The sequence below is a fragment of the Streptomyces sp. NPDC091972 genome (genome assembly GCF_044756385.1).
Taxonomy (GTDB): domain Bacteria; phylum Actinomycetota; class Actinomycetes; order Streptomycetales; family Streptomycetaceae; genus Streptomyces.
Genome location: NZ_JBIVSV010000015.1, coordinates 227820 through 284412 on the forward strand (window position 1 = coordinate 227820; position 56593 = coordinate 284412).

The following is a 56593-nucleotide window of genomic DNA, read 5'->3' on the forward strand; positions in this document are numbered from 1 at the left end:
CCGAGCCCCAGGTCTTCAAGGGCTACGTCGCGACGGTGACGCTCTATGCGGATCGTGCCGAGATCAAGCGCAAACTCATGGGGAAGGTGGCCGGCGCCAGGGACTCCGTCATCCCCCTCGGCGACGTCATCAAAGTGCAGTCCAAGGCGCCAACTCGGCTCGTGAACGGATATGTACAGCTCGCCACCGAGCGGGATCGGGGACAGCTCCGAATCGCGACCGCCGAGGCGCAGAAGGCCATTGCGAACAACTCGCGGACTGTCCTGTTCACATGGAACCAGCGACAGACGTTCGCCGCTTATCTGGCGGCCGTCACCGCCGGAGTCCAGGCGCAGGGCGGCAATCCATTCGGATAACCACGGACTAACGAGCTCGTGCATGGTTGGCGGTGAGGCGTCGCCCCTTGATTGTTGATCATGGTCAGGTGGTGGGAAACGTGACTCGTTCAGTGATCATCAGCAACCGGCGGATCACGGGCCTGACGGCCGATGTGATCGCTGAACTCGTCGCTGAGATAGGCCCGTTGTGGCATGAGCGCCACCAGGCCAGGCTCGTTTCCCGGCAACGCAAGCGGGCCGTAGGTGCTGGTGCGAAGCACCAACTGGTGTTCGTCGACCGGCTGCTGGCCACCCTGGTCCATCTCCGTCACGGGGTCACCCACGACGTGCTGGCCTGTTGGTTCGGGGTGGACCGCTCGACCACCACCCGAGCCGTCGGCGAGGTGCGTCCCCTGCTCGCCGAGCGGGGGTGCACGATCAGTCCCGACGTGCGGCTGCGGAGCCTGGCCGAGGTCGTCGACCATCTCGGCGCGACCGGGAAGACCGGCATCATCGACGGCACCGAGATCCGGGTCCGGCGGCCGGCCCAAGGACGCAAGGACCGGGACAAGTTCATCTCTGGCAAGAACAAGCAGAACGCCGTCAAATCCATGGTGGTCACCGACGAGGACGGCCGCGTGCTGTTCTGCAGCCCGACCACGCCCGGAAGCTGCGCGGACATCACCCACGCCCGCCAATTAGGGCTGGTCAAGCTCCTGGCCCATGGGCCCGCGGTCGAGATCCTTGCCGATGCCGGCTATCAGGGTCTGGGCGCTCAGACTGGCGGACGCGTGGTAACACCACCGCACCGCAAGTTCAAGAAGAACGCCCCGGACTGGTACGAGGAGATGTACGAGCGCCAGCGCAAAGCGCACTCCTCACGCCGTATCCGCGTCGAGCACGGCATTGCCCACTTGAAGAACTGGCGGACCCTGGCCCGCCACCTCGGCCGCCGCGAGCACATGAGCGACACCGTCCAAGCCATCGCCGGCTTGCTGTCCCACCAACAGATCGCAGACCTGAATTCGGCGCGGCAGATGTGAACCCCGAGCCCCACCGAAGTCTTCGACGCCTCACCGCCAACCATGCACGAGCTCGTTAGAGGTTGTCCCGTAACTGGTGTGGCGGGGGTGCGTTGACCGGTCATGGGTGGGGTGATCTCAGCAGATGATCCGAAGTGGATCGAGCCATTCTCCGGGCTGACCGAGGGGCAGTTCGCCAGGATGGTCGCGCTGGTGCGGCGCCGTGGCGGTGATGTTCAGCGCGGGCCGCCCCTGGCGGCTGCCGCTGGAAGACCGGGTGCTGCTGGTGGCGACGTACTGGCGCACGAACCTCACGCAGCGGCAGGTGGCGCCGCTGTTCGGGGTCTCGAAGTCCGCAGCCGACCGCATCCTCGATCACCTCGCACCGCTGCGGCCATCTCGCCGACCCGTCGGCCGCGCAAGGACACTGCCTACATCGTCGACGGCACACTCGTGCCCACCCGCGACCGCACCGTCGCCGCGTCCAGCAAGAACTACCGATACTCGACCAACCTGCAGGTCGTCGTCGACGCCAACAGCCGCCTGGTCGTGGCGATCGGGCTCCCGCTGCCCGGCAGCCGCAACGACTCCCGGCCTTCTCCGAGTCCGGAGTCGACCGGGCCTGCCGCAAAGCTCCCACCATCGGCGGCTATCGAGGCACCGGCCTGCTCATCCTGCACCGCAAACGGCGAGGTCAAAAACATCTCCAGCCCCGAACAAGAAGACTGTCCTGGGTGAATACCGACGGGGCGCAGGGATCTCGGAACCCGCAGAGGACTACCGCAGCGCAAAGAAGGCGTCTATCTGTACATCGAAGAGATGGAGGACACCTAGCGTAGGGATCGAGAGAACGGGGCCGGACCGTGCAAGCAGAGGCGTTGGCGGCCTTGTTTGGTATCGGGGGAACCCTGGTGGGCGCGGCAGTCTCCACGGGGCCGTCGTGTGGCGGCAGCGCCGGACGGCTCACGAGGCCGAGTGCACGTACCGGATGGGTCTGTCCGAGACCGCGGCCAACGAGTGCATCCGGCTGAGCTACGTCGTTGAGGAGCACCTCGAGAAGGGCGCAGGGGACGTGAGGAGCCCGTCAGGCCGGGAATTGCATGCGGAACTCCAGCGGCTGAACCGCGCCTTGCAGGAACAGGCGCTCAGGTCCACAACCAGCCGGTACGCGATCTCCTGGCCCGGCACCACGCGGAGATGTACGTCCGAGCGGAGTGGGTCGGACCCCCTGACAGGTGGCCGCCGAGGTTCCGGACGATCTGTGACGACATCCGCACCGTGATGGGGACCGTTCTGCGCCGACAGCCCTTCCCCACCCGGATCTTGGAGCACTACCCCGATCCGTCATGACCCCGTCAGCGATGTGTGCCCCCGCGTCGTAGCGCGAGCCGGCAGCCGAGGACTTGACGGGATCAGCCCCGCGAGGTTGGTCCCGTCGGCATGATGACCAGCATGAACGAGTTCGTGGACAAACTCTGGTCGATGGAGTTCGGCATTGCCCTGCTGGGTGCCCTAGTGGGTGGTGGCTTCACCATCCTTGGGTCGTGGCTCCAGGCCCGGAGCAGCAACAAAGCGGCCGAACATATCCAGGCCAAGGCGAACGCCCAGCGCGCCTTCGACGCCCTCACTCAGCTCAAGGTGCACCTGGAGATCCAGACGTTCCGGGGAATGGGTACGAAGGAGACCCGGGCAGCTTGGAACCGGGAGCGCGAAATGCTGGTCACCACTGCCAACAGCACGATCATGCTGCTGCCGGATAAGTACAAGGACACCCGCCTACACGTGCAGGGGCTGCTCCGGCAGATCAAGACCTGGTACGGGCTGCCCCCTTGGCCGGAATACAAGCTGGAGACCGGTCTCCTGCTGTCCGAGGCCCTCAAGGTCATGGGCCTCTTCGTCCGCGGCTCGGACGCCCCGGAGCACCGGAACATGACCGAGATCATCCAGCAGGAGATCGAGCGGGACAGACGTGAGCGAGCACAGCGCGAACTGGAGTCGCTCGAAGCGGAGGAGGAGGCTCAGGGGCTGGATCAGGAAGACTCTGCGCGGCTAAACGAGCTGTACCAGTTCCTGGGTGTCGGCCAGTCGCGTCCCGAGCTGTCGAACGATGACGAGACGGACCCGTCATGACGCCCGCCAGCGATGTGATTGCGTGCGGGTGCGGGCTGGAGGTCACCCCACGCGGGCCCCCGTGCGCCGCTGAGGTCCTCAATTCCGACGTCCTCGGTCTCCGAGGCCAGGTTGGACCTCTGCCTTTGTCGGGCGCTACCCCAACCTCCGCAGAGCTGTTCCGCTCTCGGGCCTGCGTCCGCCTCCGCGCCGCAGGCGGTGGGCCGCTGAGAAGAGGTGGAGACAATCCGCAGTTGGGGCCCGCCGCTGTGGGGGCGAGTCACCGTAGTCACGGCAGCGGGTAGCCATCGAGGACGCTCGGGAGGGAGCTCGAGGGGTGTGTTCCCCGACAAACAAGGGCCGAGTGGTGCTCCGGTGCCCGCGGCGCCCTGTCCCCTCGGCTTGGGCCCGGTGCGCGCGAGCACCGGTCACTGACCCGTCAGGGCAGGATCGAGTCGACATAGCCTCCGTCGACCCTGAGTGCGCCGCCGGTCGTGGCCGAGGCGTACGGTGAGCTGAGGTATACGACCATGTTCGCGATCTCCTCCGGCTCGATGAGACGTTGGATCAGAGACTGGGGTCGATACTTGATCATGAATTCGCGCTGTGCCTCGTCCCAGCTCGCCTGGTCTCCGACAAGCTGCCGGACGAAGTCCTCGACCCCTGCGGTATGTGTTGGCCCTGCGATCACGGAGTTGACCGTCACTCCGCTGCCGGCCGCCTCTTTGGCAAAGCCACGGCTGACCGAGAGCAGAGCCGTCTTCGTCATACCGTAGTGGATCATTTCCGCGGGGATCACCACTGCGGAGTCGCTCGCAATGTTCAGGATGCGCCCCCACCCCCGCTCTCGCATCTGAGGCAGGAAGGCGCGAATCATCCGTACGGCTGACAGTACGTTGATCTCGAAGTAGCGGAGCCATTCGGCGTCGTCGATTTCCAGCGGCGGCGTGGCGCCGAAGACACCCAGATTGTTCACTAGGACATCCACGTCGGGGGCGGCCGCGAGAACAGCGCGAGTTCCTTCGGCAGTAGCCAGGTCTCCGGCTGCCCCCGTGACGTCATCCGTGCCGGCCTCGGCGCGAACGCACAGCACAGCCTCTTCAACGGTGTCATTGCGCCGACCGTTGACGACTACCCGGGCTCCGGCGCGGGCAAGTCCGACGGCGATGGCGCGGCCGATGCCCTGAGTGGATCCTGTGACCAGTGCCGTCTTGCCGGATAGATCGATGTGCATGCGATTCTCCTGACTGGCTTGCGGGGGACGAGCTCACTCGTGACAGTGTGTCGAAAAAGCGTCGCATTCCGACGCCCGGGCATCGGGAGGACATGCGGCAGGCGGCCTGTGGATCAGTTGAGAGTGTCGGGGTCGGGACCAGTCCGCAGACCGCGGTCCAAAGCTGTGATCGCCTGCAGGTCACCGTGTGTGAGTTGGAAGCTGAACACATCCAGGTTCTGCTGGATGCGCTCGGGCGTCACCGACTTGGGGATCACCACGTTGCCGATCTGCAGGTGCCAACGAAGGACAATCTGCGCGGGACTTACGTCGTGTCGGGCGGCAAGCTCGAGTACCGCCTTGTCGCGGAGAACGGCTCCCTGCGCGAGTGGGCTCCACGCCTCTGTGGTGATGCCGTGCTGTGCGTGGAAGGCGCGCAGTTCCTGCTGCTGGAGACCGGGGTGGAGTTCGACCTGGTTGACCGCGGGCGTGACGCCCGTGTTGTCCATCAGTCGCTGTAGGTGGGCGACCTGGAAGTTGGAGACACCGATGGCGCGGGCGCGGCCCTCCGCAAGGATTTTCTCAAGGGCCCGGTAGGTGTCGAGGTACAGGTCACGCGCCGGAGCCGGCCAGTGGATCAAGTAGAGGTCAACGTAGTCGAGTCCGAGGTTGCCCAGGGATGCGTCGAAGGCGTTGAGGGTCGCCTCGTAACCCTGTTCGTCATTCCATAGCTTGGTGGTGATGAACAGTTCGTCGCGCGCGAGGCTGGACTCCGCGATGGCGCGGCCCACTCCCCGCTCGTTGCCGTAGATCGCGGCGGTGTCAATGCTGCGGTATCCAGCTTGCAGGGCGTTACTGACCGCAACCGCGGTGTCCTCATCGGGGACCTGGAAAACCCCAAATCCAAGCTGAGGCATCTTGACGCCGTTGTTCAACGTTACGTCCGGAATCTGGTGCATCTAAGCGTTCTCCTTGCACAGTGGGCTGTCGTACCGCGTATGAGGGTCCAAGCACGGGCGGCTTTGTTTGCAGCGCTGGAAGACACCGTTGCTGTGAAGCAACAGCAATCTTGCGTTTGCTCACGAACAAAGATAGTTGCACACGCCCCATAAGCGCAATCGCAGACTGCCCGCGCAAGCACTCTAGATGGCTCACCCCGGGCGCAGCCACGGGAGGGCATCATCGCGCAATGAGGCGCTCCTTCCCGTCCGGGGCGGACTGGGCATTGGTCGTGCCTGCAACCCGGTGATCAGTCGAGCAGCGGCTACGGTCGTCCGCAGCCACCCCTTTCACCTCCCGGACCCCGCACCAAGGGCACTGCCCGTCGGGACACCGGCAGCGCTTGACGATGGCGGGTCGGTGCTTCGGTCGCAACTCTCGCCTCTCCCTGACTGGCCGATACCCGCCTTACTCGTGGTGACCTCGGCGTTCATCACCGCAAATACGATACTGTAGTTTCTTAAGGACCGCTCGAAAGGAGCAGACCATGCCGAAAAATCCCGGGGACACACCCGGAGCCCCCAGCCCCGCTTCCGATCACCAAAGCAAGAAGCTGCTTGTCTTGGGTGGCACCGGGTGGCTAGGTGGCCTGGTCGCGGAGGCGGCTTTGGCGCAGGGGACGGATGTGACCTGCTTGGCTCGCGGGACCACCGGCGCAGTCCCCACCGGAGCCCGTCTAGTGCGCGCTGACCGTACTAGCCCCCATGCCTACGACGAGGTGATCGACACCGACTGGGACGAGGTCGTGGACGTGACCTGGCAGCCGGTACAGGCCCAGAGCGCGGTCGAGGCCCTCGCCAACCGCGTCGCGCACTGGACATATGTGTCCTCGGGCGCAGTGCACATGGCCGGCGCACGTCGCCCGACAAACATTCCTGCGCAGCGTCGTCCGGGCGGGGCAATGGCCCGGGAGCCGGAATACCCGGCGGCCAAGCTCGCCTGCGAGCGTGCGGTCCTCGAGGGAGTCGGTGATCGAGCTGCGATCGTCCGGGTCGGCCTCGTGGGCGGGCCTGGTGATGTGAGCGACCGAACCGGCTACTGGCCAGGCCGGTTCGCCCTGGCGGGCAACGGCCCAGTGCTGGTGCCGGACGCCGGCAAACAACCGGTGCGGTTTATCGATGCCCGAGACTTCGCATACTGGCTGGCTGGGCCAGCCGCGACGCACACCGGGGTTTTCCAGGCCCAGGGTCCGGTCCATACGTTGGGCGAGGTCCTTGCTGCCGCCGCCTTGGCGGCGGACTTCAGTGGCAGATGGGTGCTGGCGAGCCCCGAGCGCCTGGCTGCGCTGGACATCGTGCCCTGGATGGGCAAGCGCGCCCTGCCACTGTGGGCGACCTCTTCCTTCGGGCCGCCGCGGTCAGCCGACGAGGCGGTCGAGCCGATGGCTCCCGGACTCGTCCACCGGTCGTTGCAGGAAGTCATGCACGACACCCTGCAGGACGAGATCCGCCGTGGTCTGAGTCGCGACCGGAAGTCCGGCCTGAGCCGTGCAGACGAACTTGCCGCCATCCAACAGATCGACCAAGAAGCGGGAACGTCCACTTGAACCGTGCACCCGCACCCCCGCGCGTGGACCGGGCTACCTCGCGTATGCAGCCATTAGTTCAGGAGTCATGACATGACCACACGATCCATCGAAGATGGCCTCGACACCGCGGCCGTGGTCGTCGGAGCCGGACCAGTCGGCCTGACACTGGCCGCCGAATTGAAGATTGCAGGCATTCACGCGGTCATCGTGGAACAACGATCCGAGCCGGACCCTGCACAAAAGGCTCGTGGAGTCGGCATCCTGGCCAGTGAGGCCCTGCGACGGCGTGGGCTGGCCACCAGGCTCCAGAACCGCCACCACAGCGGGCGCGAGGACTACCAGCACGACATGGGCAGCCCACATGCCCACTTCGCGTGGATCCACAAGCTCGACCACCAACAGGGCGCGGAAGTCAGCCGTGCGCCCGCCCTCATCTGGCAGCCTGAATTGGAGGCCCTGTTGGCCGAGCACGCCACCAAACTCGGCGTCGAAGTCTTCCGGGGCCACCGGGTGACGTCGCTGAAGCAGCGCGATGACCGGGTACATCTGACGCTGCAGACACCTGCCGGGGAACGAACGATCGCTGCCTCCTGGGTCATCGGATGCGACGGGGGGCATTCCTCCGTACGCAAGCTCGCTGATTTCGCCTTCCCCGGCATCACCTCCAGCACACTGGGCCGCGTCGCTCGGCTCAAGCTGACCAACCCAGACCCTGACCCGTTCCCGCCGGACGCAACGACCCATCGCGGCCAACTTCAGCACGGCGACATCGTGGACGGCTGGGTCCGAGTCCGCCTGAGCGAACACGACGAAGACCAGCCAGATGCGACCGCTGCCGAGCGCGACCGGTCGCCTGTCACTGTCCAGGAGATGCACGACGCCATCGAGCGCATCACGGGGCGGGACATCTCCATCAGCGAGATCAGGGACGGCCGGCGGACACGCGGCAACTCCCGCCAAGCGGCGAGTTACCGCCAGGGCCGGGTCTTTCTTGCCGGGGATGCGGCACATGTACATTCGCCGCTGGGTGGCCAGGGCCTCAACCTAGGGATGATGGACGCCGTCAACCTCGGCTGGAAGCTGGCCCTGGTAGAACGCGGCCTGGCCGCCCAGGAACTCCTGGACACCTATACGAGCGAGCGGCATCCCGTAGGTGCTGGCGTCCTGCACAACACCCGAGCCCAGACGGCTCTGCTGACCCCAGACCCCTACACTCGGGCGCTGCGCGACATCTTCAGTGCCTTGATGGACATTCCGCAGGTCAAGGAACACCTTGGCCGGATGTTGTCCGGTGTCGATGTGCGCTATGCCCTGCCCTACACCCCCGGCAGCGACCACACGCTCCTGGGCGCACATGTGCCTGACTTCGTCGTCGACGACACCACCCTGTACTCCCTCATGTCCGACGGACGGCCACTGCTCCTGCACACCCCACAGGCTGGCCCGGTAGCCCTGGCGGCCGCTCCGTGGGGTGACCGGGTCCATCTCGCCTCCGCGCTGGTTCTGGGACGGCGTGACATGACCGCTGCCTTGATCCGCCCGGACGGTGTCCTGGCCTGGGCCGCTGTGCCGAGCACGGCAACGGACACCGTGGCGCTGCGCTCGGCCCTGTCCACATGGTTCGGTGCACCGCCACCACAGCCAAGTGGGCAGGCCTGAAGTCACCGTCGAACGGCACGGGTTATCGACCGCGGCTTGGGGGCATCCTTTCCAACGCCCCAACCGATGTCTTCGTGTCACCGTCTCAACGCCGTGACGGCTTGGATTTGCTGAGGGTCAGCCTGCGGCGCACTGCCACCGCGCAGGCGCCAACAACGGCCGCCTCGGCCGCAGTCCATGGAAGGCGTGATGTCACACCTCCCCCGCTCCAGGCGTCCGCAGCCGCACGCGCGGGAGCGGCGGCAGTCGTCCTGCGCCGTGCCTCGTCCTGCTGACTCTGCTCCGCCTTGGCCGCTTCAGCATCCAGGACGAGCACGGGTGCCGCAAAGTCGGGCATCTTGTCGCCCCGCTGCAGTTCGTTCCAGTTCGCCGAGGACCCGTCTGAGTACGTCTGGAACACGCCGAAGGTGGCACTCGGCTCGTCTGGAAGCGCGCCTACCCGTACGTCGGAGTAACGGTGTTCGTCGGGCCTGAGCTCGTGGCCCGCAGTGGCGGTCCAGACCAGGGGGGTAGTCCCGCCTTTGGAAGCGGGGCTTTCCCCCTCTCTGTCCAGCCTGGGGCCGCTGGCACCGCCGTCGGCGTGCCCCCCTCAGGGAGAGTTACGTCGAGGCGGATGGTGGTGGCGTCCGCCTTCTCCGAGGGGACCCTGAACCGCAGGGTGGCCGGGGCGCCGTTCGTTGCGCCGTCCGAAAACACCCGGACATGCGCGGACGCCGGCCCCGCGAGCAAAAGGAGCGACCCGACGGCCGTTCCCATGGCTGTCATCGCCCGGTGTGTACGTCGGCTACGGCGCATGCGAAGTGGGCATGTCATGGTGTCGTTGTACGCTGCCCGCCTGCACCCTGTCGCCGCGGCAATTGCCCGTCATCAGCCGGTAGGTGCTGCTGACACGCGGCCCGGACAGCGCAACAGGGATCTGGGTTCCCCAGGGATGCGAGATCATCCGGCCGTCTTGGGCGACGGGCACCGCTGCCAGGGATGAGCGGGGTTGGGTGCCGGAGGTCGGTACAACGGTCACGAACACCGTGCACGCCGCCAGCACCAAAAGGACGACTCCGGCCGCCATCCGGCGGCGAATACGCCTCGGCAACCGCGCCGAACCTCCGCCAGATGGCCGGTCGTCGCCGGGAATGGCGGACGGGACGCGTAGGAAATCCACCCGCTCAAAGGTCCGTACCACGCTCCGCACGCCTACAGCCGGCTGCGGGCACTGGAGGCTGGGATGCCGATCTCCTCGGCCAGGTCGGCGCAGGTCCTGCCGAGGAAGTACACCTCAATGACCGCTTGCCGGTGCTGGGGGACAGCCGGTCGAGTGCCTCGTGCAGCTCTATCCGCGCCAGCGGTAGGTCGTACGAGTCAGTGCCACTCTCTTTGTTTTCCCGCCCCGCTTCTTCCGGGCGAGCCACCACGAGTCTGGCCACCCTGTGCCGCCGGGCGTCCACAATGGCGTTGCGGGCTATCGCATATAGCCAGGTCCGTAGGCTTCCGCGCCTGCTGTCGTAGGAGCCCGAGGCACGCCAGGCCCACAGGAAGACCTCCTGCACCACCTCCTCTGCCAGGTGAGGATCGCCGAGCGCGTTGTGCGCAAAGCCCACGAGCTCGGCTCCGTAATCGTGGTAGGCGGTGTGTACACCCCGTTCACTGCTCAAAGGGCGCGGCGTCAGCCTGCCTGCGGCGCCCGCGCCACAGCCGGACACCCACTACGAACGCCATTCCTGACCGGCATGCCACACGTCCACCGTCCCCTGGCCCTTTGGTGGGCGGAAGGCCCTTCCCAGCGACTCAGGATTGGCGACCAAGGCTACGTCAGCCAGACGCCGCCCGGTCCCGAGAAGCACCCGATTCTGAACGAGAGATTCCCCCGCTGGGGCGTACGCCCCGTAGCTCCCCCAGCCTGACACTGCCTGTCAGCCAGCGGGGCAAAACCCTCGGAATACGCCGTGGTCGTCGACGGCGCCGACGACCTCCTCGAAGTCCATGTTTGCGCCGGAGTGGTTGTTCTCGATACTCCCCAACTCGCCTGTCGCGGCGCGGAGGCACCGCCCGCGCCCCCGCCCACGACGAGGAGCGACCGTTGAGCAGAGGCGACCGCTATCGAGTCCGCCAGGACAAGAAGTGGGGACGGTACCCTTCAGGAAGCAGATCGAGGGCCTGGTCGAGCGTCAAACCCTCGTACTGGCGATCACCAGCAAGGGCAACGTCGGCCAGAAGCCTTCCTCGCTCGGCGAGGACAGCGTCGCCGTCAGCGCATCTCAAATGCCGTTTGGCGAGACGTGGTGCGCACGACGAGGACTTCCAAAGGCATCAGATCGCCTTGTGGGCGGGGTGCACGCCGTGCGATCCGGCTTCATGGCCCCGCCCCGTGCCGGCATCGCCCCGCACTGACGGAAAGTCAGGCTTGGCAGGCGGGTCCAAGACACAGCCTCATGTCCGCTACCACCGGCTGGTCTTCGTCGGGCCGTTCCAATCGACAGCAGCGCCTTCTCGTTTCTGCTTGCGATATACCTGCACACAGCGTTGCTTCTTGTGAGCAGGCAGTGTATTCATGTTCGTGCTGAGGCGCCGACACAGTGTCCAGCCCCTTTCTACCTCCGGGCGTTCTCGTCAGCGGGCTGTCGCTCGCCTTTCGTTGGATCTGGCCGGAGTACCGGCCTATGTCGTCATGCACATCCGCATGTCAGCCCTGCCTTATGCACCCCCACCGGCAGAGCATCACCGCCCTGCGGTAGGCCGGTTGCACATTTCCATCTGCAGGAGTGTCGAAAACATTGAATGAGAAGACGGGGCATGCCAGAGTAGCGGCCCGCATGGCCCTGCACGGATCGGTTGCAGCCCTTTTTTTGGGCGCCTTTGGAACTAGCTGCGGACTGGTGAACCAGGAGGAAACAGGCCCCATTACTATCGGAATATCACTGCCACTTTCGGGACCCGTCGCCGATAGTTCTAAGCCCGCCTATGCCGGGTACAAGGTGTGGGCCGAGCAGGTGAACAAAAAAGACGGCCTACTGGGACGCAAGGTCAAATTGAAGGTACTCGACGATGGTTTCGACGAGGGCCGAGTCGTCAGCAATTACAGACGACTGATTCACGACGAGCATGTCGATCTGCTCCTCGGCACCGTCTCCTCCAAGCTGAACTTGCCGGCATCGTCGGTTGCCGAGCAAGCGAAAATGCTCTACGTCGAGCCTTCCGGCGGAGCAGATGAGATCTTCAACCGAGGCTACAATTACCTCTTCTTCGCCCAACCGGGAACGTCCGTAGACGTTCCCGAGGGCCTCGTCGAGTGGGTACGCCAATTGCCGAAAACGCAGCGCCCCCGAACCGCTGCCTACCCCGTGCAGAACGACCCGAACCTGAACGCCACGGTGGAACAGACGCGCAAGGAACTCAGCTCGCTTGGGGTGCGCACGGTGTACACCGACACCTACGCACCTGAGACGCGAGACTTCAGCGGCATCGCCCAGGACATCGCCGCGGCAGCACCCGACCTCATCGTGCACGGCGCCGTGAGTGCAGAGGACGGCGGCGGGCTCATCAAGGCACTTCAGGGCCAGGGCTTCAATCCAAAGCTGATCTTCCAGACCAATGCGCCCTCGCTCACCGATGTCTACCCGAAGGCCGTCGGCGGCGAGGCGAACACCGCCGGCATTTTCACCTCGCTCGCCTGGAACCCTCAGGGGCAAGGCAGCAAGGACTTCATCGACGCCTACGAGCGAAAGTACGGCGAGCCGCCCGAGGATGACGCGGCGAGCGCCTACACAGCAGGGCAGGTTCTGGCTTCTGCGGTATGGAACGTAGGGAGTCTCGATCAGGAGAAGCTGTCCCACTGGCTGCATCAGCACTCAGTTCCGACCGTGTCGGGTGTCCTGCACTGGGACAAGCGTGGTGTGCCCGAAGGGGACTTCATGCTCGCACAGTGGCAGAAGGGCAAGCTGGAGATCATTTCCCCCGAGGAGTTGCGGACGACGTCGAAGGCCCTGTACCCCAAACCGGACTGGTCCTGAGTCTCCGCTGCCGCAACTCCCATCCGCTACTTACGAGTTGCCCTCTTCCTGCGTGGCACTGCAACCGCAGTCAGCCCGATGAAGAGGGCTGCAGCCAAGGGTCTCCCTGCGCCTTCCTCGAGTGCGGACGGACACCGGGATATGGCGCAGCCCTTCCTTCGGGCTCCACCGATGGCACTCCCGGCACCGCTCCCGCCTGGGTGAACAGCCGTCAGAACAGCAGCGCCGCAGAGTGCAGAGGGAGAGCCCCGAAACCGACGTGATGGTCACTCTCGGGAGGCGCCAGTTGGCCTCAGGATCAGGCTCCATGGCTGGGCGGCGCTGGGCGGGTAAGCCCGAGATCGTAGGCAAGGATCACAGCCTGAATGCGGTCTCGGGCCCCTAGCTTCGCCAAGACGCGACCGACGTAGGTCTTGACGGTGGACTCTGAGAGCACGAATTGTTCAGCGATCTCACCGTTGGTCCATCCGCGTCCGACGGCGATGAAGATCTCGCGTTCGCGTTCTGTGAGAGATCGAACACGCGGGTCATTTACTGAAGCACTGTTCGGCACTGGCAGGTGACTTCCGTACGCGTCCAGCAAGCGCCGGGTGAGGGCTGGTGCGATAACCGCGTCACCGAAGGCAACTGCGCGGATGCCAGCGAGGAGCTCTTCGGGGCGTGCGTCTTTGAGGAGGAATCCGCTGGCGCCGGCGCGTAGGGCTGCGTGTGCGTACTCGTCGAGATCAAAGGTGGTCAGGACCAGTACGCGCGAGCGACTGCCGGAGGCTGTGATGCGCTGGGTGGCTTCGATACCGTCCATGCCCGGCATACGGACGTCCATGAGGATCACATCGGGGCGAAGTTCGGCAGCTTTGCGGATGGCTTCTGCTCCGTGGGCTGCCTCTCCCACGACGTCGGTTTCAGGTGAGCTCTCCAAAAGCATGCGGAAGCCGAGGCGCTGCAGGGGTTGATCATCCACGATGAGTACGGTGCTCATGCTGCGCTTCCGGTGTCGGGAAGGGTGCGGTCTCGCCGGAACGGCGTGAGGTCGAGTGTCGCTCGCACCCGCCATCCGCCGTCTGGGGTGGGGCCAGCAGTGACGGTTCCGTTGTAGAGCGCTGCGCGTTCACGCATTCCCGAAATCCCGTGGCCCACTCCGCCTGGACCGGGCTTGCGGGCTGGGGTGGAGGGGCCGGTGTTGTACACCTCGACGTGTGCTTGGTGTTTTTCTCCGGTTACCGTCAGTTGTATGCGGGTCTCGTGTCCAGCGTGCTTGAGTGCGTTGGTGAGGGCCTCTTGGGCGATGCGGTAGATCGCCAGTTGCACACCTCGGTCCAGGCCGTGGAGGGTGCCGATGGTGCGGTGGACGACGTGAGGGCCGGCGGAGCGGATCCGTGCGCACAGGGCGTCGATGTCGGACAGGTTTGGCTGGGGGCTCAGGTCAAGGGCTTGATCTTGTTCGCGGAGCACGCTGAGGGTGCGGCGGAGCTCGTCGAGCGCCTGGCGGCCCGTGTCTCCAATCATCAGAAGTGCCTGTTTACCTCGTTGCGGGGCGATGTCGGCCGCGTATGCGCCGCCGTCGGCGAGAGTGATGATCACGGAGAGGTTGTGGCCGACGATGTCGTGCATCTCGCGGGCCACCCGTGTACGTTCGGTTGCGACAGCCAGCTGGCTGCGTTGGTCGCGTTCCACTTCCAGTTGTGCGGCGCGCTCGCGCAGGCCGGCCATTTGAGCGCGTCGGATGCGGATGACGAGGCCGAGCGTGACAGCAGCCACAACGGTCATGGTCAGGAGGAACAGGCCGTCGACGATGGACACGCTGGGCTGCATGCGCATGGCGAGCAGGACTAGACCGGTCACGGTGATGGCGCAGGCTGCGGGCAGGTAGCGCACCCGTCCATGCAGGGCGAGGCTGTAGAGCGCGACGAGAACGGCGACGCCTGCGCGGAGCCAGGCGCCCAGCGCGCACTGCACCAAGAACACCGCGGCGACTGATGCGAAGGTTACGGAAGGATTTCTGCGACGCCAAAGCAGCGGAAGCACCTGTCCTGCCTGCAGGACGAGTACGGCGGCGAGAGGCAGGCAGGTGAAGGCGACGTCGAGTTCACCGCCTCGGTCGCCGTAGGCGTGGGCGTGCAAGTCCTGCAGGCACAGCAGGGGAATCAGCAGGAGGACCAGGCCAACGTCCATCAACCACGGACGTTGTCGATCCGCGTATCGGAGTAGCTGGCCGATGTAGGACAGGTGGCGGATCAAAGGGGGGTTGCCCATGAGGTCGTCCGCCGTCGGGGCATCAGCCGCTACGGGGATGCTCTTGCCGTCGCTCACGAGTGTCACCTGTTCATCGTGCCGCAAGGCAGGCGGGCGGCACACACCGGTCGTTTAGGGTGTCCGCCGCCCGCTCGTGGGCTTGTCAGACGTCGGTGCGCACCAGACGGTAGGCAGCCCCTGCCAGGGCGAGCGCTGTCCAGGCCAAGAGGACCAGGAGCCCGCCGGAGGGCGACAGGTGCGTCGCATCATGGGTGAGGGCGAACATGGACTCGCCGGCGCTGCTCGGGAGGTACTTCTGGAAATTTTCCTGCCAGGACGTCGGCAGAAGCGAGACCAGGCCGGGCACGAGCATGAGGGTGGCGACCAGAACGGCGATTCCGCCAGCGACTGAGCGCAGCAGGGAACCCAAGGCGACGCCGATGACTCCGACAACGCCGAGGTAGAGCCCGGCCCCCAGCAGGCTGCGTACAACACCTGCATCGGACAGCGACAGGGCTGCGGGGGTATCGGAGAGCAGGCTGCTGGCGATAGGGAAGGTGATGATCGCGCCGACGGTGGCCACGATGAGAGCGACCACCCCGAAGGTGGCGGCCTTGGACCAGAGCACAGGCAGTCGCCGGGGCACCGCTGCGATGGTGGAACGGATCATGCCGGTGGAGTACTCGCCGGCGGTGACCAGGACGCCTAGGACGCCGAGTGCAAGTTGCGCGAACTTGGTCCCGAAGAGGGAGAAGCTCAGGACAGTGGCATGGGCCTCGTCGGCGTCCATTTGGGAGCCTGAGGTGTACTGGGAGTGGTAGTGCAACGAGGCGATCACACCGAAGGCGACGAGGAAGACGAAGCCGAGACCGAGGGTGATCCAGGTCGAGCGCAGGGACCACAGTTTGGCCCATTCCGAGCGCAGGACTCCGCGAATGCTGACCTTGTAGGAACGCCCCGACCGGATCGGCGAAGGAGGTGTCGGGGTGGGGCTGTTCTCCGTGAGGGTGGTGGTGCTCATGCCGCGCTCCGCGAGGTCTCGACGGTGGTGGTGCCGTGGTACTCGACGACGTCGCTGGTCAGGTCCATGAAGGCCTGCTCGAGCGACACGGTTTTCGAGGTGAGTTCGAACAGTGGGATGCCGTGTTCGGCGGCTTTGAGGCCGATGGCGCGGGCGGTCAGTCCGGTGACCTGGAGTTCCTGTGAGCCGACCGTGCCGGTGATCTCGACGTCAGGGCCGGAGAGGACTTCACGCAACCGGGTGGTTTCGTCGGTGGCAACCGTGACGGTGTCGCCTCCGCCGCCGCGAACCAGTTCCTTGACGGTGGTGTCCGCGAGGAGTCGTCCCCGTCCGATGATGATGAGGTGGTCGGCGACCAGGGCCATCTCGCTCATGAGGTGCGAGGAGACGAAGACGGTGCGGCCTTCGGAGGCAAGCTGGGTGAGGAGGTTGCGGATCCACAGCACGCCCTCGGGGTCCAGACCGTTCACCGGCTCGTCGAGCATGAGGGTGGCTGGGTCGCCCAGCAGCGCGGCGGCGATACCCAGTCGCTGGCCCATGCCCAAGGAGAAGGCGCCGGCACGACTCTTGGCCACTGACTGCAAGCCAGTGAGCTCGATGACCTCCTCAACCCGACGCCGTGGGATGCCGTGAGTGTGGGCTTGGGCCATCAGGTGGTTGAAGGCAGAGCGGCCTGGGTGGACGGATTTGGCCTCCAGCAGGGCGCCGACCTCCTGCAGTGGGGCACCGTGCTCGGCGTAGCGGCGGCCGTTGACGGTGACGCTTCCGCTGGAAGGGGCATCCAATCCGACGATCATGCGCATGGTCGTGGACTTGCCGGCGCCGTTAGGGCCGAGGAAGCCAGTGACCGCGCCGGGCTTGACGACGAAGTCGAGGTGTTCGACGGCCGTCTTCTCCCCGTAACGCTTCGTCAGTTGGTGTGCCTTGATCATCGCCGCTCCCTTGCGTCATGTGGTGCAGACCTCGTGTTCTGGTAGCTGCAACGTTAGGAGCACTCGTGGCTGGGGTCGTGATACCGCGGGGGGCAATGGGGCGGCTCGGGTAATACCCAGGTACGACCGAGACTCATCCGCTCCGGCGATTATGACGAAGAGAAGTTAATCGTTTCACTCCGTGAACGGCCCGGCGACCCGTCTTCGTGCGGTCGACCCAACGGCCGGCCCAGGGCTGCAGGGCCCATGCGCGGATCGCCCAGGGCTACGCAAGCTGTAGTTTTCGATCAGAGCGGGCGCAGGCCGTTGCTGTAGAGCGGGCTTCAACAGGGAGTGGGACGTGGCCGCTTCCTGGGACCCCGCGCAGGTCCGCCGTCGACGGCATCGCGGCCCACCGTAGAGGGTCAGGGACGGAGCGTCTTCCGAGTTGCTGTGTCAGAGGCAGGCTTGATCAGGTAGCCGACGCCGCGGCGGGTATGGATCATCGGCTCGCGCCCGGAGTCGATCTTTCTCCGTAGGCAGTAGATGCAGACCTCGACCACGTTGGTTTTGCCACCGAAGTCATACTCCCATACCCGGTCCATAATTCTGGACTTGCTGAGCGCGCGCTGTGGGTGCTGCATGAGCAGGCGGAGCAGTTCGAACTCGGTGGCCGTGAGGTGGATGCTGTCTCCAGACCGTGTCACGTGTCGGCTGGCCTCATCGAGAACAAGGTCGCCGACGACCAAGATCGAGTTGTTGCGGCGACCTGTTTTCCCGGACCGGCGTATCAGTGCGCGCATCCGCGTGACAACGTCCTCAAGACTGAACGGCGTGGTCATGTAGTCGACACCGCCTGCCGTGAGGCTGGCGAAGCCCTCTTCGGCGCCGTATTGACTCGTGGCGCCGAGGAGGAGAGCCGGTAACGCGGGGTGCTCTCGTCGCACACACGTCAGGAAATCTGCGCAGGACATGCCTGGCGGGACCACCTCCAACAGGACGGCGTCGGGCCGAAAATGGCGTGCGACTGTGATTGCGTCATGCCCGTCACGGGCTCCACGAACGACCCAGCCTTCGTTTTGAAAGACAACGGACAGCAGCTCGAGCGTGGGTGACGCGTGGTCCACCACGAGCACCCGGACGGGGCCCCCGTCCGGCCTCAGCAGTGCAGGGCGTCTCGATGGCGAAGTGATGTCCATACGGTCACCCTGCCGGGAGGGCGTGAGGATCTCCCTAAGATCCCCTTTGAATTCTCTTTCAGACCATCCGATCTCCTGGCACCAAATCCGTTCGACCGTCGGCCGAGGGCGCCGCCAACGACCTCGGCGCCGAACCGGGGGGGCTGGACGGCTATGCACGCTATGGTGCCTGCTCACTCCTTGGTCGCTCCGGCCAGCATTCCGGACACCAGCGTGCGTTGCGAAAACAGGAAGAGGACCAGCACGGGCAGTACGGCCACGATGATCGCCAGGGCGAGTTCCGGGATCGTTATGTTGAGCCCGGCTCCCGCTACCGGGTTGAAGGAGGGTGTAGAAGTCAGCAGTTGATTCAGGCCTACCTGGACGGGGAACTGCTCGCTGTTGGGCAGAACCAGGTAGGGCAGGAAGAAGTTGTTCCAATTGCCCACGAAGCTGAAGAAGGCCACCAGACCGACGACAGGTTTGGCGAGCGGCAGGGCAATTCGGGAGAAGAGCTGCCATTCGGTACAGCCGTCGATCCTCGCAGCCGACAGCAGATCCCTGGGCAGGCTGCTACCGAAGTAGATGTACACGAGGTACACGCCGAACGGATAGAACGAGAAGGGGAGGACGACCGACCAGATGGTGCCGATAAGATGGAAACGGTTGAGCTCCAAAAAGATCGGCAGTACGAGAGTGGCCTGCGGCATGATCATAGTGACGAGGGTGATCATCAACAGAGCCTTACGCCCTTTGAAACTTGTCAACGCGAGCGCATAGCCCGCCGGCACGCTAACAAAGAGCGTCAGTATGAGTGAACTGCCCGAGTAGATTGCAGAGTTGCGCAGCCATGTGACCATGACCCCGTCCTGGAAAGCGAACAGATGGTCCCAGGCGGCTCCGATTTGATCGAGTGAGCCGAAGGAAAACGGGTTGTCCCGTACGACTTCGCCAGCAGTCTTGGACGGTGCCAGCAGCAGCCAGACGACAGGCAGGACAAAAAACAACAGTAGGAGTGCCAGCAGCAACCCCACAACCAAGACGGAGGAGGCCTTCGAGGCGCGGATCCCTCTGTTCTCTCCTGCCGGGGACAGGATGCGTAGTGTCATTTTCCATCCAGCTTGAACAGGTTTGAGCGGACGACGAGGATTCCGGCAGCCAGAAGGCCCACCGCAAGGAGGACGACGGAGATAGCAGCGGCCCCGTTGAAATCCCCCTGCTGAAAGGCATAGACGTATGCGAGCTGGTTGGGCGACCAGGTCGGGCTGACGCGGCCGAGGCTGGCGGTCTGCAGCAGTTGTGGCTCGACAAAGAGTTGCGTGCCGGTGGCGAAGGCCATGATCGTCATGTAGACAATCCACTGCCGGATCATCGGGATCTGAATAGACCAAGCGGTGCGCCAGGGACCTGCCCCATCCATCCGGGCGGCCTCCAGCACTTCGTCCGGAATGTTGTTCAGCGCTCCATACATCACGACGATCCAACCTCCGGCGCCGGTCCAGAAGGCGATCAGCATCAAGATCAGGGGCAAGTGGTCCGGAGCCAGGACAGCGGCGAACGTCTGCAGCCCCATGGCCGTCAACACCCATGACACCGGGCTCACGTCTGGGTCCAGCATGAACAGCCAAACCAGGACGCTGGCGACTCCGGCTAGGGCTCCCGGAATGTAGTACAGGAAGCGGAAGAGCGCCGACGTCCCCGGCCGCATCCGGCTCCGTAGCACCACTGCGACCAGTACGACCAGAACCACGAGGGTGACCAGCCACAGAGCCAGGTAGACCAGCATATGAGTGAAGGCAGGAGTAAACCGGTAGTCCTGAACAACCTTCACAAATTGGTTAAGCCCTGTGAACTGTCCGCGGTCGTTGGTGAGGGCAAGGTAGAAGGAGTATGCCGTGGGGAAGATGCCGAAGGCGAGCAGCAGTACTGCGTATCCGGCGATGAAGAGGTAGCCCGCGGCGCCGTGCCCCTTCCGCCGCGGCGCGGGGCCGCGGCGGAGGGTGGAGACGGCGACGCGCTCGGTCTCCAGGAGAGTCACTGAGTGACCACCTTGTATCCCTGGGCCTTTGCCTCGTTGCTGATCTCTTGCTGCCAGGCAGGCAGGGTGGAGGTCAGGCTCTTGCCTGCGGTCAGGGCCGGCAGGACGATACTGGACCAGGCGGTCGCGTCCGAGAATCGGGTGTTCGACCAGCCGGTCCACACGGCGTCGGCTGCCTGTTGGAACGGCCCGCTCACGTCGGTGGCGAAATAGTCGCTGTTGGCGGGGTTGGCCAGCCACGCTTGGGCGGCCTTGGTGTAGGCCGGGTAGGTGGGGGCCGATGCTTGGTTCTCGTTAGAGGTGGTGAGCCAGGTGACGAGGTCCGTGGAGGCCTTGAGGTTGGCGCTGTGCGAGGACACCATCCATACTCCACCACCCACGTTGCCGGTGGCGACGGTGGGATCACCCTGCCAGGTCAGGGGGGGCGCCGCAGTGATCTGCTTGGCGGGAGTCTTGAAGGCAGCCTTGAACAGGTACTGGCCGTACCAGGAGGGTCCGTAGGCCATCAGAACCTTGTCTCCGCTGTCCTTTGCGAAGCCCTGGCTGAAGAAGCCCTTGGTGGTGACAGCCTTGGCGTCTATCAGGCTGTCCAGCAGTTTGGCGGTGCGGGTGCACTTGGGGTCCTGCAGGTCGGTGCGCAGAGTGTCGGGCTTGACGAGGTCGAGCGCGGGGCACTGTGCCGACCAGAAGTAGGACTCGTGGGAGTTGGTGTCGCCGACCGAGCCGACGAGGTAGCCGGGGTGCTCCTTGGCGACCTTCTTGCCGAGGGCCTCGTAGTCCTCCCAGGTGGTGGGGACCTGGTAGCCCCACTTGTCCATAAGAGTTTTGTTGTACCAGAGAACGACCTGGGCGATGTCGTTGCGCAGGCAGTAGGTGTGGCCGTTGAACTGGCACGGCGTGAGGGAGCCCTTGGCGAAGCCGGCGAGGGTGCTGGCCGGAACGAGCTTGTCGTCCAGCGGAGCGGCGAAGGGTTGAGCGCCCGTCTTGGTGGCCTGCGATGCCCAGGTGACGTCGGTGGGTGAGCCGAAGACGACGTCCGGCCAGCCGCTGCCGGTCCGGTCGAAGAGCTGCACTTTGGACTGCAGGTAGGTGGAGCCGTCGGCGCCGCCGTCGTAGGTGACGATCTTCATCTTCACGTCCGGGTGGGACTTCTGGTACGCCTGCACGGAGGGCAGGCGGGTGGAGTCCGTCCAAACGGTGATCTGCGAACCGTCCTTCTGTGTGGCCGGCTTGAAGGCGGGCTGAGCGGAGGAGTCGGACTGCGACGTGGTGTCGGCGCTGGCGCAGCCGGCCAGTGTGGCCGCGGCAGCCAGAGACAGGGCTGCGGCGGCGATGCGCAGCGCGATCCGGCGCTGGCGGGTTCTCGGAGATCCGGAAGACCTCATCGTCTTGCCTTTCTGTTCTTACCAGGGGGTGCGGTGGTGCGCCGGATGGGGGGCGCCGGCAGCGGTGGCCGTCCGCAGGAGGGCGGCCACCGTCCGGTCAGCGCGGTTGTTCGACGAACGGCGTCAGTGCGTCGCCGTAGCCGAAGTCGAGGGGCAGGGCGATGCCGGATCCGGTGGGGGCGTGGACCAGGCCCTGGTCGTCCACGTGGCGCTCGCGTACGACGGTCGTCGCGGTCACCAGGGACTCGTAGTAGGTGGTGTTGGAGATAGCCATGCACAGGTGGTGGTTGGGGATGTCCGAACCGTGCACCTCGGCCCGCAGTCGGTAGGCGTCGGCGAGGTGGGCGGTGCGCATGGCTCCGGTGATGCCGCCCCGCAGGGTGGTGCCGGCGCGGACGCCGAAGGTGGCGGCACCGGCCCGGATGAAGTCGGCGGAGTTCATGTGCGCTCCGTCGGAGGTTTCGGCCACCAGCAGCGGGATGTCCACTGCGTCGGCGAGTTTCTGGTAGGCGGAGATGCTGAACTCGCGCATCGGCTCCTCGTACCAGAGGTAGTCGGCTTCGGACAGGGCCCGCCCCAGCCGGATGGCGTCGGGCAGGTCGAAGCCGGCGGATCCGTCGTACATCAGGGGGATGTCGGGGCCGACGTGCTCCCGCAGCGCGAGGCAGAGTTCGGCATCGCGCCGTGCATCGCCCCAGGCGTGCAGTTTGATGCCGCGGTAGCCGAGGGCGAGGCACTGGTCGGCGACGTCGAGGAACTCCTCGGTAGAGGAGAACGTCGAGGTGGAGGCGTAGGCGGGGATGGCTTCGCGGAAGCCGCCAAGCAGTCGCCAGACTGGCTGGCCGTGGTAGCGGCCGGCCAGGTCCCACAGGGCGATGTCTATCAGACCCAGGGCGGGCAACGGGAGTTCATGGATGCGGTCGAGCTCCCACACGCGGTGCCACAGCCATTCCCGCTGCAGGGGGTCGGCGCCGAGCAGCTCTTCGCGGAAGACCCGGTCGACGAGGTCTTGGAGTGTGGTGAATGCTCCCGGGCGGGCGAACAGGGCCACCCCTTCGGCTCCCGCGTCCGTGCCGATGTGCAGGACTGCGCCGTCGCCGACCGCGGGGCTGCCGCTCAGGCCGTTCCGCCACTGGAAAGGCGGGTTGGCCGCCGGAACGTCAATCCGGTGTACTTCGACATGGGTGATCTTCATCCTGGCTTTCGTCTCTGTGTCGGAAAGGTGCGGTGCCCGGGAGCGGTGGGGCTCAGAAGCCGCCGTATGCCTGGATCTCGTAGACGCTGCCGCCGTTCCAGCTGGAGCCGGTGATGGTCAGGCGGAGGTAGCGGGCGGTGACGGGCTGGTCGGCGAAGGAGTAGTTGGTCGCCGATGTGGTGTTCGCGCTGGTGTGGTCGTCGAGGGTGGACCAGGTGGCGCCGTCGGTGGAGTACTGAAGGCGGTACTGGTAGCCGCTGGGCTTCTCGAAGGTGGTCACTACGCTGGAGATGCTTGTGTTCGCGCCGAGGTCGACCTGGATCCAGGACGGGTCGGGCAGCCCCAGGCCCTGCGCCCAGCGGGTGGACAGATCCCCGTCGACTGCCTTCGCCGGGACGTTGCCCTCGGAGTCGGAGGAAGCGGTTGCCGTCTTGTTGAGCGCCAGGTCGTTGTCAGCAGGGGTGGTCACGGTGGCCGGCGGGCTGGGCTCCGAGGTGTTGAGCGCGCCGTCGCGGGCGACGACCGTGAAGGAGTACTGGGTGTGCGGGCTGAGGCCGGTGACCCGGTAGGTGGTGTCGCCGGTGACCGCGATGCGCTGGCCGTCCTGGTAGAGGACGTAGCTGGTGACGCCGGTGTCGTCGGTGGCGGCAGGCCAGGTGACGTCGACGAGGCTGGGCAGCAGCGGCTTGACGACGGGCTGCTCGGGGCGAGTCGGGGCGGTGTGGTCGGTGCTGGGCGGGGCCGGGGTGCCGTAGACCTGGAAGTCGAAGATGCTGCCGCCGTTGCCGCTGGAGCTGGTGACGGTCAGCCGTACGAAGCGGCCGGTGACGGGCGTGTCGGTGTGGGCGTAGTCGGTCTGGGCGGTGGTGTAGTCGCCGGTGTGGTCGCTTAGGGTCGCCCAGTGGACCTCGTCCGGGGAGACCTGGATGCGGTACTTGTAGCCGCTGGCCTTCTCGAAGGTGGTGATGGCTGCGTCGACGTCGTAGGAGGCGCCGAGGTCGACCTGGATCCAGGACGGGTCGGGCAGCCCCAGGCCCTGCGCCCAGCGGGTGGACAGATCCCCGTCGACTGCCTTCGCCGGGACGTTGCCCTCGGAGTCGGAGGAAGCGGTGATCGGCTTCTTCAGCGCCAGGTCCTGTCCGTCGGGCATGGTGACCTTGAGCGCCGTGCTGGGGGCGGACTCGTTGGCGGCCGCGTCCCGGGCGGTGACCTGAAAGGTGTAGGTCTGGCCTGCTGTCAGTCCGGAGATGCGCACGCCCGTGGTGCCGGAGGCGCTGACGAGCTTGCCGTCCTGGAACACCGAGTAGCCGGTGACGGCAGTGTTGTCGGTGGCGGCGGGCCATTTGAGGTCGGCGACGGTCGGGAAGTCCGTGACGGCGGTCGGGGTACCGGGCGTGGTGGGTGTCTGCTGGTCGGTGACGTCGGGGCCGGGGTCGAGGTGGCGGTAGTCCGGCTGCAGGCCAGCGTCATCCACGATGGAGGCGGGCAGTTGGTCACAGGCGCCGACGGTGACGTTGTTGTTGACGGTGTTGTTCTTGCTCAGGTACTGGACGCTGAAGTTGGCCTTGGTGGTGAAGTTGCCCTGCGCCGTGTTGTCTTCGGCGTGGTTCATCAGCAGCCACTGGAAGGCGACGTCGCAGAACGCGTTGGCGGTGTTGGTCCAGTAGCGGCTGCCTTCGTCGTGGTAGACAGCGCCGTAGGCGTGCTCGGGGACGCCGTGGATGTAGTTGTCTGAGACCCGGCCACCGGGGTTGGCGCTGAGGGTGTAGACCGCTCCCCCGTCGGCCTGGGAGCGCATGATGTCGCTGATCTCATTGTGGGTGACAACGTTGTTCCGGCTGATGGTGGGCGAGTCTGAGACGGGGATGCCGGCGTTGTTGGGGTAGGCGGAGTTGCCGCCCTTGTCGGTCAGGCCCCAGCCCCAGCCGACGGAGATGCCGCTGTAGGGCAGGTCGTAGACCTTGTTGTGGGTGATGGTCGTGGAGTCGGTGTATCCGGCCATGATGCCGAGGGAGCCGTTGTACTGGTCGGCGACCTGGGTGACGACGTTGTTGTCGACCAGGGTGTCCTTGGTGATGTCGCGGGGGTCGTCGGGGTGGGCGTCGCCCCACTCGACTCCGCCGACCTGGATGCCGGTGGCGGCGATCTGGCGGAAGATGTTGCCGGTGATGTCGGTGTGCTGCGTGCCGGTGTTGAGGTTCAGGCCCACGGCACCGAGGTGGGTGAAGGTGTTGCCTTCGAAGTCGATGTCGCGGCCGTGGCTGACGTTGACGGCGCCGGGGGTTTTCTTCCAGTTCAGGCGCGTGGAGTCGAAGTCGGGGTTGTTGTCGCCGACCATGCGGAAGCCGGCCTGGCCTTCGATGTGCCCGTCGGGGGAGCTCGGGGCGAGCCAGGTGGAGTAGGAGAAGGTGATGCCGGTAAAGGTGACGTCGCGGACGGGGGCGTCGCGGGTGCCGTTGAGGTCGACCAGGTCTTGCACCGCGGGCACGGTCACATCCGCCGTGGACATGTCCTCGCCCTTGTCCGGCATGTAGTAGACCTCGCCCGCCGCTTTGTCGAGGTACCACTCCCCCGGGCTGTCGAGCAGCTCGCGGGCGTTCTCCAGCCAAGTCGGGTTCTGGATCTCCTGGCCTTGCTGGAGGTTGGCGTTGTGCCAGCAGGGCTGCTGGATGGTCATCTGGTTGTTGGCGATCGACTCGACGGGGCAGCGCATGAGCTTCCAGCCCCAGGAGCTGACGACCTCGAGGTCGGAAGGCCTCTTGTAGGCGTTGAGGCTGTTGTCGGTGAAGGTGTAGCCGGTGGACGTCTTGGTGAAGCCCGAGGGATTCTTGCCGCTGCGTGCCCGGGTCTTGATCTGGCCGTTGACGTAGAGCTGGCGGGTGTCGAGGTCGCTGAGCTTCGCCTTGTAGACGCTCTTGCTGGCGTCGGCCGGTACCCAGCCGGTGACCTTGCGGCCGCCGCTGATGACGGGGTGGGCACCGGGTGCGGCTTCGTAAACGATGCGCTGGCCGTCGCGGCCCGAGTCCTTGGAGGTCAGGGTAAAGGTGCTGCTGAGCTGGTAGGTGCCGGACATCAGGCGGATGTGGACATCGCCGTCGATGTGGTCCTTGGCGTCCCGCACGTAGTCACGGGCGTGTTCCAGCGTCCTGAAGGGGTGGGCGGCGCTGCCGCGGCCGGTGTCCTTGCCGGTGGGCGAGACGTAGACGGTGAGGCCTGGGGAGGTGCCGGCCGCCTGTGCCTGCAGAGCGGTCAAGGGGGTTGAAGCCGCGGCAAGGCACAGGGCGGCTATGAGGATTCTTCGTGCGGGCAGCGCTTTGCCTCTGCGAGCAGACGGAAGAGACACAGTGATCCAATCGCCTGGGTGAGGGGCCGGGAAGCCGGTCGTCCGCCGGGTCCCGGGCCATGGTGCGACTCGCCGTCCGTGCCGTGCGGTACGAACTTCGGGCCGGTCTAGGAAGCCGACGTTTCCGGCGGCGAGGTGGGTGCGGTTCTGGCCTCCGCTGAGGACGGCAGCGGTGCGCTCGGGGCGGGGCGATCCGGGAGGTTGAACAGCCGATCCCGGATCTTGCGTTCGAACTGAGATTGCGTGGTGGCGATGTGGTCGACCATCAGCTGCGCCGCCAAGTCGGCCTCCCCCGCAGCCACCGCCTCGGCGATGGCGAGGTGCTGCCGGGCAGCAACCTCCAGCGAGCCGGGGGCGTCGCCGTGGAAGAGCAGGACATCGGACTGGGACGCCAGCCGGCGTACGCCGGCCACGCTCGAGCGAAGGAAGACGTTGTGGGAGGCGGCTCCGACAGCGTCGTGGAAGGCTTCGTCGGCTCGCGCGAAGGCGTGCCCGTCGTCCTGGGCGGCCGCCGTCAGCGACGTCTTGGCGCCGTCACGGATCGTGCGCACTTCAGGAGGTGTGGCAAGAGTGGCGGCCCGGCGGGCCGTCTCCGACTCGATCACCGAGCGGTAGTCCAGCAACATCAGGACGTCTTCCATGCTCGTGGGCCGGAAGTTCGACAGTTGGTCATCGACCAGTCCGCCTGAGGCCTCGGCGACGAAAATGCCCGCGCCACGTCTCACGCTGAGGCGTCCGATGGCGGCCAGCACCTTCACCGCCTCCCGGGTCACATTGCGGGAGGCCCCCAGGATCTGCGCGAGCCCTTGCTCGGTGGGGAGGCGGTCGCCGGGGCGCAAGCTCTGCTCGGCGATGTAGTCCAGCAATTGCTCGGCTACCAGTTCGTATCCCGGGCGGTAGGGACGAGACTCCTCGCCCTGCCCTGCGTCGGAGATCGGTGATGGCTCAGCCACTGCGCTGCACTCCCGCCGTTCGGATTAATCAGATTCATCGGCGGCGCAACTATGGCACTTGGTCGACACGTTGGGAAGGTGCGGAGCGGATCGGATTCTTTCAAGCGGACTCAGACTGGCCCTCTTCACGCTGAACCGGATATATCTGCACACCTCTTGCGCCAGATGAACCAGATCCTTATGGTCCTGCTCGTCAGATGAAGCAGATCCTTCATGCTGGTTGGGACGCTGAAGCGTCCGCCAGCAGACTGCCCGCCGGCACCAGCTGCCACCAAAGACCGGGTCTGAGGACCCGTCATCACAATCCTCGGCGGCTGCTGGACGTCACACTCCGTGGGAGATAACGCATGAGACTGGCACGGCACGGCGCAGCGGGGGTCGAGTTGCCCCTGATATCCGGCGCGGACGGTGCATGGAGGGACCTGCGTCCCGTCGTCGACGATCTGACGCCGAGCACGCTTCCCACGGTGCTGGCCGGCGTCCCTATACACGCCCTGCCGGTGGTACCGGACCCCGAGCGATTCGGCCCGCCGCTGCGCGATGTCGGCAAGATTGTGTGCATCGGACTGAACTACCGGGCCCACGCTGCGGAGACCGGCGCACAGCTTCCGAAGGAGCCGATTCTCTTCCTCAAGGCCTCCGATACCGTGGTCGGGCCCGACGACCCCGTGCTGATTCCCCGCCGTTCCGTCAAGACGGACTACGAGGTCGAACTCGCCGTCGTAATCGGTCGCGAGGCCCGCTATCTGCCCGACACACAGGCAGCAGCCGCATGCGTCGCGGGTTACGCCATCAGCAACGACATCTCCGAACGAGAGTTCCAGCTGGAGCGCGGCGGCCAATGGGACAAGGGCAAGAACTGCGAGACGTTCAATCCGTTCGGGCCCTGGCTGCTGAGCGCCGACGAGGTACCCGACCCGCAAGACTTACGCCTGCGTCTCACCGTCAACGGTGAGGTCCGCCAGGACGGCACAACCGCCGACATGATTTTCGGTGTCTTCGAACTCGTCTACTACGTCAGCCAGTTCATGGTCCTGCGCCCCGGGGACGTCATCAACACCGGCACACCCGCGGGCGTCGCCATGGGGCTAGCGGACACCCCGTACCTGCGCGCAGGAGACGTCGTGAGCATCGAGATCGACGGACTGGGCCACCAACGCCACACCTTCAAGGAGGCCTGACGTGGGCTCATTCGAGGGGCTCACCGCCCTGGTCACCGGCGGTGCCTCCGGCATCGGTCTGGCCACCGCCCGCCTGCTCATCTCCGAAGGTGCCAGGGTGGCTGTGCTCGATCTCGCCAAGGTGGACGTCCCCGGCTTGGCCGCGCACGTCCAGGCCGACATCGGCGACGCCACCGCCGTGGCGTCGGCGGTGCAACGCGCCTGTGGGGCACTCGGTGGACTGGACGTTCTGATCAACAACGCAGGCATTGGTGCCCAGGGAGGCGTCGAGGACAACCAGGACGAGGAGTGGCACCGTGTCTTGGACATCAACGTGGTCGGCATGGTGCGCGTCACCCGGTCCGCGCTGCCCGCTCTGCGCGTCTCCGATCACGCAGCAATCGTCAATGTCTCCTCCATCGCGGCCACCGCCGGCCTCCCCCAGCGCGCCCTGTACTCGGCCAGCAAAGGGGCCGTGCTGTCACTGACGCGGGCCATGGCAGCCGATCTCTTGCCGCACGGCGTCCGCGTCAACGCCGTCATGCCAGGCACAGCCGACACTCCGTGGGTCGGCCGTCTCCTCGAACGGGCCGCCGATCCGGCAGCACAACTCGCGGCGCTGGCAGCCCGCCAGCCGCACGGGCGCCTGGTCACCGCCCAGGAGGTGGCCTCCGCGATCGTCTATCTGGCGTCGCCTGCAGCCGGGTCCACGACGGGAACGTCACTGGCCGTGGACGGCGGCATGGACGGCCTGCGTCTGCCCAGGGAGAGCTGACCGGTGCAACGGCATGCCGCTGTCATCCGTCTGCTGCCCGGGAAGGAGGCGGAGTACCGCGCGCTGCATGCGGCCGCGTGGCCCGCCGTCCTCGCCTCCCTGAAGCGGGCCCACATCCGCAACTACTCGATCTTCCTGCGCGACGGGATGCTCTTCAGTTACCTCGAATACACAGGCAGCGACTATGAGGCCGACACTGCTGCAATCGCCGCCGACCCGGTCTCGCGCGCATGGTGGGAAGTGACTGACCCATGTCAGAAGCCGCTGGACACCGTCTCCGACGGCCAGTGGTGGGCCCCAGCCGAAGAGATCTTCCATCTCGACTGAGACCGACGGCACCAACAGGCATGACAGCCGCTACGGCAAACGGCGCGCCCACCTGCGCCGTTGCGGCCGCACCGCTCCGCCAACCGCATCTTGAGGACCAGTACGTGCGCATCGACGCCCATCATCATCTTTGGGATCTCTCAGTCCGCGACCAGCCCTGGACCCACGACCTGCCCGTTTTGCGCCGGACCTTCTCCGCCGACGATCTGCGCCCGGTTCTCCGCGCCCATCGCATCGACGCCACCGTCGTCGTGCAGACAATCCCCGTGCCGGAGGAGACACCCGAGCTGCTCGCTCTGGCGGAAACCGATCCGCACGTGGCAGCGGTCGTGGGATGGGCCGACCTCACCGACCCCGCCCTCAAGGACCGGCTGGCACAACTTCGTTCGGCGCCCGGAGGTGCGAGCCTCGTGGGCATCCGGCACGGCGTCCAGGATGAAAGTGATCCCGAGTGGCTCGACCGGCCCCAGGTCCATCGAGGTCTGCGGGCCGCGTCCGAAGCAGGACTCGTCTATGACCTGCTTGTGCGGCCTGACCAGTTGCCCGCTGCTGTACGAGCAGTGCAGGCTTTGCCGGAGGTCCGCTTCGTACTGGACCACGCCGGCAATCCCGTGATCGGTGCTGACGGTATGTCGGCATGGAACGCCCCGATAAGGGAGCTCGCCTCCTGCGACAACGTCGCCGTGAAGCTCTCCGGTCTCATTACGCGGACGCGGTATCCCGCAGTGCCCGCGCTGCGCCCGTATGCGGACGTTCTGTTGTCCGCTCTGGGACCAGACCGTCTGATGTATGGCTCGGACTGGCCAGTCTGCCTGCTCGCGGCCGGCTACGACGAGGTCCTGTCCGTCGCCGAAGCGTTGATGGCGCAACTGAGTCCCGCCGAGCAGGCGTCAGTCTTCGGGAACACCGCCGCCCGCTGGTACGGCATCACCTCATGATCAGCCAGCGCATCGGCCGCACCGGCGTCCATGTCAGTGCACTGGGCTTCGGCGCCGCGCCCTTGGGTAATCTCTTCACTCCCATCGACGATGGCCAGGCTCACGCCACTGTCGACGCGGCATGGGACGCCGGGATCCGCTACTTTGACACTGCTCCCCATTACGGCCTTGGTCTGTCGGAACGTCGGCTCGGGGTCGCCCTCGCCCAACGACCAAGGGAGCAGTTCACCATCTCGACCAAGGTCGGTCGTCTTCTGGAACCCAATAGGGCGCCCACCGGGTCAGATCTGGCCGCCGGCGGTTTCGCCGTTCCGGACGACCTCACGCGCCGCTTCGATTTCTCCAGCGACGGTGTGCTGCGCTGTCTGGAGGGGAGTCTGGCCCGTCTCGGCCTGGATCGCGTAGATCTCGTCTACGTTCATGATCCTGACGAGCACCTGGACACGGCTCTGCGTCACGCGCTGCCCGCCCTCGTCTCCTTGAGGGAGGAAGGCGTCATCGGGGCTGTCGGGGTCGGAACGAATACGGTCGGCCCGTTGCTTCGTGTGGTGGACGAGGCGGATGTTGATGCCGTGATGGTGGCGGGTCGGTGGACCCTGCTTGACCGCACCGCCCGGCCGCTGCTGGACGCGTGCGCGGCCCAGGGTGTGTCGCTGATCGCCGGCGCTCCATTCAACTCGGGAGTGCTCAGCCGCCCGTATCCCGTGCGCGGTGCGACATTTGACTACGGTCCAGCTCCCGACGCCGTGATGCGCCGAGTCCAGCTCCTTGCTGATGCCACGGCCCGGCATGGCAGCGTCCTACCGCATGCGGCCATTCGCTTTCCGCTGCGGAGCCCCGAGGTAGCTTGCGTTGTCGCAGGGTTTCGCTCACCCGATGAAGCGTCCTCGGCCGCACGTTGGGCCGACCGTGATTTGCCGGAGGCCGCGTGGGAGGAGATCGAGCGGGCTGCCGCGGGCTGAACAAGCCGTGAACATGGCTGGAGTTGCAGCGCATTGTGTGAGCAGGCAGTCTGCCCGTCAGGCAGGCTTCTGCCCCTGGCTCACACAACGCCCGCGTCTAGCGGAATTTGGCCTTCCCGGGCCCCTCGGCGACGAAGCTGTGCATGCCTCGCTCGCGGTCTTCGGTGGCGAAGAGACCGGCAAACCAGTTGCGTTCCACGGCTAGGCCGGTGTTGATGTCCGTCTCCACACCGGTGTCGACCGATTCCTTTGCGGCGCGCAGCGCGAGTGCAGGGCCGCGCGTCAGTGTCAATGCCCAAAGGTGGGCTTCGGTGTACACCTCGTCGTCCGGGACAACACGGTCCACGAGCCCGATGGTGAGTGCCTCGCTAGCCTTGACCTGGCGTCCGGTGAAAATGATGTCCTTGGCCTTGGAGGGGCCTACCAGCCTGGGCAGTCGCTGTGTGCCGCCGGCGCCGGGGATGAGGCCCAGGAGGATCTCCGGCTGGCCCAGTCTGGCGCTCTCTCCGGCGATGCGGTAGTCGGCGCACAGTGCCAGTTCGCAGCCCCCGCCGAGGGCGTAGCCGGTGATCGCGGCAACGACAGGCTTCGGGATGCGGGCAACCGCCGTGAAGCAGTCTTGAAGGGCACGGGAGCGCAGGACCATGGCCGTATGGTCCATGTGCTGCATCTCCTTGATGTCCGCGCCCGCTGCAAACACCTTCTCGCCGCCGTAGATGATCACCACCCGGACGTCGTCCCGGGCGGTCGCTTCCTCGGCCAGATCCTTCAGGCGATTCTGGATGTCGGTATCCAACGCGTTCATGGGCGGGCGGTCCAAGCGCAAGGTGCCGACGCCGTCCGCAACGTCGAGGCGGGGGTTCATGGGCTCCTCAGCTGTCGAAATCGACGGTCATGGTCTCGGACACCGGGTAGGTCTGGCAGGTCAGCACGTAGCCTGCATCCACCTCGGCGGCCTCAAGAGCGTAGTTACGGCGCATGTCGCCCTCGCCCTCAGCGACCAGGGCGCGGCAGGTTCCGCAGACGCCGCCCTTGCACGCGAAGGGCAGATCCGGGCGGGTCTTCTGGGCACCGTCGAGAATCGACTCCTCACGAGAGAGCGCGCTGGTGGAGGTACGTCCGTCAAGTGTGATGGTGACTTGACTGACCGGTCCGTCGACGACGGCGTCCTGGTGGCGCACCTCGCGTACCGGTTCGTCGTCGGCGAAGAACAGCTCCTGATGGATGCGCTCGTCACGGACACCGAGGCCACCCAGTACCTTGCGGGCGTCACGGACCATGCCGTGCGGCCCGCACAGCCACCAGTGGTCGGCGCTGTCCACGGCGACCAGATTTCCGATGAGGTCGGTGAGCCGGTCGGCGTCGAGACGGCCGGAGAGCACCTCGGCCTCGCGGGGTTCACGCGACAGCACATGGGCGAGCTGGAGACGGGTAGGGTGCAAATCCTTCAAATCGGCCAGCTCGTCCGCGAACATCACGGAGTCGGTGCGGCGGTTGCCGTAGAAGAGGGTGACGTGGGAGCGGTCGTCGGAGGCGAGAACGGACTCGGCGATCGACAGCATCGGGGTGATGCCGGAGCCGGCCGCGATCAGCACGTGGTGGCCGGGCTCGCTCAGGTCCGGGGTGAACAGGCCGGCCGGCGTCATGACGTCGATGACGTCACCGGTCTTGACCTCGCGGACCAGCCAGGAGGAGAACAGCCCGCCGGCCACCTCGCGTACGCCGATGCGCGGCCGGGCGCCGACGGCAGAGCAGATGGAGTAGGAGCGGCGTTCGTCCCGGCCGTCGATCTGTCGGCGTAGGGTGAGCGACTGCCCCGGAGCAAAGGCGAAGTCCTCAGCCAGCTCGTCCGGAATGTCGAAGGCGACGGCGACCGCGTCGTCGCACAGTCGCTGGATCGAGGCCACCCGTAGTGGGTGGAAAGCAGGCCGGCGCCGGGATGCCCGGGCCGGGGCAGGGATCAGCAGGTCTGCCATCAGATCTCCTTGACGTATTCGAACGGCTCGCGGCAGGCGCGGCAGCGCCAGAGTGCCTTGCACGAGGTGGCGCCGAACCGGGAGGTCTCCTCTGTGTCCGCCGAGCCGCACTGCGGGCACAGAGCCTGATGCCGCGTGGGCGACAGCACCAGCGGCACCGGGCCGGGTGCCCGCCGGGGGGCGGGGGCGGGCGGGGCGATGCCGTGCTCGGCGAGCTTGCGGCGGCCCTCGGGGGTAATCCAGTCCGTGGTCCAAGGCGGGTCGAGGACGGTGCGGACCTCCACCCGCGCGTACCCGGCGGCACGCAGTCTCGCGGACACCGCAGCACGCATCTCAGCCATTGCTGGGCAGCCCGAGTAAGTCGGGGTCAGGCGCGCGACGACGGTTCCATCGGCGTCCGTCTCCACGCCACGCAGCACTCCGAGGTCTGCCAGGGTCAGCATGGGCAGTTCGGGGTCCGTCACCTGCTCGGCGATCTCTCGCGCACGCCGTGCGTCCGCCAGTGTGGTCACCATGTCGCGTCCGGATGCGCCCGTGCCAACGACTGCAACTCCTCCAACAGCGGCGCCAGGTGCTTCGTATGGGCCCTGGTTACGCCACTGCCCGGCAGTGGCCCGATCATGGGCAAGCCCAGACCGGCCGTCTCACACACCTGCTTGAGCACGGCGACGACCTCGTCGCGCGCATCGTGAACCGCGAACAGCTCACTGAGGTAGGGCGCCGCCCCCGACATCGCTATCTGCATACGCCGGTGTGACTCCTCGGTGCCGTCGCCCAGGCGCACCGCCCACTCGGCGGCCCACTGCCGGTGGTAGGCAAGTTCCTTGACGCCCTTGGCGGCGATGGCGGCGAGCACTGGGTCCGCGGCGGCGGTCAGGCGCTCGAAGTGCGCCAGCCGCCAGCTCGACAGCACCAGGAGCCGGACCACGCTGAACGCGAAGTCGCCGTTGGGAAGCTCGGCCAGGCGGACGTTGCGGAAGTCCGCAGCATCACGGAAGTAGGCGTAGGCGTCCTCGGTGCGGCCGGTGCCGTCAACCTGGCCGACACGCGCATACAACAGCCGGGCCTGGCCGAGCAGGTCGAGGCCGATGTTGGCGAGGGCGACCTCCTCTTCCAGCTCGGGCGCGCGGGTGGTCCACTCCGCCAGGCGCTGCGCGGAGACCAAGGCGTCGTCGCCGAGCGCAAGACAGCATGCGGCCAGCGCCTCCCGGTCGACGCCGGCGGGCACCGAGGTGTCGACGCCGTGCAGCGGGTCCTCGAAACCGGTGCCGAACGCCCAGCGGGCGTCGCTGTCGTCGTGTCCCTCGGCGAGGGTCATGTAGACATGGTCGTCGCTCATGCCCTGCTCCTAGATGTGCGGGACATCGTCGGGGATGTCATAGAAGGTGGGGTGGCGGTAGACCTTGTCAGCGCTCGGCTCGAAGAAGGGATCCTTCTCGTCACGGGTCGAGGCCGCGATGTGCTCCGAACGCACCGCCCAGATACTCACGCCCTCGTTGCGCCGGGTGTAGAGGTCCCGGGCGTGGCTCAGCGCCATGCGGTCGTCGGCGGCGTGCAGGGAACCGACGTGCACGTGGTTAAGCCCGCGCTTGCCGCGTACGAACACCTCGTACAACTGCCAGCCCTGGCCGGCCTTTTCCGTCTCGCTCATGCTGCAGTTCCTTCCTGTGCACGCTTGGCCTGCTTCGCCGCATGGGCGCGCGCTGCATCCCGCACCCAGGCACCGTCCTCGTGAGCGATGCGGCGCCGCTCGACGCGCTGTGCGTTGCAGGGACCGTCGCCCTTGATGACGCGCATCAGCTCGTCCCAGTCAGGGGTGCCGAAGTCGTGGTGGCCGCGCTCCTCGTTCCAGCGCAGCTCAGGATCGGGCAGGCTGACGCCGAGCTTCTGCGCCTGCGGAACGGTCATGTCGACGAAGCGCTGGCGTAGTTCGTCGTTGCTGTGCCGCTTGATCTTCCAGGCCATGGAGGCCGCCGAGTTCGGCGAATTGTCGTCGGGCGGCCCGAACATCATCAGCGAAGGCCACCACCAGCGGTCGACCGCGTCCTGGACCATGGCGCGCTGGGCCTCGGTGCCACGCATCATCGTCATCAGCAGCTCGTAGCCCTGCCGCTGGTGGAAGGATTCTTCCTTGCAAATGCGGACCATGGCGCGGGCGTAGGGCCCATAGGAGCTGCGACACAGCGGCACCTGGTTGCAGATCGCAGCACCGTCCACGAACCAGCCGATCACTCCGACATCCGCGAACGTGGGGGTGGGGTAGTTGAAGATGGACGAATACTTCTGACGCCCCTCGATCAGCCGCTCGGTCAGGTCCGCACGGTCGGCACCCAGGGTCTCGGCCGCCGAGTACAGGTAAAGGCCGTGCCCGGCCTCGTCCTGCACCTTGGCGAAGAGGATTGCCTTGCGCCGCAGAGACGGAGCTCGGGTGATCCACTCACCCTCCGGCTGCATGCCGATGATCTCTGAGTGCGCGTGCTGCGCAACTTGCCTGATGAGCGTCTTGCGATAGCCCTCGGGCATCCAGTCACGCGGTTCGATTCGCTGGTCGCGCGCGATGGTGGCCTCGAAATGACCTTCAAGTTCGGGTTGGACGCCTCCCGCGGAGGCGGGCTGTTCCTCGTTCATATCCATCTCCCCTACCGACCGTTCGTTCGGTTCTTTATATGATACGGCGCTCGGAGCACTTTGCGACAGCTCCGTCAGCTCCCTTCGAACTCAGGGCGCTGCCCCGAAAGGAAGGCCTCGACCGCGTTGCGGTGGTCCGCCGTCCTGCCCAGCCGCTCCTGCGCCGATGCCTCACGCTCCAGCGTGCCGGCCACATCCGTGGGGTTCGTGTCCCGCAGAAGGGCCTTGACCTCGGCGTAGGCAGCAGTCGGGCCGACGGCAAGTCGCTGGGCGAGTGCCAGCCCTTCGACGGATGCCGTCCCATCGGGCACCACCTGGTGGACGAGACCCCACTGCCGTGCCGCCTCGGGGTCGAAGCGGTCACCGAGCAGCATCAGAGCCGCCGCCCGGGAGCGGCCCACAGTGTGTGCGAGTGCGCCGCTGAGACCACTGTCCGCAGCGAGACCGATGCCGGTGAAGGCAGTCGAGAACCGAGCACTCTGCCCGGCCACGCGCAGGTCGGCAGCAAGGGCCAGGCCCAGGCCGGCTCCGACACATGCACCTTCGACGGCCGCAACGACAGGCTGCGGAAGGTCGTGCAGTGCTTCCACGAGAGGGTTGTACTCCTCACGCACGATGGAGAAGGCGTACGTGGGGCTGATCTCCAGGGCGCGGGCGTGCTCCTTGAGGTCCTGCCCTACGCAGAAATGACGGCCACGGCCTGTGAGCAGGACGGCCCGCACGTTCTGGTGGTCGGCGCGTGCTCGACGCAGGGCGCCTAGAAGGCCGTGACGGAGAACGACGTCGAGGGCATTGCCAGCAGCGGGCCTGCTCAGCTCGATGACGGCCACGGCACCCTCGAGCCGATAGCCGACGCCGTGGTCCTGTGCGTCCGTCCCCGTGCCGGTTGTGGTCTTTTCGGCGCGGCTCACTTCCATGTGTGGAACCCCTTTCCTGTCTTGCGCCCCAGCTCGCCGCGGGCCACCTTGTCCCTGAGAAGCTGGGGCGGCGCGAAGCGCTCGCCCAAGGTGGCGTGCAGGTGCTCGGCGATGGCGAGTCGGACATCGAGGCCGACGAGGTCGGTCAGACGCAGCGGGCCCATGGGGTGCTTGTAGCCCAGGCGCATCGCGTCGTCGATCGCTTCCGGTTCCGCAACGCCTTCCTCGACCATGCGGATCGCCTCGAGGCCGAGGGCCACGCCCAGGCGGCTGCTGGCGAAGCCGGGTGAGTCCTTCACCACCACGTCCTGCTTGTCGAGGCTGCGTGTCCAGTCGAGGGCTGCGCTCACGGTGTCGCGGTTGGTCTCGGGCGCGAGGACGATCTCGACCAGCTCGGAGGCAGGCACGGGGTTGAAAAAGTGCATGCCGATGAAGCGGCTGGGCTTGCTGAGCGCGGCAGCCAGCTCCGTGACCGACAGCGAACTGGTGTTGCTCGCCAGTACTGTCGTGTCGCCGACGGCCCGCTCCGCGGCTGCCAGGAGACTGGCCTTGAGCGCGGCGTCTTCGAAAACGGCCTCGACAACAAGGTCGGCGCCTGAGGGAAGGTCGTCGACGGATCGCGTGGTGGAGACGCGGGCGAGGATCTGTTCCGCAGGCTCGGCCAGATGCCCTCGCTCGGCGGCTCGCTTCAGGCCGGTGGCAACACGGTCGAGTGCTGCGGCGGCCGCCTCGGCGTTGCTCTCCACGACGGTCACGGTGGAGCCGGCGGTGGCGAAGGACTGCGCAATGCCTGCGCCCATCCGGCCGCCGCCGATCACTCCGACGACTGCGGGTGCTGTGGTCATGCCCGGGTCCTCTTCTCAAGGAAGCGCGTCATACGGTCCTTCTTGTCCTGGCCTTCGAACAGCACGGCCTGCGCGAGGTCGTCGGCGACGGGATGCGCACCGGGTGAGTCGACTACCAGCTTGGTCAGGCGCAGTGCCGTCGCGGATGAGCGTGCCATGCGGTCGAGCAGCGCGTGGGCTTGCTGCATGAGGTCGTCGGTCGCTACGACGTCGATGACAAGGCCTGCCGCCTGGGCCGCTGCCGCATCAAGGGTGCGGCCGGCGAGGAGTACCTGTTTGGCTATCGATTCACCGACCAGCTCGGGCAGGCGCCAGCAGGCGCCGGCTGCGGCCAGGATGCCCAGGCCAGGCTCCGGGTTGCCGAAGACGGCGTCGGGTGCGGCGATACGCAGATCACAGGCGTAGGCCAGTTCTGCGCCTCCGCCCAGGGCCCAGCCGTCGACCGCAGCGAGGGTCGGCATAGGCAGGCGCCGCACGCGCTCGAACAAGCGGCTGTTGATGCCCTGGAGGGCCTCATCACGGCCTCGCTCGAGCAGTTCGGCGATGTCCGCGCCGCCGGCGAAGACACGGCCGTGTCCGGTCAGCAGCAGCAGCTTCGGGCGGCGTTCCAGGTCCGCGCACACCTCGTGCAGTTCCTGGATCATCTGTCCGCTGATCGCATTGCGGGCTTCGGGCCGGTGGAGGGTGACGACGACTCGGTCGTCACGCTCTTCGACCAGGAGGGTTTCGTAGGCCATCTCAACTACACCCGTTCGACCAGCATGGCGACTCCCTGCCCGACGCCCACACACAGAGTCGCAAGGCCCCGGCTGGCGCCCTCCCGCTCCAGGCGGCCCAGCAAGGTGAGCAGGATGCGGGCGCCCGAGCAGCCGAGCGGGTGGCCCAGAGCGATGGCGCCGCCGTCGGCGTTGACCTTCTCGTCATCAAGCTTGAGACGGCGGATGACCGCCAGGGCCTGCGCGGCGAATGCTTCGTTGAGCTCGATGGCGTCGAGGTCGCTTGCCTGCCATCCGGCCCGGGCGAGGGCCTTTTCGGTCGCTGGCACGGGTCCCAGGCCCATCACGTTGGGCTGGACGCCGGCAGAGGCTGAGGTGACGATCCGGGCTCGCGGCTGCAGTCCGTATCGATCGACCGCGGCTGCGCTGGCCACGACGAGCGCAGCCGCCCCGTCGGACAGCGGTGAGGCGGAGCCCGCGGTGACAATGCCGTCCTTGCGGAAAATGGTGCGCAATGCACCGAGCTTCTCCAGCGAGGTGGACAGCCGCGGCCCCTCGTCTCGCGTCACCTCTCCGTTCTTGACCGGCACGGGGACGATCTCGCGGTCGAAGTGCCCTGCCTCCTGGGCGCCGATGGCGCGCTGGTGGCTGCGCAGAGCGAAGGTGTCGGACTCGGCACGAGTAATGCCATCAAGTGCCGCGATCTCCTCGGCGGTCTCGCCCATGGACAGGGTGATCTTGGTGGTCTCCGGTCCAGCCCCAGCGGGCACAGCACGGTCGGCTGCGGCAAAGCGCGGATTGGTGAAGCGCCAGCCCAGCGAGGTGTCATGCACCTCACCCGGCTTGGCCCAGGGCGTTCCGGGCTTCTCCATCACCCAGGGGGCGCGTGTCATGGACTCCGCGCCGCCCGCAACGACGATCTCGGCTTCGCCGGCGCGGATGGCCTGGGCGGCGGAAGCGACAGCCGTCAGGCCCGAGGCGCACAGCCGATTGACGGTGTAGCCGGGAACCGTGTGGGGAAGCCCAGCAAGAAGTACGGCCATGCGCGCCACATCCCGGTTGTCCTCGCCGGCCTGGTTCGCGGCACCCAGGATGACCTCGTCGACGGCCGCCGGTGCGATACCGGCGCGGCGCACGGCCTCGCCGACCACAAGGGCAGCAAGGTCGTCGGGACGTACGGAGGCCAGGGCACCGCCGTAGCGTCCTTGCGGAGTGCGGGCTCCGTCGATGAGATAGACCTCGTCAGGCATCGGCTGGCTCCTTGGCAGTGACCGGACCGCGGATGCTCGAGGGCGGCGGCCCGGATGGTGACGAAGGCGGAGATGAGCAGTTCGGCGCCGTCACGATCAGTGTTCCGGCGTCCCGCAGACGACGCGGTCGGCGCCGGTCTTGCGGGGTGGTCACGGCAGGAGGCTCGGCGGGCCTTCGGGGTGCGGATTGCTTCCGCCGTGCACGGCGCACATCTGCGCAACTTGACTTCCGGCACGGTAACCGAATGTTCGGTCGGGAGGCAAGGTGTGATTGCGCGTGATCCGAACCACGCCGCAGTCCTCTGGCACGCCACACGGACACGGCCGGGATTCCGGCCGTTTCGCGTCCACTGCCCTTGTGGCATGAACCGCGAAAACTGCCTGGCGACCGGGGGGTGCCGCAGCCCCTTCCCGGGGGCACGCCACAGAGTCCGGCGTGCGGCGCCGGACTCGTATAGACGCAGCACGGGCCAGCCCTGTGCGTTGGCTCGGCGGCGTGGTTTGAACTTCTAGTGGAAGGCCGGTCCGCCAGCCAGCGCCTTCGGCAGGAGGGCCGTCAGGCCTCTTGGATGAGCTTCAGGACCTGGCCACGCAGCTCTCCGAACTCCGGCAGAGACTTGGTGTGCAGTTGGTCCCGCTCGGACGGGAGAGGTACGTCCACGACAGCGCGCACAGTGGTGGGCCGGCCAGAGAGGACCAGCACGCGGTCGGCGAGATAGACGGCCTCATCGATGTCGTGGGTTACGAGCACCACGGTCACACCGAACTCCTGGCGTACGCGGAGGATCAGGTCCTCCAGGTCCGCGCGGGTCTGGGCATCGACGGAGGCGAAAGGTTCGTCCATCAGCAGCGCTTGGGGCTGGTAGGCCAATGCGCGGGCGATCGCCACACGTTGCTGCATGCCGCCCGACAATTGCCACGGGTACTGCTGCTCGCAGCCTTCCAGCCCCACGCCGGCCAAGGCGGCCAGGCCGGCTTCGTGGCGTTCGGTGCGTGACATTCCGCGCGAGCGCAGCGGCAAGGTGACGTTGCTCAGCACGCTCATCCAGGGCATCAGGGATCGGCTGTAGTCCTGGAACACCACAGCGAGTTTCTCCGGAGGCTGTGTCACCAGAACGCCGTCCATGTAGACGGCTCCCTCCGTGGGGGCCATCAGCCCGCCGAGACACCGCAGTAGCGTGGTCTTTCCTGCGCCGGATGGTCCGACGATGCAGACAAACTCACCGCTTCGCACTTCGGCGTCGATCCCACCGAGCACCGGTTTTTGAGAGTAGGACTTCTTCAGACCCTGGACGCGCAGCACCACAGACGGGTCGGCGGTGCTGGAGTTCACGGTCGCCTCCTGGGCGTCATACGCCGTCGAGCCTGTCATTCCTGCCTTCTCCAGTTCATCCGGGGTTTCTGCCTGCGTGCGGGCAGCAGGCCGGGGACGGGTCGTACCTGCGGAATTCATCGCTGCTCCATCCTCTGCATGCCTCGGTGCCAGCGCAGCAGGTAACTCTCCACACTCCGGAAGGCGATGTTGACGAGGTAGCCGACGATGCCGAGGAACAGCATTCCGGCCCACATGTCAGCGATCGCGAACTGGCGTTGCGCCTGGAGGATGCGGAAGCCGATGCCGTTCGTGGATCCCGCCATCTCGGCGAAGACGATGACGGTGATGCCGATCGACAGGGCGGTGCGGACGCCGGCGACAATCTGAGGGCTGGCCGCCGGAAGGACCACGCGCAACACGCGGTCACCCCGCCGCAGCCGGTAACTGGTGACCACGTCGCCCACCACGGTGTCGACCGAGCGGACCCCGTCGATGGTGTTGAGGAGAATGGGCCACACGGTGCCGTAGGCGATCAAGCTGATCTGCATCTCGGTTCCGATGCCAAACAGCAGCAGCGCAGCGGGCACGAGGGCGACGCCCGGCGTGGCGCGCGCGAACTCAAGGACTGGTGAGAAGGCGTCCGCAAGGAAGGGGACGAGTCCGAGCAGGAGCCCGACCGTCACCCCGATGACCAAGGCGATGCTGAGGCCCGCTGCCAGGTGGAGCAGGCTGGGGACGGCGTCGGACATGAAGTTGGAGAACAGCCAGACACGTCGCAGAGCCGAGACGCTGTCGGAGAGCGGCGGGAAGTAGGCGGAGGTGCTGCCTGCGCTGAACATCCACCAGGCCGCGACAGCGACCACGGGTAGCACAAGTTCCAGACCCGTGTTGACGGCCAGGCGCAAGGGCCGGAAGGTGCGTGTGGCCTTTCTTATTGCGCCGCGTTGGGTCGGTACGCCGAGTGCCATCGCAGTGCCCTCCTCTCCAGTGCGAGCAACCCTCGGTTGAGCAGAATGCCGAGGAGCCCGATGACGACGACGATGGCCCACATGTTGGGGACGTCACCGCCCTGTTCGTAGGTGGTCATCCATGCACCCAGTCCCGGCGCTCCACCGATGAGCTGAGCCGCAATGGTCAGCAGCAGGCTGATTGTGGCCGCGACCCTGACTCCGGTGGCGACGAAGGGGGCCGCACTCGGCAGGACGACGAACCATACGTAGTGCTTGCGTCGTATGCCGTAGGTCTTGGCCATGTCGCGGAGGGTGGGGTCAAGCTGGTGCATCCCGTACATGCTCTGCAGGAGCACGGGCCACAGCGATCCGAAGATCACCAGGACAAGGGTCATCTTCGCCGTCGCGCCGTACTCCAGGAGTGCAAGCGGGATAAGGGCGATGGGGGGAATAGAACGGAGGAAGTCGATCGTGAAGCGGGACATGCGGTAGAGCAGTCCGCTCGCGCCGAGCAACAAGCCCAGGGGGATCGCCACCGCCAGCGAGATGCCCAAGCCGATGGCCCAGGACGAGGCGGTGTTCCCCATGGCCACCCACAGGACGTCACCGGTAACCATCGTTGCGAGTGCGCCGGCGATGTCCCAGGGGGCCGCGATGGCTGAGTCAGGGAGCGCGCCGACAGTGACGAGAAGCTGCCACACGCCGAGGGTCAGGACGATACAGAGCAGGCGAGCGCCCAGCAGCGCCGTCCGCGGGCGGGAGATTCTCCCGTTGCCCCGTGCGGTTTCGCGGACGGCGAGCTGAGGCTTGTCGGTGACGACACTCATGACGAGGCGGCCAGGAAGTGCGGGGCCAGATCGATCGGGGCGTCGAGGATGTCGTACTTGACCATCAACTCCTGAAGGTTCTGCAGAGGCTGCTGGTCAAGCGACTTGGCCGGGAACGTCGGCAGAATGATCTTGGCGAGAACGTCGGGCTTCGTCTCGGTGGACTTCTCGGCCACCTGCCGAATCTTCTCCGGGTCCGTGCTCAGGGCGGCATTTGCCGCGTCCAACGAATTCGCGAATTCCTTCACGACTTCCGGGTGGCTCTTCGCATAGCTCTCGGACGTCAGGTAGACGATATTGGGAACCGTCGGAATCGAAGTGGACATCACCGGCATGAGGTCCTTGAGCCCCTCGGAACGCGCCTGGGAGACGAACGGCTCATTGAGAACGGCGCCGTCCACCTTTCCGCTTTGGACCGCGGCGATCATCTGCGGGAAGGACATCTCGACGAACTTCACGTCGCTCGACTTGCCGCCCTTCATGTCGATCGCGGACTGGGCGGCCACCTGGGCCAGACCGCCCAAGGCGTTGACCGCAACGGTCTTGCCAGAGAGGTCCTTGGGGGCCTTGAGCTTGTCGTCGCCCACGACCAGCACCGTCGAGTCCTTGGCCGGGTCATCGGTGTTCACACTGCCCTGTCCGATGATCTTGATGGGCATCTTCTCCTTGAGCGCCTTAATAGCACCCATGGGGTCCGCGGCCGTGAACTGGATCTGCCCGTTGAGCAGGAGCGGAAGAGCCTGAGCACCTGACGTGACTACCTGAGGCGTGGCCTTGAGCTTGTGCTTCTTGAAAGTGCCGTTCTCCATTGCGAGATAGAGCGAGGCATTTGTCAGAGTGGGCGACGTGCCCACCTTCACCGCCGTGACGCCTGCGTCGGCAGTCGACGAACCGCTGTCAGATGCCGACCCCGATCCGCAACCTGCGAGGAGGGCGAGCGCTCCTGTGGTGAGTGCGGCGAGGAAGGAAGCTGATCGAATGTGCTTGGCCATGAGGACCTCTTGCATGTCAGCCGGGATCGAATGCTGAGATGGTCATCAGATTTCTGAGCCATGTCAATGGTATTTTCTAGATATATCTGCTTACTCTCATCGTATGGCACAACACGACCCAGCACCGCACCCCTGTACGCCCCCGGCTACGGGCTCGATGACCGACCTCGGCCCCCTCAGTGAATGGGCTGAAAAGACCTGGTCAGAGCCGGTGCGAACCATGATTCAGGATGGCGCCGGAACCAACGCCACCGTCGTCCGCAACCAGAGCGCCTGGCTGAACTGGGTGCTTCGTACACGAGTTCTCGTGGATGTTTCGAACATTGACACTGCCGTCAGCGTGCTTGGGCGAACGCTGTCCGCTCCGGTACTCGTGGCACCGTCCGGCCTGCACACCCTCGCCCACCCGCGCGGCGAGGTTGCCACGGCGGAGGGAGCCGCCTCCTTCGGTACCACCATGGTGCTCAGTTCCGGGACGGGCACGCCAATGGAGGACGTGTTTGCAGTAGGCGGGCCGACGTGGTTCCAGTTCTACTGGCGCCGGGACCGCGGAGCGCTCCGCGAGATCCTTGCCCGTGCTGCCGAGCACGGTGCCGAGGCATTGTGCCTGACGGCAGACCTCCCCGTGCGGCCCCTGCTCGGTGAACGGATGCGGCATGCGGTCGGCAACCTTCCAGGCGGACCGCCGCTGTACGTGCTGGACCGTAGCGCCCATGTGACCGGCGGCGAGTGGGACCACGACGCCCGGGTCACATGGAAGGACCTCGACTGGCTGCGGGACGTCACTGAGCTTCCGCTGGTCATCAAGGGCATCACCACAGCCGAGGACGCGATCAAGGCGGCTGACTGCGGTGTCGACGCGGTCATCGTTTCCAACCACGGAGGCCGCGCCGTGGACCACGGTCGACCGACGGCTGCGTGTCTCACCGAGGTCGTCAACGCGCTGAACACCCGCTCTCATGCGCCCGAGATCCTCGTCGACGGAGGGATCCGGCACGGACGTGACGTTTTGATCGCCCTCGCACTCGGCGCCCGGGCGGTGCTCGTCGGCAGGCCCATTCTTTGGGGACTGGCAGCCAACGGCGCAGAAGGCGTACGCGATGTCCTCGACTTCCTGCGGCGCCAACTGGAGTCGTGCATGGGGATGACCGGATGCAGTTCCGTCCAGGAGATCAACCGAACCACCATCACGGAGGCACAGCAGTGAACACCCGTCAGCTTTCTGAGCGAACCGCCGACCTCGTCGTGATCGGCAGTGGTATCGCCGGCCTGTCCGCCGCGGTCGAGGCTGCCGAAGCAGGGCTCAGCGTCCAGGTCTTGGAGGCCGCCGAGACAGTAGGCGGCGCTTCGGCTATGAGTGGCGCCGCTTGCTTCCTGGTAGATACGCCGCTGCAGCGGGAGCAGGGCATCGACGATAACGTCGAACTGGCCCTGGCCGACTGGAAGCTCATGGGCGGTCCGACCGCAGACCTGGAATGGGCACGCCGCTACGTCACCGACAGCGCCCGCGACGTCTACCAATGGTGCGCGGACCTCGGCATCCAATGGAACGCGCTGGACCAGCCGGAGGGCAACACTGTGCCCCGATGGCACCTGCCCGTCGGCTGGGGCCGTCGAATCATCGACGTTGTGCAGGCACGCGCCGAGGAGCTCGGCGTTGCCATCCGCACCGGCGTGACGGTCAACGAACTGCTCCACTCGGCCGGGCGCATCACAGGGGTACGCACCAGCACGGCCGGCCACGAGGAGATCCTGGACGCCAGCGCCGTCGCAGTATGCACCGGCGGCTTCATCGGCAACATCGATCAGGTCCTCAAGCACGCCCCGCAACTGCGCGAACTCCCCCGAGTTCTTGCTGGCGGCTCTCCCACGGCGATCGGCCTGGGACACGACCTGCTCGCGGCCTGCGATGCCCAGTTCACCCACCTCGACCACCTGTGGGTCTACCCCTACGGCACACCCGATCCCACGGACCCTTCGGGAGCCCGTGGCCTGGGCATCCGCTTCCGTGGTGTCAGCACCGAGATCTGGCTCAACACGGAAGGCCGCAGGTTCCACAACGAGTTCCTGCGAGGTGGCTACTCCGGCACCAAAGCCCTTCTCTCCCAGCCCGGAAGCACTGCGTGGATGGTCTTCGCCGCATCGGAGGCTCAACACGTCATGCTGATCGACAACGAATACTACGGAACCCCGGCAGGCCCCCACCCATCCGCGATGGAGCACTTCTGGGCGAACTCGAAGCACGTACGCACCGGGGACGATCCAGTTGCGCTGGCCCGTGCGGCCGGCCTGCCGACGCATGCCGTGATACAGGCACTCGACGACTTCAATGCCGCCGTGCGTTCCGGGGCCGCAAAGGATCCCCTGACCGGCCGTCCGCTGGCCGGCCTCGAAGAAGTGAACGGGAAGCTGGTCGCTATCCAGCTCTTCCCGATGGCGCAGAAGAACCTGGGCGGGGTGCGCACAGGACTGGAGTGCGAGGTGCTCGACTCCTCCGGTGAGCCGATCAAGGGCCTGTATGCCGCTGGTGAGGTGGCGGGTATGGCTGGTGGTCACCTGAATGGGCAGGCCGCGCTGGAAGGCACGATGTTCGGCCCGTGTATCTATTCCGGCAGGATCGCAGGCCGCGCTGTGGCGAGGCGGGCACGGTGATCAGACGAAGCGACCAGTTGTCTGAACTCGGCTATCACAGATATACCTTTGGCATGGTTGGCGAATGAGGTGGAGGCGTCCATGGCGCAGCGCAGGACTCTGGTCACGGCTGAGCTGGATGAGGTGCCCGCTCGCCAGCTGTCGCTGACGGAGCAGGTCTACCACCGGCTCAAGGAAGAGATCCTCCAGGTTCGGCATGGTCCCGGCTCCCTGCTGCTGGAGCCCGAACTCGCCGCGCGTTACGGCATCTCGAAGACTCCGGTGCGTGAAGCTCTTCGTTTGCTGTTGCAGGACGGCTGGGTGGTGGTGATGCCGCGCAAGGGTTATCTCGTGCGGCCGGTCCGGCTCGAGGACATCCGCGAGGTGTTCGAGGTCCGCCGGATGGTGGAGCCGGTGATGGCGGCGAAGGCCGCTCAGTTGCGCGACCCTGCCGACATCGCGCGCCTGGCCGATCTCTGTTCAGAACAGAGCCGGGACGCCGCCTCGATCGAACCTGCGCTCGGTGCGGCGCGAGCCTTTCACACCGATCTGGCTGCTATGACCGGCAACGGCAGGGCGCTGGCGATCCTGACCGATCAGCTCGACGAAGTACGTCGACTGCACCATCTGATGCCGAAGGTCGAGGGTCATATCACCTCAACGGCTGAACTCGACGCGCACCAAAGGATCCTTGCCGCGGTCAAGGCACGAGATCACCAAGCAGCCTCGCGTCTGATGAATGATCACTTGTCGGAAGTGGCCGAGGCGATGGTGGACGCCTTCGCCGGCATACGCCGCTGAGCGCACTGACACCGGCTCCTGCCGTCCACAAGCGGGAGGGAAGGCAGGAGCCGGGCCATCTCCGTTGCGCCAGCGTCCCCGGCCGACGCAACGTGATCATGCGGTGACGTCCACCACCGCATGACCGACCCGTTCGATGGCACTCAGGACCTGGTCCCCGGCGCTTAGGTAGCGCCCCGGCGCGCAGCCAGCCGGAGTACGGCCCGTCCCACCCAGTTCACTGTCTGTGGACCAGCCTGTGCCCCCGGGCGTACCGGTGGCAATCACGTCCCCGGGGCGCAAAGTGAGATGCCGACTGACGAAAGCGATCAACTCGCCGACACTGAACAGCAGTGCGCCCGTGGTGTCGGACTGGCGCAACTCGCCGTTGACGTGCGTAGTGACTGCCAGGCTGCCCGGCTCAGGGATGTGGGCCGCGGGGACGACCGTCTCACCGAACACGGTCGCACCGTCGAAGTTCTTCGCGGCGTCGGCGGCCATGCGCCGAGTTCCGTCGGGTGCCGTCCTGATCTGGCGTTCGCGGGCCGACAGATCGTTGACCACCATGTATCCGAAGACGTGCTGCAGCGCCTGCTCCGCTGTTACGAAGTGCGCCTGGGTTCCTATCACCACGCCGAGTTCGGTCTCGTAGTCGAGTTTGGTGATTCTGGTGGGACCCAAGCGCAACGGACGGCCTGGTGCTGCGATGGTCTGTCCAGCCTTCAGGAAGAACTCGGGCAGCTCTGGGTGGTCGTCCGCTGGGTGGCCTGCGACCTCTTTCTCCTGCACATGGCTGCTATAGGTCTGACCCAGGCAGAACACCACAGGTGGGCGCAGCGGCGCGTCCAACACCACCGCGCACCGGTCCCGCCACTCGGTGACGGCTCCCGCCACATCGAAGCCGCCCCGGACTGCTGCGTCGAGCCCGGGAATTGGGGTCACTCCAACACGGTCGTCGTCGACGACGACGGCGCGGCGGGCGCCGTCCACCCATGCGCTAGCGAGCATGGTGTCCGCCTTTCTCTTGATCGGATCTTGATCGGATGCAAACGTGGAAGCGAGCCGCACCGTCGGGTGGAGAGGGGCGAACCGCTGATGAACCGTGAGGACGGACCGGGACCGCTTCCGCTGACGGCCGCGGTGCGAAGCCAGCAGCCCCAGCCGTTGTGGGAGGCAGTCCGGCGCGGCACCTCCGACCACCGGTTGGAACCGTGTGGGGAGCGGTTGGACGGTTTGGTCGCGACCAGCAGTGTGGGTGCTGTCAGCTTGGTGTACGCCCGCTACGGCGGCCACGTGCGCGTCGACATCGCTCCCAGCGCTGGGCGCCGCTCGATCACAGTTCCCCTGGGCCCGATGCGCTTGTTGGGACGACCGCATGCCGGGCGCCAGCACGTCGCCCGCCAAGCCTTCCTGGTCGACCCGGACGATCGCAGCGTCGTCGAACCCGACCCCGATGGCGGTGCCTTGATGATCTCCACCACCATCGAACGACTTGAGGACCACCTGACAGCGGTCACGGGCCGGTCAGGGCCACCGCTGCGGTTTTGGCCCACCGGTACCGCGGCCCCGGGAGCGAGTCACCAGACCGTCCTGATCGACTCGGCATGGCGGTCGGTGTGCCGCGCGCTGCGTGGCCTTGACACCCGCCGATCGGTGCCAGAGGTGGAGGCCGCCTTGGAGGACACGCTCCTGTCTGCCTTCCTTTTCGGGCTTCCGCACTCCCGCAGCACTGACCTGTACGCGCACCCCGTGGAGGTCGGCGCGGACGGTGACGCGAAGCGGGCGCGTGTGTGGATCGAGCAGCATTACGCCGAGCCGATCACGGTGGCCGGCATCGCGCGGGCTGTGGGAGTGAGCGTGCGGCAGCTGCAATACGTGTGCGTGCGCGCGTATGGGGTGTCACCAATGGCTTTGGTGCGTGCTGTGCGGCTGGACGAGGCTCGTAGGCTCCTGCTCGGCGCAGCATCCGGCGAGCATGATGCGACCGTGTCGGCCATCGCTCACCGTTGCGGCTTCGGCCACCTCGGGCGCTTCGCCGCGGCGTATCGGGAGCGTTTTGGGGAAACCCCCTCGACAACGGCACGGCGCACTCGTCCCTAGCGGTGCACGGCTGCGGCCGGCCGGACGCCCCGCTTCTCCAGCCGCGGCAAGACCTCTTCGACGAAGTACTGCAGTTCTTCTGTGAAGTTGACGAAAGACAAGGTCAGCCCGCGTAGGCCCGTCGCGGCGTAGCGCTCGATCTCGGCGGCGACATCGTCGGGGGATCCGATAAGCGGGCAGCTTCCGTGACCGGCTGTAAAGCGGGTGCGGAAGGTGGCGAGCTGCTCGGGGGTGAAGGTCTTGGCGTGCGCGCCCTGCAAGCTCAGGAGAGTGTCGACTGCCGCCTGGTCAGCGTTTGTCTCGGCGTAGTGCCGCACGTACTCTTCGGCCTCCCGCCTGGTGGGCCGGCAAACCACATGAGCCGTGGTGAGTGTGCCGGCCTCGCGGCCGTAGCGGCTGCGTGCTCGCTCCCGCACGGCGCGCACCACCTCTGCACCGTCCTCCGGCCCGTTGAGCACCGTGAAGACCAGGTCGGCGTTGCGTGCGCCGAAGTCGCGGCCCTGGGTTGAGGAACCGGCGTTGAGGACGGGCAGAGCGCCGAACTCGGGCCCGGGTGCGCCTTGGACGCCTTTGAGCTGGTAAAAGGTGCCGTCGTAGTCGAACGGTTCGGGCTCGGACCACACCCGGCGCACGACGTCCCACCACTCCTGGGCCATGGCGTAACGCTCGTCATGGCCCTGCGGCAGGTCGATCCCGAACATGTCGTACTCGGGCTTGTTCCAGCCCGCCACGATGTTGAGGCCCATGCGACCGGATCCGATGCGGTCGGCGGTCGCGAGTTGCTTGGCGGCCAGGACGGGCGGGATGAAGGCCGTGTGGACGGTAGAGAAGACCGTGATCTGTTCGGTGCGGGCCAGCAGGGCGGCCGCCAGGGTCGTCGGGTCGAGGGAGCTGCCCTGGAAATTGGTCTCGCCCCCGTATCCGCGGTAGCGGGCCACCGGCAGAATGAAGTCGAGTCCCGCACGGTCGGCCACACCCGCCAGACGGAGGTTGTCCTCCCACGTCGCCTGCCAGCGTTCGGGAACGGTTGTGGCCGCGAGCCCGGAGGACAGATTCGCCGAAAAGACTCCCAGCAAGAACCCGGTTCGCTCAGCCAGCCGCGTCGTCATCATCGGTGTCTCCTTCGTCACCTTGGGTCACTGCCGCTGTGCCTGGCAGTGCTGGCAGTCTGCTGTCGAGTGGACGGCGGGGACTATCCGCGCGGCGCAGCACCTGGTCCGCAACGCGCATGGTCTGTCCGGGTGCGTGAGTCGGCCAGGGCTGTGCGCGCTCCGGATAGCGCGGCGTTGAAGCCGTTTCGACCATGAGGTTCCGAGCCGCAGTTTCGTTGACGAATGAGGAGGCCACGTGCCGCTCTCTTCTTCTCCCCCCTCCCCGCGTGTCACTTCCGACACCCTGCGTCAGACGTTGGCCGCTTGGCCGACGGGCGTCACTGTGATCACGGCGGAAGCTGCGGGGGGCCGTGTTGGTCTGGTGTGCAACAGCTTCACGTCCGTGTCCCTTGACCCGCCACTGGTCTCCTGGTGCGTGGACCGGCGCTCAACGAATTTCGCCTTGTGGAAGGGAGCGGAGAGCTTCGCGGTCCATATCCTTGCCGAGGACCAGACGGGTTTGATCGAGCGGTTTGCCCGCCGGGGTGGGGACAAGTTCACGGGCCTCGCGCTGTCGCAGGGTCTTACCGGAGCGCCTCTGCTCAGCGGGACGGCGGCCCGCCTGGAGTGCCGCACATGGCAGCGGTATGACGGAGGGGATCACATCATCCTGGTGGGACAGGTGGTGTCCGCGGAACGTGCGCTGGCGCCTGCCTTCGTCTGGGACAAGAGCCGGGCGTTGCCGGCCTAGACAGGCACGACGTCTCGTCGAGGGCCTTGTCTCAGGAGTCCGTCGCCTCCCATTGCGTGCCGAGTCCTTGCGCTTCTTCGAAGACAAGCCAGGTGCGGGTGGCACGGACTCCCGGGATGTCTTGGATCGACTCCAGCACCACGCGTCTCAGCGCGGTGTTGTCAGGTGCCCGCACGAGAACCAGGACGTCGTAGTCGCCTCCTACCAGGGCGAAGTGCTCGACGTGCGGAATCTCCTTCAGCCTGACGGCAACCGACCGCCAGGCGTTCTGCTCGATGGTTACCGACACGTACGCCGTGGTGCCCAGGCCCAGTCTCTGCGGATTCAGCCGGGCGGTGAATCCCGAGATGATGCCGTCGTCGGTCAACCGTCCGATGCGCGCATAGGCGTTGGCCCGGGAGATGTGCACGTGCTCGGCAAGCGCACGGATGGACATGCGGCCGTCTCGCAGCAGCGCGGCGATGATCGCGCGATCGATTTCGTCGAGACCGGCGGCAGAACGTCCGGTTTCCAGCCCCACGGGGCCCTCTGGTTTCGACACTTTGCCCTCCACGGCCGGAGAGATCGACAATCTCTCTCTCCTTCACTCAGATATCTTGAACATATATATCGGACAGGGCCACGATTCGTGTGTCAAGTGTCCAAAGAAAGCGGTGCAGCATGTCCGTTAAGGCGCTCCGCCAAGCGGTCGACAGCCTCCTTCCCTCCCTCGCTCCGGTGCGCTTCGTGGCGCCTGATGGCAAGCCGGTGAAGCCTCCAGCGGGCTACACCGAGCCCTCGGATGAGCTACTGCGGGAAGCGCACCGCCGCATGGTCATCGGCCGTCGGTTCGATACCCAGGCCACAGCCCTCACCAAGCAGGGCAGGCTCGCGGTGTACCCCTCCAGCCGCGGCCAGGAAGCCTGCCAGATCGCCGGTGTCCTGGCCCTGCAGGACCAAGACTGGCTGTTTCCCACCTACCGCGACTCAGTAGCCCTGGTCACTCGCGACATCGACCCGATGGAAGTGCTGACGCTGCTGCGCGGCGGCTGGCACTGTGGCTACGACCCCGCCGCGACGCGGGTGGCCCCTCAGTGCACTCCCCTGGCCACGCAGACCATCCACGCCACCGGCATGGCTGAAGCATTCCGCCGCAAGGGAGAAGACGGCGTCGTCATGGCCTTCATCGGCGATGGCGGGACCAGCGAGGGTGACTTCCACGAAGCGCTCAACTACGCCGCTGTGTTCAAGGCTCCGGTGGTGTTCTTCATCCAGAACAATCAGTACGCGATCTCCGTGCCGCTGTCTCGGCAGACCGCCGCGCCTGCGCTCGCCTACAAGGGCGTCGGCTACGGCATGGCGTCCGAGCAGGTCGACGGCAACGACCTGGTCGCTGTCCTGTCCGTCTTGCAGGCCGCGGTCGAGCATGCTCGCTCCGGCAGGGGTCCCTTCCTCGTCGAAGCGCACACCTACCGCATGGAGTCCCACACCAACGCCGATGACGCCACCCGCTACCGGGAGCGTGAGGAGGTCGACGTGTGGGAGAAGGCAGACCCACTGGCCCGGCTGGAGACCTACCTGCTGGGCCGGGAACTGCTGACCGCCGAGGACATCGAGGCGGCCAAGCAGGAGGCCGAGACTTTCGCCGCTCGGGTCCGGGAGGGCATGAACGCCGACATCAAGGCCGACCCGATGGAGCTGTTCGACCACGTCTTCGCCGAGCCCACTCCGCAACTGCTCGAACAGCGCGACCTGCTGGCCACCGAGCTCGACTCCCAGGAGGACTGATCCATGGCCTCGATGACGATGGCACAGGCGCTCAACGGCGCCCTGCGGGACGCGCTGCGTGCCGACGAGCGGGTCCTGGTCTTCGGCGAGGACGTCGGCGCGCTGGGAGGCGTGTTCCGCATCACCGACGGGCTGACCGCCGAGTTCGGTGATGAGCGCTGTTTCGACACGCCGCTGGCCGAGGCTGGCATCGTCGGCCTCGCGGTGGGTATGGCGATGGGCGGATTTCGCCCAGTGGTCGAGATGCAGTTCGACGCCTTCGCCTACCCGGCCTTCGAGCAGATCGCCTCGCACGTCGCCAAGCTGCGCAACCGCACCCGCGGCCGGCTCTCCCTGCCCATGGTGATCCGTATCCCGTTCGCCGGCGGCATCGGCGGCGTGGAACACCACTGCGACTCCAGCGAGGCCTATTACGCCCACACCCCCGGCCTGAAGGTCGTCACCCCTGCGACGGCCGAGGACGCCTATTGGCTGCTGCGGGACGCCATCGACGACCCCGACCCCGTGATCTTCATGGAGCCCAAGCGACTGTACTGGTCGAAGGAGGACGCCGACGTCGACACCCGACAGGCTCTCCCCTTCGGACAAGCCGTCGTCCGCCGTGAAGGCCGCGACGGCACGCTGGTCGCCTACGGCCCCTGTGTCCCCGTAGCCCTGAAGGCCGCAGAGACGGCCGCCGAGGAAGGCATCAGCCTCGAAGTCGTCGACCTTCGCAGTGTGGTGCCCTTCGACGACAAGACGGTGGCGGAGTCAGTGCGCAAGACCGGCCGCTGCATCGTCCTGCAGGAAGCACAGGGCTTTGCCGGAGTCGCCGCCGAGATCGCCGCACGCGTCCAGGAGCGGTGTTTCCACTCTCTCGATGCCCCGGTTCTCCGCGTCACAGGATTCGACATCCCCTACCCCCCGCCGAAGCTCGAGCACGCCCACCTGCCCGGCGTCGACCGCGTGCTGGACGCGGTCGACCGGCTGCAACTCGACGGCCAGCCCGACACCTACCACCTCGCACGGGAGGGATCGTGACGACGACCGGAACCACCACCGACCAGATGTTCCTGCTCCCGGACCTCGGTGAGGGCCTGACGGACGCAGAGATCGTCGAGTGGAAGGTCGCCGTTGGCGACACCGTCACCATCGACCAGATCGTCGTCGAGGTCGAGACCGCCAAAGCCGCAGTCGAGGTACCGGTCCCCTACGCGGGAACGGTCGCGAAGCTGTTCGCGGAAGCGGGACAAGCGGTCGCCGTGGGCACGCCGCTCATAGCCATCAGCAGCCCTGACGCGGGCGCCGCGAAGCAGGCCCAGCAGCCGGCAGACCCGGACGAAGCAGCCAGAGCAGCCGCCGCGGAACGATACCGCGAGGAGGAGCAGGCCGGCTCGGGCAACGTCCTGATCGGTTACGGCACGGGACACGCCCCACCGTCCCGACGCCGACGCAAGCGTGCTTCCGCTGCCAGCAGCCAGACCGCGGCCGCCCCGGCCGCGGTCGTGCAGGCGTCCGAGCAGACCAGCAAGCCGATCCAGAGCGCTGCGCCCGGGCACGCGCCCCTGGTCATCTCTCCGCTGGTGCGCAAACTGGCCCGCGACAACGGCATCGAGCTCACGGCTCTCACACCGACCGGCTCGTTCGGTGTGATCCAGCGCCGGGACGTGGAACAGGCCATCGCCCAAGCCGCGCCCGACCAGCAGCCGACCGCGGCCACAGCTGCGACGCCCGCACCGGCCCGCGCGAACGCAGCCGAGATCAAGCGGATTCCATTGCGGGGACTGCGACGGGCCGTTGCCGACAAGCTCTCCCGCAGCCGCCGTGAGATCCCCGACGCCACCACGTGGGTCGATGCGGACGCCACCGGACTGCTTGAGGCGAAGTCCGCCCTGCAGGCGGCCCGCCCCGAGGAGGGCATCGGCCTGCTGGCCCTCCTTGCGCGCATCTGTGTGGCAGGTCTGCAGCGCTATCCCGAACTAAACTCGACGGTCGATACACAGGCCGGCGAGATCCTTCAATTCCCCCACATCCATCTGGGCTTTGCCGCCCAGACCGACCGCGGCCTGGTCGTACCCGTCGTCCGGGACGCCCACTTGATGACCACGGTGGAACTGGCGGCCGAGTTCAAACGTCTCACCAACCTGGCGCGGTCGGGCAGCCTGCCGCCTGACCGCCTCACCGGTGGGACCTTCACCCTCAACAACTACGGCGTCTTCGGAGTCGACGGTTCGTCGGCGATCATCAACCACCCTGAGGCGGCCATCATCGGATTCGGCCGCATGATCGACAAGCCGTGGGTGGCGGACGGCGCTCTTGCAGTGCGCAAGGTCGTCCAGATCTCTCTCAGCTTCGACCACCGAGTGTGCGACGGCGGGGCAGCGGGCGGCTTCCTGCGCTACGTGGCGGACCGCGTGGAGAACCCGACAACGCTTCTGGCCGACCTCTAAGCGGGCTGCGCCGAACGACCTGCACGAATTCAAGGAGTAATCCCATGACAGAGCCGGCTCCCACTGCGCACGAGTTCTTCGACAAGCACCGCGCCCTTCTGGAACGCGCCGCTGCCGCCGTGCTGGAACGCGACTACTGGACACCCTTCCCCGAGGCCCCCAAGGACCCCTCCTACGGGACCCAGGCCGCGGACGGCGAGAACGCCTTCAAGGCCCTGCTGAACAACGACTTCCTGCTGCCCGGGCACCCTGGCAGGGGCACCGTCTTCAGTGGCGAGGTATCGCCGTACGGCTTCCCCCTTGGTCTGCGCTACCCGCACGTCTCGCCCGAGGAAGCCATCGAGGCCGCCAAGACGGCGGGCACCGCATGGCGCGAGGCAAGCCCCGACACACGCGCCGGCGTGGCTGCGGAAATCCTGGTCCGCCTCAACGCCGCCAGCTTTGAGATCGCGCACGCCGTCCAGCACACGACCGGCCAACCCTTCCTTATGGCCTTCCAGGCCGGCGGACCCCATGCGCAGGACCGCGCCCTGGAGGCCGTCGCCTACGCTTGGGCGGAGCAGCGGCGTCACCCCACGACGGCCGTGTGGACCAAGCCGCAGCGCAAGGGCGACCCCATCACCATGGAGAAGACCTTCACGCCGGTGGGCCGCGGCGTCGGGGTGCTCATCGGGTGCAATACCTTCCCCACGTGGAATGGCTATCCGGGGCTGTTCGCCAGCCTCGCCACCGGTAACCCCGTGGTGATCAAGCCGCACCGTCGAGCCGTGCTGCCGCTCGCCATCACGGTACGCATCGCACGCGAGGTGCTCAACGAGGCTGGCTTCGACCCCGACGTGGTGATTCTGGCGGCCTCTTCCGCGACCGAGCGGACGGCGCCAGCCCTGGCGACCCACCCTGACGTTCGCCTCGTGGACTTCACCGGCTCCACCGAGTTCGGCACCTGGCTCGAGGACAACGCCCGCCAGGCCCACGTGTACACAGAGAAGGCAGGCATCAATTCGGTAGTGCTGGACTCCACCGATGACTACAAGGGTCTGCTCCGCAACCTCTCCGTCTCCCTGTCCCTGTACAGCGGGCAGATGTGCACCACTCCCCAGAACCTGCTGGTGCCGGCGAGCGGCATCACCACAGACCAGGGGACGAAGACCCCGGCTGAGTTCGCTGCAGACCTCGCCGCGGCCGTCGACGGCCTGCTGTCAGACGTTCAGCGTGCCTGTGGCACGTTGGGAGGCATCGTCAGTGACGGCATCCTCAAGCGCCTGGAGGAAGCGGCCACGGTGGGTCAGGTCATCCTGTCCTCGCGTGCAGTGACGCACCCGGATTACGAGCACGCGGTGGTCCGTACCCCGCTGATCA

Annotated in this window: 55 protein-coding genes and 1 pseudogene (2 of these 56 only partly in view); 22 read left to right on the plus strand and 34 right to left on the minus strand. The window is 66.4% G+C overall.

Going from position 1 to position 56593, the window contains the following annotated elements:
• The 4 genes and pseudogenes from ACIQJT_RS35420 to ACIQJT_RS35435 form a co-directional block, all read left to right on the plus strand.
• Positions 1-356, plus strand: the 3' portion of a protein-coding gene (locus tag ACIQJT_RS35420; RefSeq protein ID WP_402649852.1) for a hypothetical protein. It extends 40 nt beyond the left edge of the window; only the last 356 of its 396 coding nucleotides appear in the window; its start codon lies beyond the left edge, outside the window; its stop codon occupies positions 354-356.
• Between the two features lie 92 nt (positions 357-448).
• Positions 449-1360: a transposase family protein gene (locus ACIQJT_RS35425; protein ID WP_402649853.1), complete on the plus strand. Its 912-nt coding sequence runs from the start codon at positions 449-451 to the stop codon at positions 1358-1360.
• A 102-nt stretch (positions 1361-1462) separates the two neighbouring features.
• Positions 1463-2046, plus strand: a pseudogene (locus ACIQJT_RS35430) (transposase family protein); the annotation flags it as partial.
• Between the two features lie 745 nt (positions 2047-2791).
• Positions 2792-3469, plus strand: coding sequence for a hypothetical protein (locus tag ACIQJT_RS35435; RefSeq protein ID WP_402649854.1), 678 nt, complete (start codon positions 2792-2794; stop codon positions 3467-3469).
• Positions 3470-3887: 418 nt separating this feature from the next.
• Here ACIQJT_RS35435 and ACIQJT_RS35440 read toward each other — a convergent pair whose 3' ends face one another.
• Together ACIQJT_RS35440 and ACIQJT_RS35445 are read right to left on the minus strand one after the other, a co-directional pair.
• Positions 3888-4682: an SDR family NAD(P)-dependent oxidoreductase gene (locus tag ACIQJT_RS35440; protein WP_402649855.1), complete on the minus strand. Its 795-nt coding sequence runs from the start codon at positions 4680-4682 to the stop codon at positions 3888-3890.
• 113 nt (positions 4683-4795) lie between these two features.
• The gene (locus ACIQJT_RS35445; protein WP_402649856.1) at positions 4796-5620 is read right to left on the minus strand and encodes an aldo/keto reductase; all 825 of its coding nucleotides are present in this window, start codon (positions 5618-5620) and stop codon (positions 4796-4798) included.
• 527 nt (positions 5621-6147) lie between these two features.
• Between ACIQJT_RS35445 and ACIQJT_RS35450 the strand changes: the two genes are divergently transcribed.
• Both ACIQJT_RS35450 and ACIQJT_RS35455 read left to right on the plus strand, forming a co-directional pair.
• Positions 6148-7206 (plus strand): NAD-dependent epimerase/dehydratase family protein, encoded by a 1059-nt coding sequence (locus tag ACIQJT_RS35450; protein WP_402649857.1) that lies wholly within the window; start codon positions 6148-6150, stop codon positions 7204-7206.
• A 72-nt stretch (positions 7207-7278) separates the two neighbouring features.
• The gene (locus tag ACIQJT_RS35455; RefSeq protein ID WP_402649858.1) at positions 7279-8847 is read left to right on the plus strand and encodes an FAD-dependent monooxygenase; all 1569 of its coding nucleotides are present in this window, start codon (positions 7279-7281) and stop codon (positions 8845-8847) included.
• Between the two features lie 85 nt (positions 8848-8932).
• Here the strand turns inward: ACIQJT_RS35455 and ACIQJT_RS35460 are convergent, their stop codons facing one another.
• The 4 genes from ACIQJT_RS35460 to ACIQJT_RS35475 all read right to left on the minus strand — a co-directional run bounded on the left by ACIQJT_RS35460 (position 8933) and on the right by ACIQJT_RS35475 (position 10991).
• A complete protein-coding gene (locus ACIQJT_RS35460; RefSeq protein WP_402649920.1) occupies positions 8933-9400 on the minus strand; it encodes a DUF1775 domain-containing protein in 468 nt (155 codons plus the stop codon).
• Positions 9283-9660: a DUF1775 domain-containing protein gene (locus ACIQJT_RS35465; RefSeq protein ID WP_402649859.1), complete on the minus strand. Its 378-nt coding sequence runs from the start codon at positions 9658-9660 to the stop codon at positions 9283-9285. Before ACIQJT_RS35465 ends, ACIQJT_RS35460 begins: the two co-directional genes overlap by 118 nt.
• A gap of 350 nt (positions 9661-10010) precedes the next feature.
• Positions 10011-10544 (minus strand): RNA polymerase sigma factor, encoded by a 534-nt coding sequence (locus ACIQJT_RS35470; RefSeq protein ID WP_402649860.1) that lies wholly within the window; start codon positions 10542-10544, stop codon positions 10011-10013.
• A 210-nt stretch (positions 10545-10754) separates the two neighbouring features.
• Complete coding sequence (locus ACIQJT_RS35475) at positions 10755-10991, minus strand: DUF6924 domain-containing protein (RefSeq protein WP_402649921.1); 237 nt, start codon at positions 10989-10991, stop codon at positions 10755-10757.
• On the opposite strand from ACIQJT_RS35475, the gene ACIQJT_RS35480 reads away from it, so the two are divergent.
• Positions 10963-11232, plus strand: a complete 270-nt coding sequence (locus tag ACIQJT_RS35480; protein WP_402649861.1) for a hypothetical protein — start codon at positions 10963-10965, stop codon at positions 11230-11232. The two genes, ACIQJT_RS35475 and ACIQJT_RS35480, sit on opposite strands and share 29 nt — an antisense overlap.
• Positions 11233-11654: 422 nt before the next feature.
• Positions 11655-12851: an amino acid ABC transporter substrate-binding protein gene (locus ACIQJT_RS35485; protein WP_402649862.1), complete on the plus strand. Its 1197-nt coding sequence runs from the start codon at positions 11655-11657 to the stop codon at positions 12849-12851.
• A gap of 298 nt (positions 12852-13149) precedes the next feature.
• On the opposite strand, the gene ACIQJT_RS35490 is transcribed toward ACIQJT_RS35485, so the two are convergent.
• From ACIQJT_RS35490 to ACIQJT_RS35540, 11 genes are all read right to left on the minus strand, one after another.
• Positions 13150-13830 (minus strand): response regulator, encoded by a 681-nt coding sequence (locus ACIQJT_RS35490; protein WP_402649863.1) that lies wholly within the window; start codon positions 13828-13830, stop codon positions 13150-13152.
• Positions 13827-15161, minus strand: coding sequence for a sensor histidine kinase (locus ACIQJT_RS35495; protein ID WP_402649864.1), 1335 nt, complete (start codon positions 15159-15161; stop codon positions 13827-13829). The genes ACIQJT_RS35490 and ACIQJT_RS35495 overlap by 4 nt, the downstream gene beginning before the upstream one ends.
• An 85-nt stretch (positions 15162-15246) precedes the next feature.
• Positions 15247-16104 carry an ABC transporter permease gene (locus ACIQJT_RS35500; protein WP_402649865.1) on the minus strand — a complete coding sequence of 286 codons (858 nt, stop codon included), beginning with the start codon at positions 16102-16104 and terminating at the stop codon, positions 15247-15249.
• Positions 16101-17036 carry an ABC transporter ATP-binding protein gene (locus tag ACIQJT_RS35505; RefSeq protein WP_402649866.1) on the minus strand — a complete coding sequence of 312 codons (936 nt, stop codon included), beginning with the start codon at positions 17034-17036 and terminating at the stop codon, positions 16101-16103. Before ACIQJT_RS35505 ends, ACIQJT_RS35500 begins: the two co-directional genes overlap by 4 nt.
• A gap of 404 nt (positions 17037-17440) precedes the next feature.
• The gene (locus tag ACIQJT_RS35510; RefSeq protein WP_402649867.1) at positions 17441-18214 is read right to left on the minus strand and encodes a response regulator transcription factor; all 774 of its coding nucleotides are present in this window, start codon (positions 18212-18214) and stop codon (positions 17441-17443) included.
• 173 nt (positions 18215-18387) lie between these two features.
• Complete coding sequence (locus ACIQJT_RS35515) at positions 18388-19302, minus strand: carbohydrate ABC transporter permease (RefSeq protein ID WP_402649868.1); 915 nt, start codon at positions 19300-19302, stop codon at positions 18388-18390.
• Entirely contained in the window at positions 19299-20231 is a 933-nt protein-coding gene (locus tag ACIQJT_RS35520; RefSeq protein WP_402649869.1) for a carbohydrate ABC transporter permease, read from the minus strand. The genes ACIQJT_RS35515 and ACIQJT_RS35520 overlap by 4 nt, the downstream gene beginning before the upstream one ends.
• Complete coding sequence (locus ACIQJT_RS35525; protein WP_402649870.1) at positions 20228-21616, minus strand: ABC transporter substrate-binding protein; 1389 nt, start codon at positions 21614-21616, stop codon at positions 20228-20230. The genes ACIQJT_RS35520 and ACIQJT_RS35525 overlap by 4 nt, the downstream gene beginning before the upstream one ends.
• 97 nt (positions 21617-21713) lie before the next feature.
• Positions 21714-22811 (minus strand): enolase C-terminal domain-like protein, encoded by a 1098-nt coding sequence (locus tag ACIQJT_RS35530; protein ID WP_402649871.1) that lies wholly within the window; start codon positions 22809-22811, stop codon positions 21714-21716.
• Between the two features lie 52 nt (positions 22812-22863).
• On the minus strand, positions 22864-26064 hold the full coding sequence (locus ACIQJT_RS35535; protein ID WP_402649872.1) for a discoidin domain-containing protein: 3201 nt from the start codon (positions 26062-26064) through the stop codon (positions 22864-22866).
• Positions 26065-26261: 197 nt separating this feature from the next.
• Complete coding sequence (locus tag ACIQJT_RS35540; RefSeq protein ID WP_402649873.1) at positions 26262-27107, minus strand: FadR/GntR family transcriptional regulator; 846 nt, start codon at positions 27105-27107, stop codon at positions 26262-26264.
• Between the two features lie 347 nt (positions 27108-27454).
• On the opposite strand from ACIQJT_RS35540, the gene ACIQJT_RS35545 reads away from it, so the two are divergent.
• From ACIQJT_RS35545 to ACIQJT_RS35565, 5 genes are all read left to right on the plus strand, one after another.
• Positions 27455-28288 (plus strand): fumarylacetoacetate hydrolase family protein, encoded by an 834-nt coding sequence (locus ACIQJT_RS35545; protein WP_402649874.1) that lies wholly within the window; start codon positions 27455-27457, stop codon positions 28286-28288.
• Between the two features lies 1 nt (position 28289).
• Positions 28290-29042 carry an SDR family NAD(P)-dependent oxidoreductase gene (locus ACIQJT_RS35550; RefSeq protein WP_402649875.1) on the plus strand — a complete coding sequence of 251 codons (753 nt, stop codon included), beginning with the start codon at positions 28290-28292 and terminating at the stop codon, positions 29040-29042.
• Positions 29043-29045: 3 nt separating this feature from the next.
• Positions 29046-29369 (plus strand): L-rhamnose mutarotase, encoded by a 324-nt coding sequence (locus ACIQJT_RS35555; protein ID WP_402649876.1) that lies wholly within the window; start codon positions 29046-29048, stop codon positions 29367-29369.
• Positions 29370-29473: 104 nt separating this feature from the next.
• Positions 29474-30307: an amidohydrolase family protein gene (locus tag ACIQJT_RS35560; protein WP_402649877.1), complete on the plus strand. Its 834-nt coding sequence runs from the start codon at positions 29474-29476 to the stop codon at positions 30305-30307.
• Complete coding sequence (locus ACIQJT_RS35565) at positions 30304-31269, plus strand: aldo/keto reductase (protein ID WP_402649878.1); 966 nt, start codon at positions 30304-30306, stop codon at positions 31267-31269. Before ACIQJT_RS35560 ends, ACIQJT_RS35565 begins: the two co-directional genes overlap by 4 nt.
• Positions 31270-31366: 97 nt before the next feature.
• Here ACIQJT_RS35565 and ACIQJT_RS35570 read toward each other — a convergent pair whose 3' ends face one another.
• From ACIQJT_RS35570 to ACIQJT_RS35635, 14 genes are all read right to left on the minus strand, one after another.
• Positions 31367-32134, minus strand: a complete 768-nt coding sequence (locus ACIQJT_RS35570; RefSeq protein ID WP_402649879.1) for an enoyl-CoA hydratase/isomerase family protein — start codon at positions 32132-32134, stop codon at positions 31367-31369.
• Positions 32135-32141: 7 nt separating this feature from the next.
• Positions 32142-33245 carry a 1,2-phenylacetyl-CoA epoxidase subunit PaaE gene (gene paaE, locus ACIQJT_RS35575; RefSeq protein ID WP_402649880.1) on the minus strand — a complete coding sequence of 368 codons (1104 nt, stop codon included), beginning with the start codon at positions 33243-33245 and terminating at the stop codon, positions 32142-32144.
• Positions 33245-33760, minus strand: coding sequence for a 1,2-phenylacetyl-CoA epoxidase subunit PaaD (gene paaD, locus ACIQJT_RS35580; protein ID WP_402649881.1), 516 nt, complete (start codon positions 33758-33760; stop codon positions 33245-33247). Before paaD ends, paaE begins: the two co-directional genes overlap by 1 nt.
• Entirely contained in the window at positions 33754-34584 is an 831-nt protein-coding gene (paaC, locus tag ACIQJT_RS35585) for a 1,2-phenylacetyl-CoA epoxidase subunit PaaC (RefSeq protein ID WP_402649882.1), read from the minus strand. Before paaC ends, paaD begins: the two co-directional genes overlap by 7 nt.
• Positions 34585-34593: 9 nt before the next feature.
• Complete coding sequence (paaB, locus tag ACIQJT_RS35590) at positions 34594-34896, minus strand: 1,2-phenylacetyl-CoA epoxidase subunit PaaB (RefSeq protein WP_402649883.1); 303 nt, start codon at positions 34894-34896, stop codon at positions 34594-34596.
• Positions 34893-35873: a 1,2-phenylacetyl-CoA epoxidase subunit PaaA gene (gene paaA, locus ACIQJT_RS35595; RefSeq protein ID WP_402649884.1), complete on the minus strand. Its 981-nt coding sequence runs from the start codon at positions 35871-35873 to the stop codon at positions 34893-34895. Before paaA ends, paaB begins: the two co-directional genes overlap by 4 nt.
• Positions 35874-35947: 74 nt before the next feature.
• Complete coding sequence (locus ACIQJT_RS35600) at positions 35948-36790, minus strand: enoyl-CoA hydratase/isomerase family protein (protein ID WP_402649885.1); 843 nt, start codon at positions 36788-36790, stop codon at positions 35948-35950.
• A complete protein-coding gene (locus ACIQJT_RS35605; protein WP_402649886.1) occupies positions 36781-37635 on the minus strand; it encodes a 3-hydroxyacyl-CoA dehydrogenase family protein in 855 nt (284 codons plus the stop codon). Before ACIQJT_RS35605 ends, ACIQJT_RS35600 begins: the two co-directional genes overlap by 10 nt.
• On the minus strand, positions 37632-38372 hold the full coding sequence (locus tag ACIQJT_RS35610) for an enoyl-CoA hydratase/isomerase family protein (RefSeq protein WP_402649887.1): 741 nt from the start codon (positions 38370-38372) through the stop codon (positions 37632-37634). The genes ACIQJT_RS35605 and ACIQJT_RS35610 overlap by 4 nt, the downstream gene beginning before the upstream one ends.
• A gap of 5 nt (positions 38373-38377) precedes the next feature.
• The gene (locus ACIQJT_RS35615) at positions 38378-39601 is read right to left on the minus strand and encodes a thiolase family protein (RefSeq protein ID WP_402649888.1); all 1224 of its coding nucleotides are present in this window, start codon (positions 39599-39601) and stop codon (positions 38378-38380) included.
• 556 nt (positions 39602-40157) lie between these two features.
• Entirely contained in the window at positions 40158-41054 is an 897-nt protein-coding gene (locus ACIQJT_RS35620; RefSeq protein WP_402649889.1) for an ABC transporter ATP-binding protein, read from the minus strand.
• Positions 41051-41884 carry an ABC transporter permease gene (locus tag ACIQJT_RS35625; protein ID WP_402649890.1) on the minus strand — a complete coding sequence of 278 codons (834 nt, stop codon included), beginning with the start codon at positions 41882-41884 and terminating at the stop codon, positions 41051-41053. The genes ACIQJT_RS35620 and ACIQJT_RS35625 overlap by 4 nt, the downstream gene beginning before the upstream one ends.
• Entirely contained in the window at positions 41848-42693 is an 846-nt protein-coding gene (locus tag ACIQJT_RS35630; protein ID WP_402649891.1) for an ABC transporter permease, read from the minus strand. The genes ACIQJT_RS35625 and ACIQJT_RS35630 overlap by 37 nt, the downstream gene beginning before the upstream one ends.
• On the minus strand, positions 42690-43685 hold the full coding sequence (locus tag ACIQJT_RS35635) for an ABC transporter substrate-binding protein (RefSeq protein WP_402649892.1): 996 nt from the start codon (positions 43683-43685) through the stop codon (positions 42690-42692). The genes ACIQJT_RS35630 and ACIQJT_RS35635 overlap by 4 nt, the downstream gene beginning before the upstream one ends.
• Before the next feature lie 157 nt (positions 43686-43842).
• Between ACIQJT_RS35635 and ACIQJT_RS35640 the strand changes: the two genes are divergently transcribed.
• The 3 genes from ACIQJT_RS35640 (at position 43843) to ACIQJT_RS35650 (ending at position 47117) form a co-directional block, all read left to right on the plus strand.
• Positions 43843-44892, plus strand: coding sequence for an alpha-hydroxy-acid oxidizing protein (locus ACIQJT_RS35640; protein WP_402649893.1), 1050 nt, complete (start codon positions 43843-43845; stop codon positions 44890-44892).
• Complete coding sequence (locus tag ACIQJT_RS35645; protein ID WP_402649894.1) at positions 44889-46337, plus strand: FAD-dependent oxidoreductase; 1449 nt, start codon at positions 44889-44891, stop codon at positions 46335-46337. The genes ACIQJT_RS35640 and ACIQJT_RS35645 overlap by 4 nt, the downstream gene beginning before the upstream one ends.
• 81 nt (positions 46338-46418) lie before the next feature.
• A complete protein-coding gene (locus tag ACIQJT_RS35650; protein ID WP_402649895.1) occupies positions 46419-47117 on the plus strand; it encodes a GntR family transcriptional regulator in 699 nt (232 codons plus the stop codon).
• A gap of 96 nt (positions 47118-47213) precedes the next feature.
• Here ACIQJT_RS35650 and ACIQJT_RS35655 read toward each other — a convergent pair whose 3' ends face one another.
• Positions 47214-48164 carry a fumarylacetoacetate hydrolase family protein gene (locus ACIQJT_RS35655; protein WP_402649896.1) on the minus strand — a complete coding sequence of 317 codons (951 nt, stop codon included), beginning with the start codon at positions 48162-48164 and terminating at the stop codon, positions 47214-47216.
• Positions 48165-48389: 225 nt separating this feature from the next.
• Here ACIQJT_RS35655 and ACIQJT_RS35660 point away from each other — a divergent pair, with 225 nt between their 5' ends.
• A complete protein-coding gene (locus ACIQJT_RS35660) occupies positions 48390-49196 on the plus strand; it encodes a helix-turn-helix transcriptional regulator (protein ID WP_402649897.1) in 807 nt (268 codons plus the stop codon).
• Here ACIQJT_RS35660 and ACIQJT_RS35665 read toward each other — a convergent pair.
• Positions 49193-50308 carry an LLM class flavin-dependent oxidoreductase gene (locus ACIQJT_RS35665; protein ID WP_402649898.1) on the minus strand — a complete coding sequence of 372 codons (1116 nt, stop codon included), beginning with the start codon at positions 50306-50308 and terminating at the stop codon, positions 49193-49195. The genes ACIQJT_RS35660 and ACIQJT_RS35665 overlap by 4 nt on opposite strands.
• Positions 50309-50543: 235 nt before the next feature.
• Here ACIQJT_RS35665 and ACIQJT_RS35670 point away from each other — a divergent pair, with 235 nt between their 5' ends.
• Positions 50544-51038, plus strand: a complete 495-nt coding sequence (locus ACIQJT_RS35670) for a flavin reductase family protein (RefSeq protein ID WP_402649899.1) — start codon at positions 50544-50546, stop codon at positions 51036-51038.
• A gap of 31 nt (positions 51039-51069) precedes the next feature.
• Here the strand turns inward: ACIQJT_RS35670 and ACIQJT_RS35675 are convergent, their stop codons facing one another.
• Positions 51070-51603: an Lrp/AsnC family transcriptional regulator gene (locus ACIQJT_RS35675; RefSeq protein WP_402649922.1), complete on the minus strand. Its 534-nt coding sequence runs from the start codon at positions 51601-51603 to the stop codon at positions 51070-51072.
• 95 nt (positions 51604-51698) lie between these two features.
• Between ACIQJT_RS35675 and pdhA the strand changes: the two genes are divergently transcribed.
• The 4 genes in view from pdhA to paaN are tightly spaced (at most 44 nt apart) and all read left to right on the plus strand, a layout consistent with a single transcriptional unit that may run on beyond the window.
• On the plus strand, positions 51699-52805 hold the full coding sequence (pdhA, locus tag ACIQJT_RS35680) for a pyruvate dehydrogenase (acetyl-transferring) E1 component subunit alpha (RefSeq protein WP_402649900.1): 1107 nt from the start codon (positions 51699-51701) through the stop codon (positions 52803-52805).
• Between the two features lie 3 nt (positions 52806-52808).
• On the plus strand, positions 52809-53825 hold the full coding sequence (locus ACIQJT_RS35685) for an alpha-ketoacid dehydrogenase subunit beta (RefSeq protein ID WP_402649901.1): 1017 nt from the start codon (positions 52809-52811) through the stop codon (positions 53823-53825).
• A gap of 26 nt (positions 53826-53851) precedes the next feature.
• The gene (locus ACIQJT_RS35690; RefSeq protein ID WP_402649923.1) at positions 53852-55234 is read left to right on the plus strand and encodes a dihydrolipoamide acetyltransferase family protein; all 1383 of its coding nucleotides are present in this window, start codon (positions 53852-53854) and stop codon (positions 55232-55234) included.
• A gap of 44 nt (positions 55235-55278) precedes the next feature.
• Positions 55279-56593, plus strand: the 5' portion of a protein-coding gene (gene paaN, locus ACIQJT_RS35695; RefSeq protein ID WP_402649902.1) for a phenylacetic acid degradation protein PaaN. The gene runs 386 nt beyond the window's last position; the window shows 1315 of its 1701 coding nt (coding positions 1-1315); its start codon is at positions 55279-55281; the stop codon falls past the right edge of the window.

Coding starts and splice junctions, on each gene's coding strand:
- ACIQJT_RS35455 (WP_402649858.1), top strand. CDS start 7,279: ATGACCACACGATCCATCGAAGATGGCCTCGACACCGCGGCCGTGGTC.
- ACIQJT_RS35505 (WP_402649866.1), bottom strand. CDS start 17,036: ATGATCAAGGCACACCAACTGACGAAGCGTTACGGGGAGAAGACGGCC.
- ACIQJT_RS35440 (WP_402649855.1), bottom strand. CDS start 4,682: ATGCACATCGATCTATCCGGCAAGACGGCACTGGTCACAGGATCCACT.
- pdhA (WP_402649900.1), top strand. CDS start 51,699: ATGTCCGTTAAGGCGCTCCGCCAAGCGGTCGACAGCCTCCTTCCCTCC.
- ACIQJT_RS35545 (WP_402649874.1), top strand. CDS start 27,455: ATGAGACTGGCACGGCACGGCGCAGCGGGGGTCGAGTTGCCCCTGATA.
- ACIQJT_RS35500 (WP_402649865.1), bottom strand. CDS start 16,104: ATGAGCACCACCACCCTCACGGAGAACAGCCCCACCCCGACACCTCCT.
- ACIQJT_RS35630 (WP_402649891.1), bottom strand. CDS start 42,693: ATGAGTGTCGTCACCGACAAGCCTCAGCTCGCCGTCCGCGAAACCGCA.
- ACIQJT_RS35515 (WP_402649868.1), bottom strand. CDS start 19,302: ATGACACTACGCATCCTGTCCCCGGCAGGAGAGAACAGAGGGATCCGC.
- ACIQJT_RS35565 (WP_402649878.1), top strand. CDS start 30,304: ATGATCAGCCAGCGCATCGGCCGCACCGGCGTCCATGTCAGTGCACTG.
- ACIQJT_RS35665 (WP_402649898.1), bottom strand. CDS start 50,308: ATGATGACGACGCGGCTGGCTGAGCGAACCGGGTTCTTGCTGGGAGTC.
- ACIQJT_RS35685 (WP_402649901.1), top strand. CDS start 52,809: ATGGCCTCGATGACGATGGCACAGGCGCTCAACGGCGCCCTGCGGGAC.
- ACIQJT_RS35620 (WP_402649889.1), bottom strand. CDS start 41,054: ATGAATTCCGCAGGTACGACCCGTCCCCGGCCTGCTGCCCGCACGCAG.
- ACIQJT_RS35605 (WP_402649886.1), bottom strand. CDS start 37,635: ATGACCACAGCACCCGCAGTCGTCGGAGTGATCGGCGGCGGCCGGATG.
- ACIQJT_RS35615 (WP_402649888.1), bottom strand. CDS start 39,601: ATGCCTGACGAGGTCTATCTCATCGACGGAGCCCGCACTCCGCAAGGA.
- ACIQJT_RS35435 (WP_402649854.1), top strand. CDS start 2,792: ATGAACGAGTTCGTGGACAAACTCTGGTCGATGGAGTTCGGCATTGCC.
- ACIQJT_RS35640 (WP_402649893.1), top strand. CDS start 43,843: ATGACCGACCTCGGCCCCCTCAGTGAATGGGCTGAAAAGACCTGGTCA.
- ACIQJT_RS35690 (WP_402649923.1), top strand. CDS start 53,852: ATGTTCCTGCTCCCGGACCTCGGTGAGGGCCTGACGGACGCAGAGATC.
- ACIQJT_RS35525 (WP_402649870.1), bottom strand. CDS start 21,616: ATGAGGTCTTCCGGATCTCCGAGAACCCGCCAGCGCCGGATCGCGCTG.
- ACIQJT_RS35485 (WP_402649862.1), top strand. CDS start 11,655: ATGGCCCTGCACGGATCGGTTGCAGCCCTTTTTTTGGGCGCCTTTGGA.
- ACIQJT_RS35530 (WP_402649871.1), bottom strand. CDS start 22,811: ATGAAGATCACCCATGTCGAAGTACACCGGATTGACGTTCCGGCGGCC.
- ACIQJT_RS35450 (WP_402649857.1), top strand. CDS start 6,148: ATGCCGAAAAATCCCGGGGACACACCCGGAGCCCCCAGCCCCGCTTCC.
- ACIQJT_RS35635 (WP_402649892.1), bottom strand. CDS start 43,685: ATGGCCAAGCACATTCGATCAGCTTCCTTCCTCGCCGCACTCACCACA.
- paaB (WP_402649883.1), bottom strand. CDS start 34,896: ATGAGCGAGACGGAAAAGGCCGGCCAGGGCTGGCAGTTGTACGAGGTG.
- ACIQJT_RS35570 (WP_402649879.1), bottom strand. CDS start 32,134: ATGAACCCCCGCCTCGACGTTGCGGACGGCGTCGGCACCTTGCGCTTG.
- paaD (WP_402649881.1), bottom strand. CDS start 33,760: ATGGTGACCACACTGGCGGACGCACGGCGTGCGCGAGAGATCGCCGAG.
- paaE (WP_402649880.1), bottom strand. CDS start 33,245: ATGGCAGACCTGCTGATCCCTGCCCCGGCCCGGGCATCCCGGCGCCGG.
- paaA (WP_402649884.1), bottom strand. CDS start 35,873: ATGAACGAGGAACAGCCCGCCTCCGCGGGAGGCGTCCAACCCGAACTT.
- ACIQJT_RS35510 (WP_402649867.1), bottom strand. CDS start 18,214: ATGGACATCACTTCGCCATCGAGACGCCCTGCACTGCTGAGGCCGGAC.
- ACIQJT_RS35490 (WP_402649863.1), bottom strand. CDS start 13,830: ATGAGCACCGTACTCATCGTGGATGATCAACCCCTGCAGCGCCTCGGC.
- ACIQJT_RS35625 (WP_402649890.1), bottom strand. CDS start 41,884: ATGGCACTCGGCGTACCGACCCAACGCGGCGCAATAAGAAAGGCCACA.
- ACIQJT_RS35600 (WP_402649885.1), bottom strand. CDS start 36,790: ATGGAAGTGAGCCGCGCCGAAAAGACCACAACCGGCACGGGGACGGAC.
- ACIQJT_RS35650 (WP_402649895.1), top strand. CDS start 46,419: ATGGCGCAGCGCAGGACTCTGGTCACGGCTGAGCTGGATGAGGTGCCC.
- paaC (WP_402649882.1), bottom strand. CDS start 34,584: ATGAGCGACGACCATGTCTACATGACCCTCGCCGAGGGACACGACGAC.
- ACIQJT_RS35610 (WP_402649887.1), bottom strand. CDS start 38,372: ATGGCCTACGAAACCCTCCTGGTCGAAGAGCGTGACGACCGAGTCGTC.
- ACIQJT_RS35465 (WP_402649859.1), bottom strand. CDS start 9,660: ATGACATGCCCACTTCGCATGCGCCGTAGCCGACGTACACACCGGGCG.
- ACIQJT_RS35445 (WP_402649856.1), bottom strand. CDS start 5,620: ATGCACCAGATTCCGGACGTAACGTTGAACAACGGCGTCAAGATGCCT.